Below are 55,044 nucleotides of genomic sequence, written 5' to 3'. Positions count from 1 at the left end.
TCAGACCTGTCAGGACGAACAGTGATAGCGCTACCGCGGAAACCCAATGGATGATCGCCCATCGGACAGGGTCGTCGGTGATGACTCCCATCTGGCGACCCATATCGGGATCGATCGGCCCATGGCCGACCAGCGCGCCTGCCAGCAGGATAGAGGCGATCGCAAGCCAAACTCCTGCTACGCGCGTTCCTTCTTCTGTGTTTGCCATAGAGACCTCGCGCAGTAATGGTCCCATGTCCCATCTAGCGCCAGATTTCAAAGGGTTGCAAGATGGCCAATGATCGGAACGGGTCAACTGACGCCGTAACATTGCCACATCTGTACGACCGGAAAGGGTCGGAACAGATAATCCGCATTGGGCACCAAGCGTCAGATTTTTACCACTAGCAGCTGCAGGTCGCCCCCTCGCCCCCAAAATTCTTTTGGGCGAAATTCAAGGCGCTGCTGTAGCTCGTGTAGCTCTGGAACTGGCAAACGTTGGAGCCGGCCCGCACCTTCATCTGCTCGATATCCCAGAACGAAACTTCGATACGGTCGTCGGCGCAATAGACCGTATAGCGTTCAGGTTCCAGCGCCTCGGCTTTCTGCACAGGCATCGAAACGGACGGGATGGAAAGTATGGAAAGTACAAATATGATGGCATGACGCATTTGCATGTAGACCCCCGAGTGACCGTCGGCACTGTTATGGCCGCGATGTTGAGGCGACGCATCATGATTTTAAGCAGTCGCCTTGTTCTTTCGGCGGCCATAGATCAGGTACGGACGGCGCCTCGTTGTAGCGCAACGCTCCGCGATCCCGGAACAAACCTGTATGGAAACGAGTTTCTGGTGATCGAGATGTGAGGGAAAGCCATGTCCAGACTTGTTTTGGCGGCCGCCGTGCTGCTTGTCGGCGGATCGGCCTTTGCGGCTGACGAAAATCCGGTGCCGGCGCAGAATGCCAAGAAGCTGTCGGAAATCATTGCCAAAGTCGAGCAGCGCGACGACTTCCGCTACATCAAGGAAATCGATTGGGACAGCGGCGCCTACACCGTCATTTATTACACGAACGACAAGGCCAAAGTCGAAATCACCTATGATCCGGTGACAGCCGCGCCGAAATGAAGCTGTCCGCCAACGGTCCAGATTCTAAAAAATGGCGCGCCTCGAAGGTCCCGGGCCTTCGGCACACCCTTGCGCAGATATGACTTTGATGGCTGACTGGGTGCTATCATTGCGCGCGGGGGTGGGCATGGCGACGGTAAAGCACGTATTGAAACGCTTTCTGATGATGCTCGCGGGTTATTTCATAGCGGTACTGGTTGGGCTGATCGCGGTGGCGGCGATCTATGGCGGGCTGAGCTCGCTGCCAAATGCGCCGAATTATTTCGACGTCATGGGTGTCAGCCCCGTTGCGGTGCTGCTGTTGCCGCCGCTCGGCATGTTCATCTATTTTCTGACGATCGTGCTGACTGCCCTGCAGACGCTGATCTTCGCACTGATTGCCGAGTTTTTCTCGCTGCGCAGTTTTTGGCTGCATATGATCTTCGGCGCCGCGGCTGCGGTTGGCGGCTTCGCCCTGATCTGGCCCAGTGTACCAGACGATACGAACCCGGAGCGCTGGGCCGATGTCGGTATTATTGCAGCGGCAGGCGTTGTCGCCGGCCTGGTTTATTGGCTGATCGCCGGGCGCGAGGCCGGCTTCCGGCGTCCGCTCTTTCAGCGCTAGACCCGCATTCCTCAGCTTGCCGGCGAACGCACCGCTTCCGTGCTGTCGAGCGCCTGCTGCAGCCTTGTGTCGCGGCCGTATACGTCGTTGAAATATTCGACATTGCCGGACAGGTCCGGCCATGCGGTGAAATAGGCGACATAGACCGGGATCTTGCGTGTCACGTCTTCGGTCGAATGTCCGAGCTTCAGTCTGTCCTCGATGTAGTCGACCGAGGTGCCGAGCACGGCAGCCGCCATACCGCGCGGATCCTGCAAGCGCACGCAGCCATGGCTGAGCGCGCGCATGTCGCGCTGGAAAAACGACTTCTGCGGCGTGTCATGCATGTAGATGGCGTGCTTGTTGGGGAACAATATCTTCAACTCGCCCAGCGCATTGGCCTCGCTCGGCAGCTGGCGCACGCCGTAGGGTATCTTCGCGCCATAGGCGCCCCAATTGACCGAGGAGGAGGGAATGCGCTTACCGCGCGCATTGACCACCTCATAGCCCGCGCGGTCGAGATAGCCCGGATCCCGGCGCAGCCGCGGCAGCATCTCATTGACCAGGATCGACTGCGGCACGCCCCAATAGGGATGGAAGTCGACCTGCTCGATCTGGTCATAGAAGAAAGCAGTCTGGTTGGTGGGCCTGCCGACGACGGCGCGGGTCTTCAGCTTCTCCTCGCCATCGTCGATATAGCTCGCGGTGAAAGCCGGCTGGTTGATGAAGACACGCGGGCTGCCGAGGTCGGAAGGCAGCCAGCGCAACTCTTCGAGCGCGACCCGAACCTTCTGAACCTTGTCGGCCTTGGACGTTCCGGCCAACGATGCAACGGTACGTGGGCCGATGACGCCGTCGCCTTTCATGCCGGCCCGTTTCTGCACCGCCTTGATCACCGGCACCAGCTCCGGATCGTAGACCTCGCTGGTGGCGAGCCTCGCCAGGACCTCGCCATAGGCGCCGCCCATCTCGTCATCGAGATTGCGCGCGATCTTTGTCAAAAGCTTCGGCAGTTCAGGGCTGGTCTGCCCCGGCTTCAGCAGCAGATTGGGATCGATGGTGATTTCGTCTTCGGCGCTGGCCTGGAGCGCTTCCAGTTCGACGCGCAGCGCCTGATACTCGGCGTTCTGTGGATGCCGCGATTCGAGGTAGGTGCGAGCTTGCTGGGTATGGGCCAGCGTCTTCAGCACCCCTTCCATGTCGAGCGGCTTCGGCGGAAAATCGTAGTAGCCGGTCATGCGGTTGGGATCGACGCGGCCGCTTTGTGCGTCACGGGCGTAGCGCAGGACGCGTGCCGACAGCGCCATCTCGAAGCGGACCAGCTCTTTCAGGCGTTCATCGGCATCGCCCGCCGATGTGCCTGCTGCCGGAATTTCGACGGTGTAGTCGGCGGGCGTCAGGCCGTAGCTCGCGGCTTCGCCCAGCACCCGCACCGCATCCTGCGCACGGCTGCTGGGACTGGTTCCCGTCACCCAGATGAAATCCGGATTGGCTGAGTAGTAGGCGATCAGCGCCTTGGCGATGTCCTTCTCGGCATAGAGGTCATAGCCGTCGAGCCCGGCAATGGCTTCGCGGAATGCAGCCCCGGTGGCCGCCGGCTCGAACGCAGCATCCTGCGGCGTTGCCGGTTCAGGCGCTGCCGACAGTGCCGAAAAATCGACGCGCACCAGCGGATCGCTCTTGTAGGTGTAATAGGACGGGCTGCTGATTTGCGCACCACCACCGCCACCACCGGAAGCGGCCGGCGCCTTGGGCCTCGGCTTGTATTTTGACGGTGGCGGGGGAAAGTTACCTTTCGGCGGTGCGTGCTTGACGCCGCCGCCGAAAAGCATGTCGAAGAACCCTTGTGCTTCAGCCTGCGGCGCGCCGAAGGCCAGCATTGCCACGGCCACCGCAAACGGCAGCACGGTGGCTTTGTTTCCAAGGAGTTTCATGGATCACCCGCTCCGGTTGAACCCGGATCCCGTTCCGCACCGCTTTCACGGTCTCGCCCACCGCATGGCGGATGTAAGGCGTGACTATACTGATTCATACTGATTTCGTTAAGCTTCCATAAATTTCGGAACGTCTGTTGCAGAACGGTTTCACAACATCGTGACGGGTCAAGCCAATCCGCCTTCGCCCCCGACCAATGGTAGTGCCCGCGAGCCAAGCCTCAAGCGTTGGCGCCGCCGTCGATGGTCAATGCCGCGCCTGTCACGAAGCGCCCTTCGGGGCCGGCAAGCCAGGCGACCATGCCGGCGATCTCGTCGGCCGTGCCGAAGCGAGGCGTCGCCATCTTCTGGCGCTGATGCTCGGCGTGCGGGCCGCCTGCTGGATTCATGTCGGTATCCGTCGACCCCGGATGGACGACATTGGCGGTGATGCCGCGCGGACCGAGATCGCGTGCAAAGGCCTTGGTCAGGCCAACCAAGGCAGCCTTGCTGGCCGAATAGGCGCTCAGGCCGGCATCGGTGGCACGCTCGGCCAGGTTGCTGCCGATCGAGATGATCCGGCCACCCTCGCCCATATGCGCTGCTGCCGCCTTGGCGGCGACGAACGGGGCTCTGAGGTTGACCTCCATTGTCTCATCGAAGTCGGCAAGCGACAGGGCATGGATCGGCGCAGCGCGCCAGATGCCGGCACTGTTGACGAGGATGTCGAGCCGTCCGAAGGCTTTTACCGCCTCATCGACTGCCGCCTCGATCGCTGCAGCATCGCGATTGTCGGCCTTGATGGCGAAGGCCCGACCGCCGGCCGCCTCGATTGCCCCGACCACCGAACGCGCCCGTTCCTCGCCATTCACATAGGTGATCGCCACGCCCGCGCCGTCGGCCGCGAGCCTTCGTGCGATCGCCGCACCGATGCCGCGGCTGCCGCCGGTGACGAGGGCGGCCTTGCCGTGCAAGCTCCTGGATGACATTTGCTTCTCCATTTTGTAGTGATTGATACATAAATATCTGCCAGCCTTGCTGAACCGCGTCAACTGAATTATGTATCGATCAACACAGAAAGCGCACCATGCCGGAACGAGGCCGCCCCCGCACCTTCGATCGAACCGCCGCCTTGCGGCGGGCAATGGAGGTGTTTTGGGCCAAGGGTTATGCGGGCGCGTCGATAAGCGACCTGACGGCTGCAATGGGCATCAACTCACCCAGCCTCTACGCAGCCTTCGGCAGCAAGGAAGCGCTGTTTCTCGAGGCGACCGAGCTTTACACGCAGGTGGAAGGCACCGAGATCTGGTCTGCGCTGGAAAAGGCGCCGACCGCACGCCAGGCGGTCGAGCGGTTCCTGCGCCAGACGGCCAGGGCCTATTCGCAGACCGGCCGTCCGCAAGGCTGCCTTATCGCGCTCGGCGCATTGCACCAGGACTCGAGCCGCGGCGCCATCTGCGATGATCTGCGCCGTCGCCGTGCCGAAAACCGCGAAGCCTTGCTGAGACGCCTCGAGCGTGGCGTGGCCGAGGGGGAGTTGCCGGCCGATTTCGACTGCGGTACGGCCGCGACCTTCTATGCGACCGTACAGCACGGCATGTCGATCCAGGCGCGCGACGGCGCGTCGCGCTCGGCTCTTCTGGAGACGGTGGCCGGAGCAATGGCGGCTTGGATAGCGATGGCCAGCACCGGGGCGGCGTGACGGTCGAACCCGGCAGACAAGAACAGACATTCAGGTCACTGCAGAGACGGCTCCAGCCTGCCGGCAACGAAACCAACGGCACGCTCCACCACACCCTTGTCCGCGAGAATGCGGCGGTGGCCGAGCCCGTCGGCCCAGTACAGCCGCACATGGTCGCCGGCACGCGCGTAGAGCCTTGCATGATCGGCGGACACTTCGCGGTCGTCCGGCGCGTGGATCACCAGCGTCGGCAGCGGCGTGCTTGCCAGTTGGCGGTCACCGGTGAATTCGTGCAGCGGCCGGCCGGCGATGCGCTCGACCCGGTCGGCCATGGCGACCTGCGAGCGCGAGCCGACATTCAGCATGCGGCTGAAATCGGCAAAGATCGCAGGAAGCGAGCTCGGCGCAGCGATTAGCACCAGCCGCCCGGCCGTCAACGGCGGGATATTTCTGATTGAACCGGCGACGGCATTGGCGGCGACGGCACCACCAAAGGAATGGCCGGCGATGGCGGCAAATGGGCCGAACCATTCGCCGGCAACCCGTGCTGCATCGACCGCACTGACAAGGGTCAGCCGGCGGCCCTGCGACTGGCCGTGGCCCGGCAAATCGAGCGAGACCACCTTGTAGCCGGCATCGCGATAGGCTTCGATCAATGTGCGCATGTATTCGGTACGCGAACGCCAGCCATGGATGACGAGCACGGTGCCTGCAGCCGCCCTGCCCGGCTCGGGCCGGAATTCATGCACCATGACGCAGCCGGTTCTGGTCTTTAGCCGGTGATGGCGCGCTTCGGTCATGAAATCGGCGGCGCGATCGATTGCGCGGCGCTCACGATGGCTCAAGCTCTTTTCGTGCGGCGTGCGGCAGAACAGCTCGAATGCAGCGCGCCCGGTGAGTCGCGGCGCCACATGCTCGGCCACGCCGAACGTGCCGCGGATGACCTTCACTCCAAATGATGCCATAGTGGCGATCCATCCATTGGTTCAAGCATGAACATAATAGTTCAAACATGAACATTAAGCAAGACCTGCCCTGGGACAACCCGCGTTTTCGCAACTGGGTTGCGGTGGCGCGCGCCTGCCACGTGGTGGAACGCACCTTGGCGGTGAAGCTGGCGCCGCTCGACCTGAAGCCGGCGCAGCTGGACGTGCTGATGAACCTCTACCGCCATCCCGGCATGTCGCAGCACGACCTCGCTCGCCGCCTGCTGGTCGGCCGCTCCAACATCACCATGCTTTTGCCGCAGTTGGAGACCCGCGGCCTACTGCGCCGCGAGGGCGACGAGAAGGACAAGCGCGTGCTGCGGCTGACGTTGACTGAGGCAGGCGAGGCACTGCTTATGCAGGCGCTGAAGGTCCACATGACGCTGATCGAAAAGGCGATGAGCCAGTCGACGCCGGAACAATGCGACATGATCGGCGAACAGATGCGCAAGGTTGCCGAGGTGTTGAAGACCGCCTGACGGCCCAGTGCCTCACCACCAAATTCCCTCACCACCAAATTTCTTCACCACATGGATTTTTTCGCGCGCTCCGGCCATTCCCTGTCGTAGACCTCGCCGTCGATGTTCTTGCGGCTGGTGATCTCCAGGATCTGTCCGGGGGTCGGCAGCGATCTTGGGTCGACATGCCTTGCCGGATTCCACAGATCCGACCGGTGGATGGCGCGGGCGCACTGGAAATAGACCGCATCGACCTCGACGACCGTCACCGAGCGCGCCGGCTTGCCCTCGACTGCGAACGAGGCGCAGAGCGCGGGATCGGTGGTGATGTGGGCGCGTCCATTGACGCGCAGCGTCGTGCCGGAACCCGGCACCAGGAACAGAAGCGCGACGCGCGGATCGCGAAGGATGTTCCTTAGCGAATCGGCACGGTTGTTACCGCGCCGGTCCGGCATCATCAGCGTTTTCGGATCGTGGATGCGGACGAAGCCGGCGAGATCGCCGCGCGGCGAGCAGTCCAGCCCTTCAGGCCCGCAGGTTGCGAGCGCAGCAAACGGCGAAGCTTCGATGAAAGCAGCGTATTCAGGAATCAGCTGGTCGAGTTCCTTGACCACCGACGCCTCGCCGGGCAGGCCATAGAGCGCTTCGAGCTGTTCGACGCTGGTGATCATGGACATGTTTTCGTCTCCAACCTTTGCCGGCGCTACTCCAGACGCATGACATTTTCACGACACGATGCCCGTTTGTCCGTCATCAGGAAACGGGTGTCGAGGGACCGCGAACAAGCGCAAACCGCTTTCGTGCTGACAGAAACGGAGGTCAAAAATGGAGAAACCGCTCGGCCGGCGACGCACCGCCATGGAACTTATTGAAAACATGTTCAATGTTGAAATGCGTTTCCTGCAATCAGGCTCGGAGAGCCTCGATATGCTTGCCAGCGCATTTCATGTCGAGATTGTCGTGCATGAGCCTCGCTCCCTGCCCTATGCCGGTGACTGGAACGGCCTCGACGGCGTTGGCGCCCTTTTCCGCAAGATGCGGGAAATCTGGAGCGACGTGGCGGTGGAGGACCTCCAGGTCGCCCAAAACGATGACATGGTGTTCATGAGCTGCACGCTGTCGCTGACATCGCGGGCCAATGGTGCAACCATCAAGCAGCCGTTTGCCGAAGTCTTGCGCTTCAAGGATGACCGGCTGATCGAAGGCACGCCGTTTTATCACGACACCAGCGAGATACTGGCGATGCTGCGTTGACCGGAGCGTCCCGCGAAATCAGTCAGCGGTCGCGGCTCAGCCCCTTCTCTTCCAGCTCGGCGAGATAGGCGGCCCAGCGTGCATCCTTCTCATGACCCAGCGTATGCAGGTAATTCCAGGTGAAGATGCCGGTGTCGTGGAAATCGTCGAAGGTGATGCGCACGGCATAGTTGCCGACCGGCTCGATCTTAAGGATCGCTACATTGCGCTTGCCGGGAACGGTGACGCGCTGTTCGGGCGAATGGCCCTGCACCTCGGCCGACGGCGAGGCAACACGCAGCAGCTCGGCTGGCAATTCGAACGGCTGATGGCCCGGAAAGGTGACGGAAAGCAGCTTGCGGTCCTTCGAGACCCTGAGTTCCTTTGGCGCTGTCATGCTGGTGGATCCTGCGGAAGACAGCCTTCCCTACGCCGCTTCGCGTTGAGGGAAAAGGCCGTTTCAGAACTTCCGACATGATCTGTCGGCGTCGGGATGTTACCGCAGATCGCGAGCTTCTATCTTGAATGGCAAGTTGGCTCGCATCACATAGCCATATATAACGAAGCCGTTCACGGCCACGGGAAGCGCATAAGCATGGATATGATCGATCCTTTCGGTCGCACGATCACCTACCTGCGCGTGTCGGTCACCGACCGCTGCGATTTCCGCTGCACCTATTGCATGGCCGAGGACATGACGTTCCTGCCCAAGAAGGACCTGCTGTCGCTGGAAGAGCTCGACCGGCTTTGCACGGTCTTCATCGAAAAGGGCGTGCGCAAGCTCCGCCTCACCGGCGGTGAGCCGCTGGTGCGCAAGAACATCATGCATCTGGTGCGCCAGCTTTCGCGGCATCTCGAGAGCGGTGCGCTGGAAGAGCTGACGCTGACCACCAACGGATCGCAGCTTTCACGCTTTGCCGCCGAGCTCGCCGACTGCGGCGTCAAACGCATCAACGTCTCGCTCGACACCCTCGATGCCGACAAATTCCGCCAGATCACCCGCTGGGGCAATCTGGATAAGGTCATGGACGGCATCGACGCGGCGCAGGCGGCGGGGCTGAAGGTAAAACTCAATGCGGTGGCCTTGAAGGACTTCAATGATGCCGAATTGCCGGAAATGCTGCGCTGGGCGCATGGCCGCGGCATGGATCTGACGGTCATCGAAACAATGCCGATGGGCGAGATCGACGCCGACCGCACCGACCAGTATTTGCCGCTGTCGCTGCTGCGCGCAGCACTCGAGCGCCAGTTCACGCTGAGCGATATTCCCTATAAGACCGGTGGCCCGGCCCGCTATGTCCACGTCGCCGAGACCGGCGGGCGGCTCGGCTTCATCACGCCGATGACGCATAATTTCTGCGAAAGCTGCAACCGGGTCCGGCTGACCTGCACCGGCACGCTTTACATGTGCCTCGGCCAGGAAGATGCAGCCGACCTGCGCGCACCACTGCGTGCGTCCGAAGGCAACGAGCTGGTCGCCGACGCCATCGACGAAGCAATCGGCCGCAAGCCGAAAGGCCACGACTTCATCATTGATCGCCGCACCAACCGCCCATCGGTGTCGCGGCATATGAGCGTCACCGGCGGCTGATTTTTCACCGATTTCGTGCAAGAATAATCGCCTTGGCATCGGCTTCGAGGCAAGGCTCATGCAGCGGCTTTTTGCAATCCCGACGTTTTTCGGAGTGATGGCGGGGACCATGGCAGTTGCCGCGCCACTCACCTATACGAACGAGCGCTTCGGTACCGTCTGCACCTTTCCGGATGAGATCTTCACTCTTCGCCAGCCTGAGCCGGACAATGGCGATGGACAACAATGGCTCACCGCTGATGGCGCCAGCCTGATCTGTTCAGGCATCCTCAATATCGATGATGAAACTCCGACAGCCTTCGTCTCCGCCCAGAGGGGCAGCAAGGAACCTGGCTACAAGATTACCTACAGCAAGACCGGCAAGGACTGGGCGGTGCTGTCGGGCATCAAAGGCGAGAACATCTTCTACGAACGCCGCCTGTTCGGAAAAGACGGTGTCATCCGTACGGTCTGGATCGACTATCCGCCAGCCTTGAAATCGAAATACGACCCGCTTATCGGAGCGATCGCCGGCAGCCTCAGGGGACCGTGAGCATCCGGCGACCTCGGAACATATTCGCAACCCCGTTGTTTTTGCTAACGAGTCACGGTTGACGCGTGTAGTCGTATCGTACGGCAAGCCATTTCTTGCCGCTGCCATTGGCTTGGAGGAAATGCTGCTCGGCCACTTCGTGATTGTCGCCGTCCCTGGAAATGACGAAATCGGAGGCAGTGAATCGCCCTTCGACCTCGGGCCCGAAGCCGACGAAACCAAGCGGCTCGAAAAGCAGCGAAATCTTGCCGTCCTCCTCGCCACCAAAACTCCAGGCGGGCATGATCCCTGCCGGGAAACGGGTATCCATCGAGACATACTTCCAGCGGCCCTCCACCCGGTCATAGCTCAAATAGGCTATCCGCTGGAAGTCTGGGATTTTCGACCCGGGCGCCGATCGCATCACCTCCTGCATGAAGGGGCCGATCATCGTACGCTCGGCCACCAGCCCGGTCATCACAATCGGCTGGGCGCCGGGCGTTGGCCAGATCGTGTTGACGACGGACCATTTCCCGACGCGGCGAGCGAGTTCATCCGCTTCGTGACCCGGCGTGGACATCCGTTCGACTGCCGACGCCGAAGCGCCGTTCTCGGCGAAGGCAGGCGCCATCGCCATGAGGATAACCGCCAGTGCAGAAGAGAACCGGGAAGCCGACGAAACGTGCCGCCTGCTGCCTGTGCCAAGCATGTCCGCATTGCCTCGTGCATTCATCATGGACCACCTCCCCAGACAAGATCAGAAGCCTACAATGACCAATTTGGTGAATCTTGCCGAGCAAATTTGATCTCGTCGAAAAATTTTCCTCGAGCCGCAGTGTGATCGATTTGCCCTCCGAACCCATCCTTTGGAACGGCACATTTCGGGGTCACACCCAGAAAAGGTCTTGTCCGCAAACGGTTACCGGATTTACCGCAAGCCCGTTCGGGCCTAGCCTCTGCTCTGGAGTGGTTCTTCGCCCAGTGGGGGAATACGATATGCACAAACTCATTCTTTCTGTTGCATTGCTCAGCTTCGCGGCCCTGCCCGCGGCGGCCCAGTCGATCGGCGGCACCTATGCCGTGGCCGGCACCAACTTCGATGGATCGTCCTATGGTGGCGACGCGACGATTACGCTGACCAGCGAGACTACCTGCACGATCCATTGGGAGACAGGCGGCTCGTCCTCGGACGGCATCTGCATGCGCAACGACGATGCCTTCTCCGCCGGCTATGTCATGGGCAAGGCGGTTGGCCTTGTCGTCTACAAGGTGCAGGAAGACGGCTCGCTGCATGGCCTGTGGACGATTGCCGGCAAGGAAGGCAACGGCACCGAGGTGCTGACGCGCAAATAAGCCTGCCGCTCTTGCGAGGTAGATGTCACGGGCCACAGAAAGGCTGTGGCCCAGCCCTTTGACGTTGCTGTTTTGCGGGTGCCTGCTAGACGCTTGCTGCAGGACTCACCCGGTAATCGCCTTGCCTCTTTCGCCAAATCTGCGCGGCGCGTTGTTCATGATGGTGGCCATGATTGGTTTCACCCTCAACGATGCAATCACCAAATTCTCGTCGGAATCGATGAACATGGCGCAGGTCATGCTGATCCGCGGCGCCTTCGCTTCGCTTTTCGTTGCCCTGCTTGCGTGGCAACGCGGCGCGCTTGCCCGGCCTGGCTCGATGCTGCAGCCGACAGTTGCGCTGCGCGTCGCCAGCGAGGCCGGCGCCACGGTGTCGTTCCTGGTTGCTCTGGCACATCTTCCGATCGCCAATGTGTCCGCCGTGCTGCAGGCGCTGCCGCTGGCTGTGACGATGGGCGCCGCGCTTGTGTTCAACGAGGGCGTCGGCTGGCGGCGCTGGCTGGCCATTGCCGTCGGTTTTGCCGGCGTGCTGATCATTGTGCGGCCGGGCTTCGAAGGGTTCAGCATGTTTTCTCTGCTGGCACTGGCTAGCGTGGCATGCTGCGCGGTGCGCGACCTCGCCACCAAGCGGATTCCGCAGGCAATTCCGACATTGCTGGTGTCGACCGCCACCGCTCTTGCCATGACCGTTCTGGGCGCAGCATTGCTTTCGCCGATGGGCGGTTGGACGCCGATGACGGGAAAAAGCACGGCATTCCTGGCGCTGGCGGCGGTGCTCGTGCTCATTGGCTACCAGTTCATCATCATGGCGATGCGGGTGGGCGATATCTCCTTCATCGCGCCGTTCCGCTACACCGCCCTGCTCTGGTCGATCCTGCTTGGCTTCACGATCTTCGGCGATGTCCCCGATCTGCCGATGATCGTCGGTGCCACGATCATCATCGCCTCAGGCCTCTATGCGCTCTACCGCGAACGGATCGTCGGCCGGCGAAAGACAGCTGCCGAAAGCGCTGGACCGGACATGGCGCCGGACGGCATATAGGCGCGACCGTTGACGACCGTCTGATTTGAAAACTTGATTTTGGTCATAGGGTCTAGCAGCAAACGATGGGCCGAGATATCGCAGGGATCATTCTGGCCGGCGGCCGGTCGAGCCGGATGGGCGGCGGCGACAAGACGCTGCTTGCGCTTGGCGATGGGACCCTGCTCGACCGTGTCGTTTCGCGCCTTGGCCCGCAGGTCGGCCCGCTGGCGCTCAACGCCAATGGCGATCCGGCACGGTTTGCCGCGACGGGGCTTCCCGTGCTTGCCGACACCGTCAAGGGTTATGCCGGGCCGCTTGCCGGGATCCTGACCGGCCTCGAATGGGCTTCCGACACCACTTGCCAGGCGCTGGTCACGGCTGCAGGCGATACGCCTTTCCTGCCCAAGGATATGGTCGAGCGGCTGCTCGCGGCAGCCTATGCACGCCCGGGCTCGATCGCCGTTGCCTGTTCCGGCGGCAAACGGCATCCGACGTTTGCGCTCTGGCCGCTGGGGCTCGACCAGGCCTTGCGCCAATTTCTCGTCGAGGAAGACAACCGGCGCGTTTCGGCGTTCATCGACCGGCACGGTTTTGTCGAGGTGGATTTTCCCATCCTGAAATCCAGAGGCGCCGAGATCGATCCCTTCTTCAACATCAACACTCCCGACGACCTTGCCCGGGCCGCGCATCTGTTGCAGAGCATCGAGCCATGAACAGACGTATCTTCGGCATCACTGGCTGGAAGAACTCCGGCAAGACGACATTGACCGAAAAGCTGGTAGCCGAACTCGTCCGGCGCAGCTGGAAAGTGTCGACTGTAAAACACGCCCATCATGATTTCGACATCGACAAACCTGGAGCGGATAGCTTTCGCCACCGCCAGGCGGGAGCGATGGAGGTGGCGATCGTGTCGGGCAGGCGCTGGGCGCTGATGCACGAATTGCGTGGCGAGGACGAGCCGACGCTGGAGGCGATCCTGTCACGGCTGGCACCCTCCGACATCGTGCTGGTCGAGGGCTACAAGCGCGAGGCGCACAAGAAAATCGAGACGCGACGGCTCGAGGCCAAGGACCGGACACCGCTCTCGGCAGGCGATCCACACATTATCGCCGTCGCCTCCGACTTTCCCATTGTCGGCGAAGACTTGCCGGTCTTCGATCTCGACGACACGAATTCGATAGCCGACTTCATCGAACGCGCCACCGGCCTGACGCGCTGAGATTGCGGCCGCGGGGAGCTTCCCGCCACTTTCTCTCCATTTAGGCGTTTGACCCAGCGTCACCGTTTTCTGAACATGACCTTCCCTCAAGCGGCGGTTTTGCAGTTGCTTTTTCTTGGGAAAGAATGGGAGTATCGCGCCAGCGGGCGGTCAAAAGCACCGCCCACAGAGCCGTTCGGGAACGACGGCCGGGACCAACAGAGAGGACCATTATGCGTATTGCACTGCGTATCGCGCTCGCCGCATCGGCTGCGCTGCTGACGCTTGGCGTTGCCCAGGCCCAGGAAAAAACCTTGAGGATCGGCACCGAAGGAGCGTATCCGCCATTCAACAACCTCACCGCCGACGGCCAGCTCGTGGGCTTCGATATCGATATCGCCAAGGCACTGTGCGACGAGATGAAGGTGAAGTGCACTTTTGTCGCGCAGGACTGGGACGGCATCATTCCAGCCCTTCAGGCAGGCAAGTTCGACGCCATTGTCGCGTCTATGTCGATCACCCCGGAACGCGCCGAGAAGGTCGACTTCACCCACAAATATTACAATACGCCGCCGGCAATCGCCGCGCCTAAGGACACTGATATCAAGGGTGTCACCAAGGAAGATTTGGCCGGCAAGACGATCGGCGTGCAGGCATCCACCACCCATTTCAACTATTCGACCAAGACTTACACCGACAGCACCGTCAAGCCGTATCCGACCGCGCAGGAATACCAGCTCGATCTGGCCAATGGCCGGCTCGATGCCGCCAATGACGACATCGTCGTGCTGCAGCAATGGCTGGATTCGCCGGACGGCGCCTGCTGCAAGCTGGTCGGCACAATCAAGCCCGTCATCGAAATCCACGGTCCGGGCGCCGGCATTGCCGTGCGCAAAGGCGAGACCGACCTGGTCAACCAGTTCAATGCGGCGATCGACGCGATCCGCGCAAACGGAAAGTACAAGGAAATCAACGACAAATACTTCAAATATGACGTTTACGGCGGCGAGTCCTGATCGACCGACATAGGACAACGTGAACGGCGGGAGATTCCCGCCGTTCTTATAAGGATGCCGCGCACGAGGGGTGATGCGGTACGGGTCTCAACGAGCCTTAAGGAGAACAGGCAGGCGGATGCAGAGCGCACTGACGCTTCTCAGTTGGGGACCCGAAGGCTGGCTCGACGACATCGCCGCGGGTGTGTTTGTCACAGTATGTCTTGCGCTGGCCACGCTGCCCTTCGGGCTGACGCTCGGCTTTTTCGTGGCGCTGGCCAAACAGTCGGAAGAGCCGTCGCTGAGACTGGCCGGGAACATCTACACCACGATCTTTCGCGGAATACCCGAGCTGCTCACGCTGTTTCTGATCTTCTTCGGCATCCCATTAATCCTGCAATACATTGTCCGGCTGGTGAGCCCCGGGACATCGGCCGACGTCAACAGCTTCGTCGCCGGGATGATCGCGCTGTGCTTCATCTTCTCCTCTTATTCCAGCGAGGTGTTTTTATCCGCCTTCCGCGCGATTCCAAAAGGGCAATATGAGGGAGGCTATTCGGTTGGCCTGTCCAGCGGCCAGACGATGCGGCTGATCGTACTGCCGCAGTTAATCCGCATCGCGTTGCCCGGACTTGCCAATCTTTGGCTGATCCTGCTCAAGGACACCGCGCTCGTCTCGGCCGTCGGCCTCAACGAGATCCTCCGGCAGAGCGGGGTTGCCGCTCGCGTCACCAAGCACGCCTTCCTGTTTTACGGTTTTGCCGGCCTGATCTATCTCCTGCTAGCGATCGTCTCCTCCTTCGGCATCAATGCGATCGAACGAGCGGTTGGCGGCAGCGAGGTCAAGAGATGAGCCTGGCCACCGACACGCTGAAGGTTGACCGGCCGCCGCCGCCCGCACGCGGCTGGTCGCGCCAACGCATCCTCGGCCATGTCCTGGTCGGCCTGTGGATCGCTCTCGGCATTGGCGTGGTCGTCTACCTGGTCACTGCGTGGAACCCGGAGTTCTTCCAGAAATATGCACCCGGCTACATATCCGGCCTTGGCATCACCCTGCTGCTGGTTGCCATCTCAATTGTGCTTGGTGCGATCCTGTCGGTGCCGATCGCCTATGCACGTATGTCGAACAATCCGATCCTTTCGGGGTTCGCCTATGCCTATGTCTATTTCTTTCGCGGCACGCCGCTGTTGGCGCAGACCTTCCTGGTCTACTACGGGGTCGGCTCCTTCCGACCGGAGCTCGAGATGGTCGGCCTGTGGGGCTTCTTCCGCGAAGCGTTCAACTGCGCGATCTTCGCCTTTTCGCTGAATACGGCCGCCTACCAGGCCGAGATTTTGCGTGGCGCGATCGAGAGCGTGCCAAGGGGCCAATGGGAAGGTGCCGCCTCGCTCGGCCTGCACAAACTGCAGACGATGTGGAAAATCATCCTGCCGCAGGCGCTGATTGTGGCGCTGCGCCCTTATGGCAACGAGATCATCCTGATGATCAAGGGCTCGGCAATCGTCGCCATCATCACGGTCTACGATTTGATGGGCATCACCCGGCTCACTTATGCGCGCACCTTCGACTTTCAGTCGTATATCTGGGCGGCGATCATCTATCTGGTCATCGTCGAAACATTGCGCCACGGCGTCGAGTGGATCGAACGGCGTATCACCATCCATCTGCACCGCTGACTCCCATCCCCTTGCCTGATCCGATAAGAAGGCCGCAAAGCAGGTTTCTAAGGGATTCGAAAACATGGCTTCGGTGGCATTTCTCGGTCTTGGCGTCATGGGTTATCCGATGGCCGGGCATCTCAAGAACAAGGGCGGTCACGACGTCACTGTCTACAACCGCACCAGGGCCAAGGCCGAGCAGTGGGTTGCCCAGCATGGCGGCAGCTTCGCCGTGACGCCGGCAGAGGCGGCCGAGGGCAAGGACTTCGTTTTTTCCTGCGTCGGCAATGACGACGATCTGCGCTCGGTGACGACCGGCGCCGGAGGCGCCTTCAATTCAGTGAAGAAGGGCGCCATCTTCGTCGACAACACCACGGCATCGGCCGAGGTCGCGCGCGAACTGGCGCAGCAGGCGCAAGCGCTCGGGTTTTCGTCCCTCGACGCTCCGGTCTCCGGCGGTCAGGCAGGCGCTGAGAACGGCGTGCTGACCGTGATGGTCGGCGGCGAGCCAGACGCCTTCGACAGGGCCAAGCCGGTCATAGATGCTTATGCCCGCATGGTCGGGTTGATGGGACCGGCAGGGGCTGGCCAGCTCACCAAGATGATCAACCAGATCTGCATCGCCGGCCTCGTTCAGGGACTGGCCGAAGGTATCCATTTCGGCAAGCAGGCCGGGCTCGACATCGAAAAGGTGATCGAGGTGATTTCCAAGGGCGCGGCCGGTTCCTGGCAGATGGAGAACCGCCACAAGACGATGAATGCCGGCAAATATGATTTCGGCTTCGCCGTCGACTGGATGCGCAAGGATCTTGGCATCTGCCTCGCCGAGGCCGACCGCAACGGCGCCAAACTGCCGGTGACGGCACTTGTCGACCAGTTTTACAAGGACGTGCAGGCGATGGGCGGCAAGCGCTGGGACACGTCCTCGCTGCTGGCGCGGCTGGAGAAATAGGATTTCACCGTGGCCGAGCTTTCGCCTCAATCCAGCGCCGACGAAATCGTCGCTCATCTGCGCTCGATCGCCTCGGAGGAAAATCGCCTTGGCATGCTGCGCTACGGCATCAAGATCGAACGTGCGCTCGGTATCTCGCATGGCGTGCAGCGGCAGATTGCCAAGAAGATCAAGCGCAACCATGAGCGTGCCTTCGAGCTTTGGCAGACAGGCATCATGGAGGCGCAGTTGATCGCTTCCGTGACAGCCGATCCGGAGCGGTTCTCCGCCGCGGATGCAAGACGATGGGCGGCGACTTTCGACTCGTGGGATATCGTCGACGGGGTCTCCGATCTCTTTGTCGATACGGATTGCTGGAGGGAATTGATCGCCGAATTCGCGGTCGACGAACGGGAATTCGTTCGGCGCACGGCGTTTGCGATGATGGCTTGGTCGGTGGTCCACCGGAAGAAGGAACCCGAGGCGACCTTCCTCGAATTCCTGTCGATCATCGAAGCGCATGCGACCGACGGCCGCAATTTTGTCAAGAAGGCGGTGAACTGGGCGCTTCGTTCGATCGGCAAACGATCGATGAATTTGCACGGCCCTGCCCTTGCCCTGGCGCAAAAACTAGCGGCCTCGACAGACAGGACTGCGCGCTGGATCGGCAAGGACGCCGTGAAGGAACTTTCCGATGCCAAGACGCTCGAACGGCTCGCCGCCAGAAAAGCTTGACCTGAGCAAAGTGCGCTTCACGGAGGTGATGCAATCGACGCGCGCTGATTTCGAAAACCTGTTCGAGCAACCCGGCGGGCCGAAATATTGCTGGTGCATGGCCTGGCGCAACCTCGACCGCCGCGAGCATGTCGAGAACGACGAGAAGAAACGCGCGATGATGGCGCTGATCGACGCTGGCACGCCGGTCGGCATTGTCGCCCAGATCAATGGCCGGACCGTCGGCTGGTGCTCGGTCGCGCCGCGCGAGACCTACCGCAGGCTGTCGCGGCAGCAGGACGATAGCGAGATGGGCATCTGGTCGATCGTCTGCTTCTATGTACCGAGAGCGCTGCGCGGTGGCGGGCTGGCAAGCGCATTGCTCGACGCGGCCATCGATCACGCCTTTGCCAAAGGCGCCAGGATGATCGAAGCCTATCCGGTCGACGATGCTTCGCCGAGCTACAGCTTCATGGGGTTTCGCGGCATGTTCGTCGCCCGTGGCTTTCGCGAGATTGGCATAGCCGGCTCGCGCCGGCATGTGATGCGGCTTGAGCGTTGACCAGTGGACAGCGGCAGCTTTACTTGATGTCCGCAGATCAAGGCTCAACAGCGGAGCAGCGATGAGCAACCGTTTTAAATCAGGCGCGGTCTTGGCGACTGCCTTGTTGGCGTCCGCCATCGCGGCAAGCGCTTCCGCTGGGACCACGCACATTTTCTGGAAGGATCTGCGCCCAGCGACCCAGGCAGCCGCCGAAAGCGTCGGACTGCCAATGATCGCGGCCAAAATGCCGGATCATGGCGAAACGCTCTCTCACGATTTGCAGGACCAGACCGTGCAGCTCGCGGGCTACGCACTGCCGGTCGATCGCGACGGTGATCTCGTCTATCAATTCCTGCTGGTGCCCTGGACAGGGGCCTGCAGCCATATGCCGACGCCGCCGCCCAACCAGATCGTCCTCGTTACGCCTGCGCAACCCTACCGGATGTCCGAGGCCTACCAGCCGGTTTCGATAACTGGCGCACTAGAGCCAGGCATGGAGAAGAGCCAGCTTTTCATCCTTGACGGCGTCAGTGTCATCCAGTCGGGCTACACTGTGCGCAAGGCCGAGGTGGTCAACGTCGACACCGTGCCGGACACGATCACGCTGCCGGTCAACTCGCCCTGGACTTTCCTCAACAAAAAGAAGAACTAAGCAGAAGAATCTCAAGCGGCGTTGGCGCCGGACTCCTTGTCGAGCACCATGTAATCCAGCGGCATCTCGGTGGTGTATTTGATCTGCTCCATGGCGAAGGAAGACGACACGTCGCGGATCTCGATCTTGGCGATCAGCCGCTTGTAGAAGGCGTCGTAGGCGGCGATGTCGGGCACCACGACGCGCAAGAGATAGTCGACATCGCCGCTCATGCGGTAGAATTCGACCACTTCGGGAAATTCCTGGATGACCTCCGAAAAGCGCCGCAGCCATTCATGGCTGTGCGAATTGGTGCGGATCGACACAAACACCGTGACCCGCACATTGACCTTTTCATGGTCGAGGATGGCGACGCGCCGCTTGATGACGCCCTCTTCCTCGAGCTTCTGGATGCGCCGCCAGCACGGCGTCGTCGACAGGCCGACCTTCTTGGCGACGTCGGCGACCGCAAGCGTCGCATCCTCCTGCAGGAGGCGGAGGATTTTTCTATCGAGGCGGTCCATTGGGTGCTCCCCCTGATGCAAGTCGTCCAAAGTGCGCAGCGGCTTTGGCACAACGATATGCATAAAAACAAGAATTTAAAGCGCGTCCCCTCATGCGCTACGCGCTTCGAGGAATAGATTACCATATTCCCTCTTGTCATGGCCTTTTACAAGAAAGAAATTCTGTCGGATAGCGCGAAAGCGAGTGATTTCTTGCTGAATGCCTAGCCGATGCGATAGCGGATTTCCGATCTTAGAAATGGCAGCAAATCCATTTCAAACCATGGATTGCGCTTCAGCCAGCCGGTGTTGCGCCAGGACGGGTGCGGCAGCGGCAGGACTTTCGGGTCAGTCGATGCCGCCCAGATGGCGCGCCAGTCCAAGACTGTTTCTGTCAGCGAGGGACGGCGCGCCGCGCCCATATGCCAGCTTTGCGCGTAGATGCCGATCGTCAGCACCAGATCGACTTGCGGCATCAGCGCCATCAGCGATACGCGCCAGGCCGGCGCACATTCGCGGCGCGGCGGCAGGTCGGCGCCCTTGGCGTCCTGACCCGGAAAGCAAAAGCCCATCGGCACAATGGCAAACTTGTCCGTGTCATAGAATTCCTCGCTGCCGACGCCGAGCCAGCTTCGCAGCCGGTCGCCGGAGGCGTCGGTGAACGGCATGCCTGACAGGTGGACCTTGGTGCCTGGCGCCTGGCTGGCGATCAGGATGCGGGCGCTCGAAGATGGCCTGAGCACCGGACGCGGCTGGTGCGGCAATGGCCTGCCGGCCGGCTTATCGACGCAGATGCGGCAGGCGCGTACCCTCGCTGCCAAGGCTTCCAACTCTTCGCTCATTCGGAACTCATTGTCAGGCGGCGGCACTCGGCCGGCTCGAGATTGCCCGATACCAGCGCAGCACGTTGGTGCACTCTTCGGGTACCTTGATGCGAGCCGGCTTCATAAAATCGATGGCGACGAGCCCGGTGATGTCGGCGATCGAATACGCATCGCTGGCGACGAATTCCCTGCCGGCGAGCTCAGTGTCCAGAAATCTCAGGAATTCGATCGCCTTCGGCTTGTTGGCCTCGCCCCATTCGGGGATTTGCGGGATCTCCCATTCCCTCATTGCGGGGTGGATATGCCGGAACGCCGCGGCGACGCAGCCGAACAGATTGAACTCCACACGTCTTTGCCACATCTCGACGATTGCCTTGCCGAGCGCGCCACGCCCGAACAAAGCCGGCTCGGGGTGCAGTTCCTCGAAGTAACGACAGATTGCGACGGATTCGGTGATGATGGTGCCATCGTCGAGTTCGAGCACCGGCAGACGCTTCAGCGGGTTACGCGAGCTGACCGGCTGCTCTTTGTGCTCCAGCGCGCCCATGTCGACCGGCACCAGCGGAACTTCAACTCCCTTTTCGGCCAGGAAAACCCGAACCCGCCGTGGATTGGGCGCGCGGCCGCCGTCGAACAGCTTCATCTTTATCCTCTCGTCCATCTCGACGAATTATAGGCACAGCTCACCAGAAGCGAAAAATCTCCCGCAGGGCGTCGCCGATCGACGCCAAGGTCCCGTGTTTTCTTTCGACCAGCTCGTGCCCGTGGCTCTCGCGCCAGTTCTTCGGCTCGTCGAAAGTTCCGGCCCAGATGCCGGCCTTGCCTGCGCGCGCAGCGGCTTCCTCGGTCTCGAAGTCGCCAAAGGCGACCGCCCAGCCGGCCTCGACCTGAGCGCGGTTGAGATCCTTGCCGCCGACCTTGCAATCGCCGAGCAGCCTGCCGTAGCGGTCGCGCTGCCAGCCGCTGCAGGAAACCGCTTTGCCGGCAATCAACCGCACCAGGGACTGCCGCGCGAGCTTGCCGCAGGGATAGTCGGCACCGTCCTTGCGGCAGATCTGCGAATATTCCGGCGCATCGATGCCACGCATGCGGACACGCTCGCTGCCGAGGGTGATGCTATCGCCGTCATTGACAATCGCCGCGCCCTCCGTCTTGCGCGTCTCCACCCGGTCGAGGCGCGCCGCCAGGAGGATCAGCAGGCCAAGCACGATGAGCGTCAGCCCATAGTCCATCAGCCTGCGCCACCGGCTTCGCGGGCGCGGCGCATAGTATCGCTGGCGCGGCCATCGCGACCACGAACGGCTCATATGGCAAACCGTTGGTTAATCATTCGAACGTAGCTTAACGATTTGAAATTGCTGCCCGCGTAAATTGAAGACTTCATGCCCCTGCAACGCTCGACCACGGCGGACAAGTTTATTGTGGACCGCAGGAAACGCCATCGCAACAGCGATGTCGCGCGCGCGGTGCGCAAGACGCGCGACCGTCTTTCGCAGCAAGCCGGAAATCCCGACTTCGACCGCGAGCTGTTGAAGCTCCACGCGCTGTCGATGACCGGCGGCGTGATCGTCGTCCCGCTGCTCGTTCTGGCAACTGCCGCCGCAGGCTTGCTCGCGGGCGTCGGCAAGGAGATCGGCGTCTGGGCGCTGTTCACATTCATCTGCTACACCATCGTTGCATTCATGGCGAGACGCGTCACTCAGGCGTCCGAGCTCAACCCGCTGGAAACGCATAGGGATTTCCTGATCGGCCATTTTCTTTGCGGGCTTGGCTGGGCCTGGTTCGCATGGCTCGGCTGCGAAACTTGCCAAATCGATCAGTTCCAGGTCGCCAAGGCGGTGGTGCTGCTGCTCGCCATGTCGGCAACCGCGATCCTGGCATCGTCCCTGCGCGGTGCGCTGTTGGCGACCTTCGCCCTCCCGGTCGCCATCTATGCCTATGCCAGTGCGAAACTATGGCTGCCCGTCGAGGTGATCATGGCAGGTTTGCTGATCGCTTCGCTGCCTTTCTTCGCCTATGTGGCGCGCCAGCTCAACCGTTCCTCGCTGATGCTGCTGTCGTTCCGCTCCGAAAAGGACGCGCTGATCGCCGAACTGGAGACGGCGAAATCGATGTCGGACGAGGCACGGCGGCGGGCGGAAGACGCAAATCTGGCGAAATCACGTTTCCTGGCCTCGATGAGTCACGAACTGCGCACGCCGCTCAACGCCATTCTCGGCTTTTCCGAAGTGATGGCCAACGAGGTGCTCGGCCCGATGAGCAACCCGACCTATCGCGACTATGCCCGCGACGTGCATGACTCCGGACAGCATCTGCTCGACCTGATCAACGAAATCCTCGACTTGTCGCGCATCGAAGCGGGTCGCTACCAGCTCAATGAGGAGCCGATGATGCTGCTCTCCGTCGTCGAGGATTGCTGCCACATGATGGAGCTGAAGGCGCGCAACAAGGACATCCGCATCGTCCAGGATTTCGAAAACGCCTTGCCGCGCCTGTTCGCCGACGAACGCGCGGTGCGGCAGATTGCGCTCAACCTCTTGTCCAATGCCATCAAGTTCACCGCCACCGGCGGCGAAATCCGCGTGCGCGTCGGCTGGACGGCGGGCGGCGGGCAATATCTCTCCGTCAAGGACAATGGGCCGGGCATACCGGAAGACGAGATCCCGATCGTACTCTCGGCCTTCGGCCAGGGCTCGATCGCCATCAAGAGCGCCGAACAGGGCACCGGGCTTGGCCTGCCGATCGTGCAGGGCCTGCTGGCCATGCATGGCGGCGAATTCCAGCTCCATTCCAGGCTACGCGAAGGCACCGAGGCGATCGCCATCTTCCCGCTGAGCCGGGTGATGGAGGAACTGCCGGCGCTGCCGACCAAGGCGGTTGCTTCGCGCCGGCGCTGAATGCTTAACCGCGGACCGCGGCTGCCATGCCGGAGCTGGTCAGCGCGGCCGCCTTGACCAGTCCAGCGGCAAGAGCCGCCCCTACCCCCTCGCCCTGGCTGACGCCCAGATCGAGCAGCGCGCGAAGGCCGAGGCGCTCGGCGGCCTTGGCATGGCCCGGCTCCGGCGATAGGCTTGCGAGGAGACAATGATCGAGCGCGGCGGGGTTGGCGGCATATAGGGCGGCAGCGGCCGCGGTCACCGCAAACCCATCGAGCAGCACCGGGATCTTCTGCATCCGCGCCGCCAGAATGGCGCCGCAGATCGCTGCGAATTCCCGTCCACCGACCCGGCGAAGCGCTTCCAGCGGATCCTTGAGGCTCGCGCCGTGAAACGCCATCGCGGCATCGACCACCTCCGCCTTGCGCCTCTGCATCGCTGCGTTGGCCCCCGATCCAGGGCCGACCCAGTCGGCGCCGGTGCCGCCGAACAGCGCCGCGCAAAGAGCCGCGGCGACAGTCGAATTGCCGACGCCGAGGTCGCCAAGGCAAAGCAGGTCGGTGCCGCCGGCAATCGCTTCCATGCCGAAGGCCATGGTGGCGGCGCAACCGCGCTCGTCCAGTGCCGCGTCCTCGGTGATGTCGGCTGTTGGAATGTGCAGAGCCAGATCGAACACCTTCAAGCCGAGATCGTTGGCGATGCAGATCTGGTTGATCGCTGCACCGCCGGCGGCGCAGAGCTCGACCGCATTTGCCGTGGCGGCGGCGGGGCGCGGCGAAATGCCGTGGCGGGTGACGCCATGATTGCCGGCAAAGAGCGCCACCAATGGCCGCGTCACCGCCGGTGGCGCGCGGCCGCTCCAGCCGGCGAGCCAGGCGGCGACGTCCTCGATGCGGCCGAGCGAGCCTTTGGGCTTGTCTGCCTTGGCAAACAACTGGCGCACGCGGGCGTTGGCCGCCATATCTGCCGGCGGCAGGCTCACCAGAAGGTCGCGAAAATCGTCGAAAGGCAGCGCGCTGGTCATGTCGATGGCGATCGTCCCTGTGAATTGGTGAGCGGCATAGCCGCCTTGGCCAGCCGGCACAACCTCGGCGTAACTTGGCGGTATTGACGCGAAAGCACTTGTTGGCGGCGCACCCCGGAGGGCTTGCATTGACTTTGTCGTTGCACCATGTGGAGGCTAGCCAAGGAAATCCTCATGACGGCCATTGAATCCCCGTGCATCCTGGTCTGCTCGATCGACATGAAAACCGGTTTCTGTTTCGGTTGCGGGCGCACGCGCGAGGAAATCGCCGCCTGGATCGACATGACCCCGCAAACCCGCCGCAGCGTCATGGCCGAGCTGCCGGCAAGACTGGAAACGGTCGAGCGACGCCCCCGCCGGGAAACCCGTCGCAGCCGCATGGCACGCGAACGCGACGCCCTCTCGTGAACCGGCCGCAGAGATGAACCGACTGTTGTGGATTCTGATCGTCGCGATCGGGGCGGGTGTGCTCCTGCTCATGCTCAACGATTCCGCCGGCAGCACGTTCGGCATTGAGAATTACGATTTCAGCCAGCTGATCTGGCTTGGCGCTTTAGCGGCGCTCGTCGGCGCCGGCCTGCTCAGATCGGGCAGGCCGTTAGGCACCATGGCCCGCAGCCTCGGCGCCTGGGGTGCCATCGTGCTGGCGCTGATCGCCGGCTATCAGTACCGCTATGAGTTGCAGGATTTCGCCAGCCGCGTCACCGCCGGCTTTGTTCCCGGCAGTCCGCTGGCACTGGGCGTGGACGAAGGCCATGCCACCGTCACCCTGGACAAGGCCGGCAACGGCCATTTCGAAGCGCGTGTCACGATCAACGGGACGCCGATCCTGACGGTTGTCGATACCGGCGCGACCAGCACCGTGCTGACCGCCGAGGACGCACTGGCGGTCGGGTTCAATTCGGCGGCTCTCCGCTTCACCATACCGATCTCTACCGCCAACGGCATGACACGCGCCGCCGCCGTAAAAACCGATGAGCTGTCGATCGGCGGCATCGTGCGCAAGGACATGCCCATCATGATCGCCGCACCCGGCACGCTCGGCCAGAGCCTGCTCGGCATGAATTTCATCGGCTCGCTATCGGGCTTCGACGTCCGTGGCGATCGCATGATTTTGCGGGATTAACTTCTTTCCTCAGGCCGCCTCTGCGGTCCTGCCGAAATCGACTTCTGCGAAAGCCGCCTTGAGCACCTGCGGTCCGGCACCCGGCTTTGTCGCCTCGGTGGAAAGGATCTGCCGATAGCGGCGTGCACCGGGCAGGCCGTGAAACAGCCCGACCATGTGCCGGGTGACATGCCCGAGGCGTCCACCCTGCTCGATATGGCGTGCCGCGTAATCCGCCATGGCATCGATCAGCGCGGCAAAATCGAACGGCTCAGCCGTGCCGCCGTAAAACGCGGCATCGATGCCGGTCAGTATCCCGGGCGTGTGATAGGCGGCGCGGCCGAGCATAGCGCCATCGACATGGTCGAGATGCCTCAGCGCCTCTGCAAGAGATTGAATGCCGCCATTGATGCCGATGAATTTGTTTTGTTTTCTGGCTTTCAGCCGATATACGCGGCCATAGTCGAGCGGTGGGACGTCGCGATTTTCTTTTGGGCTCAGACCTTCCAGCCAGGCCTTGCGGGCGTGCACCCACAGCGCGTCGGCGCCGGCCGCGAAAACACCGTCGGCCAAGGCATCGAGTGCCGGTTCCGGATCCTGCTCGTCGACGCCGATGCGGCACTTGACGGTAACCGGTATTTTCACCGCCGCCTTCATCGCAGCGACGCAATCCGCGACGAGCACCGGCGTCTTCATCAGGCAGGCGCCGAACGTGCCCGACTGGACGCGGTCGGACGGACAGCCGACATTGAGGTTGATTTCATCATAGCCGAAGGCTTCGCCGATGCGCGCCGCCTCGGCCAGCTTTCCCGGATCGGCGCCGCCGAGCTGCAGCGCCACCGGATGTTCGCTGTCGTCGAAGCCGAGCAGCCGCTCGCGTGCGCCGTGGATGACCGCATCTGCCACCACCATCTCAGTGTAGAGCAGCGCCTCGCGCGTCAATTGGTGATGGAAGAACCGGCAGTGCCGGTCCGTCCAGTCCATCATCGGCGCAATGGCAAATTTCATATATTTTTCAGGCATTTATCTACAGTTTTTAAACCACACCGAGATTGGGCGGACTGACATTGCCGGCCTCTATGAGGCCGTAGCGTTGGTTTCCCGCTAGACAATGCTACCAGACATTTAAGCACGACCGCGTAGGATCGATGGTCTTGCGAATTTTTGGATTCGGCAACGCGACAGCTACTCCCAGAGGGATATTCCCTCTTGCGTTAAGGCTCGTTGCACAGCCGCTCGCTCCTCCAACCGACGTGCATGAGAGGTCCAAGCGGGGTAGGTATTTCGCATGTCAACGGCCATACGATTTCCCCACCTGTAGAATACGAGCAAATACGGATCAACGATTGAATAGGACTCTCCTACGGCCCAATCTCGGTCCGTCAACTTGGATTCTATAAGCGCAAACGCGGAAGCCAAGTGCTCCTTTCCTTTATGAACCAAGGGCTCGTACATCGATTGATCCGGTAAGAAAAAGTCGGCGCGCCAGATCATTCGGACGGCGACCGCGTGAACCGCACTCGATAGCCAGTTAAACCATTCGATGGAACGGATGATGTTTTCTGCATCCGCTCCCAGGAGCCGCGCGTCTGGATTCGTCAGGCCCAGGTGAAATAAGATTGCCGGCGCTTCAGTGAGAGTGAAATTGTCGGCAATGAGAACAGGGATTCGCCCTTTCGGGTTTAAGCGGTGAAATTCGTCGGTCTTGGCTTCGGGATGGCCTGGCGACATCAACGCCAGCGAATAGGGCCTTCCAATCTCCTCCATGACGATGTGAGGTGCAAAAGAGCAAGAGCCTGGCGCAGCATGAAGTGTGTAATGCATCAATTCCTCCGAAAACCGCATCATCTCGTCATCGCCGCAATTGTCTATTGGAATTCCACTTACATGGCCGATGCCATTGCCCATCTGCGCTCAGCCGGAAATGCCGTGACCGACGATCTCATGGCACACACGTCTCCGGTCGGCTGGGAGCACATCGCATTCTCGGGCGATTTCCTGTGGGATCGGGCCGCGCAAGCAAAGGCTCGAAAATCCCTCGTCCTGCCGAGAGGAACTCGGGCCGCATAAAATGTTCTCCAGCCGTTCTCTCTTGCCGTCGTTTAGCGTTCTCTCAACGCTATGCCCTCGAGTACAATACAACGACAGTACAACTTAGAGGGATTGATTCCACTAAGTTGTTGAATATACGATGCTTTTCGCGACGTCTGTCCAATCCATCATGGGTGCAATAGCGAAGCGCCGAGATACGCCAATCTGCGATTTCCTTTCTTTTTCCACTACTTAGGCCTTCTAAATCACTTTTGCGGTTGTCTCGTTTCGTCCGATTCTGTACCGTTTCTCCCGAAAGGTACAACAAATGTTGTACCGCCGAAGGGGATGTAGCATGGCTCGCACAGATTGACCTGTGCGCTCAAGACCCCTTTTGCCCAGACTGATGGCTTGCCCAGTATCAAGAGTCGGGCGGCTCGCCCACGAGCAGTTACCAACTTCGACACGCCGGATGTCGACGTATTCTCAAATCAGATCCCGCGAACGTTGTTGCTACGATTTCGCGCAAAAACGTTTCAGCCGTGCCATGCCGCTCTCAATCACGGAGTCAGCGCCCGAGAAAGAGATGCGTATGAAGTTTTTCATATCCGGCCCAAACGCGACGCCCGGCACGATTGCCAGTCGTTCCGTGGAGTACAGACGCTCGACAAACTCAGTGCCGGGTAAACCCGTTGCACTGACGTCGACGAAACAGAACATGCCGCCACCCGGCCTCGCGAATTTCAGCTGGGGAATCTCGGAGAGCCTAGCGCACATCAGATCGCGTCTGCGCTTGAGTTCGCTTGCGAAAAACCGCATCTCTTCGTCACCCGCCTCATCGAGAGCCACCGCTGCGGCATCCTGAATAAAGGTCGGCGATCCGAAGAGCATGCATTGCGCAAGATTTTCCAAATGAACTGATGCCGAGACCGGCCCAAGCGTCCATCCTAGCCTCCAGCCAGTCATTGCATGAGACTTGGACAGGCTGTTCACAATTATGGTCCGCTCCGTCATGCCGGGAATGGACGTTACTGAGAGGAACTCGCCGTCAAAGACTGTGCTGCGGTAAACCTCGTCGCTGATGATCCATAGATTGTGCCGCTCAGCAAATGTCGCAACGGTTTCCAGATCCTGCTTGCCGAACACATATCCGCCGGGATTGTTTGGGGAGTTCAGCAAGATCGCCCGCGTTCGATCTCCTACCGCTGCACGGAGAATATCCTCGGATATCTTCTGCCGTGCATTTTGCAGCGATAGTTTGACGGGCCGGGCCACTGCTCCACCGGCGCGTATTGCCGCTTCGTATGTGGCATACCAAGGCTCGAGGCAGAGCACTTCGTCGCCAGCTCCGGCAACGGTCATCAGGGCGGCGAAAAGAGCATTTTGTGCTCCACCGAATACAATGGCTTGTGCTGCATTCCAATCACGCCCATCGAACCGTTTTTGCGCGGCAGCAATGCTGCGACGAAGGCCGGGCGTGCCCGGAACCGGAGCGTAGTGCGTCCGACCGCCTCGGATGCTTTGAATGGCAGCTTCAGATATCCTCGTCGGCGTGTCGAACGAGGTATCCCCAAGGCAGAGGCTGACGACGTCTTCGCCTCGATCTACAGCATCCGCCGCCGCGTCCGCGATCGCCCAGCCTGCCGCTCCTTCACTGGCGATGGCCCGAGTGTGCTCCGAAAACCGTGGCAGCTCCTGATCAATGTTAGTTCGCCGCAATGTTTCCATCGTTGCCTCCTCCCGAAGCGCTGTGTGAAATAGTTGCGCATCCCTTTCCGAGTTGAAGGTAGATGCTTTTTGTTGTCAGGAATCCGTCGAGTTGTTCCGGTCCCATGTCCTTGCCAAAGCCCGAAGCTCCCACGCCACCGAATGGCATGGTCGGATCCAGGAGCCCATGTGCATTGATGTAGATGTTCCCGGCTTTGAGCCGCCGGGAGAGCTGCACTGTTTCGTCGACATTGTCGGAATAGACAGCGGCAGCCAGGCCATAGATGCTCGCATTGGCCCTTTCCACCGCCTCATCAAGGGTCTCAAATCGTGCAACGCCCAGAACGGCGCCGAATATTTCTTCGCGGAAAATTCCCATTCCTTCGGAGCATTCAGCGAAGATCGTCGGACGAAGAATGCCGTCCTCGCGACCCGTTCCGCCTGGCCCTTCGCCTGTAACGAGTAATGCGCCTTCCAAATGCGCGCTCTTGATATGCTCCAGGACGCGGCCCCGATGCGCCGCCGAGACGAGTGGGGTGATCCTGGAGTTCGGATCCAAACCAGGACCGATTGTCAAACTCTCTGCACCATCCTTCAGCTTCTCGACCAATTCGTCGTGGACGCTGGCATGGGCGTAGACGCGCGATCCCGCGTCGCAGACCTGGCCGGAATTCATGAATATCCCTGATAAAATAGCGTTCGCTGCGTTATCCAGGTTCGCCTTGCTCGTCACGATAACAGGCGATTTGCCTCCGAGCTCAAGCGTCAGACGCTTCATCGTATCGAGTGCGGTTTTCCCAACCGCCGTTCCCACCGCTGTCGAACCAGTAAACGAAAGTTTGTCGATACCTGGGTGGGCGGCCAATGCCTGGCCGATGATATGGCCAAAGCCGTTTACGACGTTGATGACGCCATCAGGAAAGCCAACCTTGGTCGCGAGTTGGGCGACCCTCATTGCCGAGAGAGGCGTGAGCTCCGACGGTTTGCAGACGACCGTGCATCCGCAAGCAAGCGCGGCCGCAAGTTTCCAGGAGAGAATCTGCAGCGGGAAATTCCACGGGATGATTGCCGCGACCACCCCGACCGGCTCCTTGATGGTGTAGGTCAGCGTCTCGCCGGGTAGGGAGACTGCGGTTGCGGTCCTGCCGTCCAGCTTGCTCGTCCAGCCTGCAAAATACTCGAAATTTGCGATCGAGCCGAAAACGTCGATCGACCTTGCGTCGGAAATCGCTTTCCCAACGTCGATGGTTTCCAGATGGGCCAGGAAATCTGCGTCGGCATCGATCGCATCAGCCAATCGCAGGATAAGCTTCTGTCGTTCCAGCGGCGGCATTCTACCCCAATGACCTGTGAGAGCCTTGCGGGACGAACGCACTGCGCGATCGACAATTTCTGCACCTCCGCTTGCCAGACCTGTCAATCTTTGACGGGTGAACGGCTCGATGACATCGATGACGTCGGCAGCTGAATCAACTTCCTTGCCGTCGATGAAATGGCCTATCGGACGGCAGACGAAGGAAATGACCTCGGACGGGACGGAGAACCGATTGAAGTAGCTGCCCATGTCCTGGTTCATGCTTCTGCTTTCTTACCTCCATCGGTGACGCATCGAAGAGCGCCTGCCAGTGATGATGATCCTCAAAAAATCCGGCGCGTCGAAATCACCCAAGGTGGCGGTGAGGCTGGAAGCCGATCTCAGCACCCCCTCGTCCCGTTCTGAGCTTTTGGTCTACGGGAAGCCCGGCTTCGCCGCATCGCTGCGCAGGAGAGGCCGAGACTCACCTGGCCCTGTTTAGATCACCGGAGGAAATTCGAAATTATGTTGCACCAAACCAAAGTTTGATGATTGCGAACGTCAAAGCCTGCACGATGGCCATTGCCGCGACGAGAGCCGGATTGAGGGCATTCCCGCAAGCGGCACCCATTCCGCCACGCTTACCAAGCCTCGATCGTCGGCTACGAAATACTCAAGCAGATGTATTTGATGTTGATGTAGTCGTCGGCCCCATATTTCGAGCCTTCCCGTCCTATCCCCGATTGCTTCACGCCGCCAAACGGAGCGACCTCGGTCGAGATCAGACCTGTGTTGATACCCACCATCCCAGTTTCAAGATCCTCGGCAACGCGGAATATACGAGCGACATCTCGCGAGTAGAAATAGCCGGCAAGACCGAACTCGGTCTTGTTTGCCATTGCCACGACCTCCTCCTCTGTCTCAAAGGAGAACAGGGGAGCAAGGGGACCAAAGGTTTCCTCCGTCGCTACCTTCATCTTGGAGGTGACACCGAGCAGTACGGTCGGCGAGAAAAACTGCTTGCCCTGTTCACCGCTCGTCCCGCCTGTCGCTATATGCGCGCCATGCGACAGCGCATCCTGCAGATGCTCATTGACCTTGTTGACTGCACTTTCATCGATCAGAGGGCCGATTTGCGCCCCTTCGGCAAAGCCATTGCCGACCTTAAGGTTGCGCACCCGCCTCGCGAGCTTCGACGCAAACTCCTCGTAGACTCCCGATTGCACATAGATGCGGTTTGCGCAGACGCAGGTCTGGCCCGCATTGCGGAATTTGGCAACGATCGCCCCTTCGACGGCCGCGTCGATATCAGCGTCGTTGAAAACGATGAACGGTGCATTGCCGCCAAGCTCAAGGCTGAGTTTCTTGATCTGGTCCGCACCTTGCCTCATGAGGATCCGTCCGACATTCGTCGAGCCTGTGAACGAGATCTTTCGAATTTTGTCGCTTGCGCAGAGCACCGAACCAACCATCGCCGCGTTGGTGGATATGACGATGTTCAGCACGCCCGCCGGGATACCCGCCCTCTCGGCAAGTATCCCAAGGGCGAGCGCCGACAATGGTGTCTGCGCGGCCGGCTTGGCAACCATCGAACATCCCACAGCCAAAGCCGGCGCAAGTTTTCGGGCGAGCATCGCGCTAGGAAAGTTCCAGGGCGTAATTGCGCCAACCACACCAACCGGACTCTTCACCACGAAAATGCGCTTGTCAGCCTGATGGCCGGGAATGACATCGCCGTAAATCCGTTTTGCTTCCTCGGCGAACCACTCGATGTAGGACGCCCCATAGAGAATTTCGGTCCGGGCTTCTTGCAGGGGCTTGCCCATTTCTGCGGTCAGAATGATTGCAAGATCATCGACATTTTGAACGACGAGATCATACAGCTTTCGAAGGTATGATGCTCGCTCCTTTCCCGTCAGCTTCGCCCACTTCTTCTGTGCTTCGTGAGCGGCATCGATCGCCTCCCGGAGCTCCAGTTCGCCGAGATCCGGGACTGATAGGATGTGTTCGCCGGTGGCGGGGTCGGTCACGGCGAAGATGGATCCTTCGCTGGTTCCCACCCAGCGTCCGCCCACCAAGGCTTTGTCGACTAGGAGAGTGCCATCTTTCAAATTGGATGCAAGGTCGGAACTGGTCATGTAACTCCTCATAGTGCCCGATGGTTTTGCTCGAGGATTGGTCCTGGTTCGGCCGCGCTCGCTCCTGAGCGCTGCGGCGACATTCGCTGTCGAGCCCACACATCGCCGCCGGCTTGACGCTCGCCTTTGGACACCTCGGGCCGTTTCCGCCGGCTGATCCAGATCGCCTTCGGTTCGTCGATCGGCTTCGCCGCCAGATCGCGACGACCAGTTCCACCGATCCCAGTTGCGGTCTAGCCGACGCAAAAAACGGAGATGGGCGCGCGACGGAACCCGCCGTCTTGGGAATATCGCAAAGGAGCTCTCGATGCCTATGAACCAATGCTGCCAGGCAACGTCAGTCACGAGTTCTATTTGCTTTCGTAGTTCCAACCATCAAGGCCTAGCGACTGACACACCTATCCCCTTGTCGTGGCTTCCACAAAAGAACGCACTCTGGAATTTTGGGACGCGTTGAAGAAGCAATCGGGCGGCGTAACCTCGACGATCTCCCCCTGATCCATAAAGACGATCTGGTCGGCGATCTGCCTCGCAAACCGCATCTCATGCGTGACGATCATCATCGACATCCCTTCGTCGGCAAGACCCAGCATGACGTCGAGCACTTCGTTCACCAGTTCGGGATCGAGCGCCGAGGTCGGCTCGTCGAAGAGCATCACGGCAGGCTGCATCGTCAAAGCGCGGGCGATTGCCACGCGTTGCTGCTGACCTCCTGATAACTGAGATGGATACTTATCCTTCAGTTGCTCCACGCGCACCTTGCTCAGCTGCGTCATGGCGATTTCCTCCGCAGCAGCCCGTGTCATCTTCTTCACGCGCCGCGGCGCCAGGATGAGGTTTTCCATGACGGTAAGGTGCGGGAAAAGATTGAATTGCTGGAAAACCATTCCAACGTCGCCGGCGAGTTGTCTTGCGTTCGCACAATCCGGATCGAGATCATGACCCGCCACCCTGATTGAGCCCGCGGATCTTCGCTCAAGACCGACGATGCAGCGTACAAGGGTCGACTTGCCCGACCCCGACGGACCGCAGACGACGAACCGTTTTCCGACAGGCATCTGCAAGGTGATTGCCGTCAAAACCGGGTGTAGGCCAAATCGCTTGGACACTCCGGCGACATCGATCGCCGGAGTGGTTGTGTGTCGTTCAGAATCCATGCTCTTGCTCCGAATGCTCATGGCTTCTTCGGAGAGATATCCATGCCAAAATACTTCTGGCTCAATGTTTTGAACTCGCCGGAGTCCTGTACCGCCTTCAGACCTGAAGCAAGCGCGGATGCCGTAGCCTTATCGTTCTGGCGAATTCCAATGCCTGGGCCGATGCCGAAATGCTTGGTGTCCGACAGCGCGGGTCCGATAAACTCAAACCCTTTTCCTTCAGGCTTCTTCAAAAATCCCTCGGAGAGGGCGATTGCGTTGTCAAGGACGAGTTCGACGCGGTCGGCCGACAAGTCAAGAAGGGCATTGTCCAGGCTCGGATAGCTCGTGATTTTTGCTGTTGTCCCGGCAACGTCGCGAACGTAACTCTCGCTGATCGTTCCCGACGCTACACCGATGGTTCTGTCCTTAAGCCCCGCCGGGGTGACATCGGCAGGCGATCCAGATTTGCCAACAAAGCGCGGCGGATCGACGTAATACGGCCCGACGAACGAGATGACTTTCTTGCGCTCGTCGGTGATGTTCATCGAGGCGATGATCGCATCGATCTTCTTTGCCTTGAGTGCAGGAATCAGACCGTCGAACGCAATGGCGGTAAATGTGCAAGTGAGCTTGGCCGCCTTGCAGATCGCATAACCGAGATCGACTTCAAACCCCTGCGGCTGGCCGTTGGCATCGACAAAATTGAAGGGAGGAAAGGCACCCTCCGTTCCTATTTTCAGCGTCTGCTGTGCGTAAGCCGAGTTGACCGAACAGACAGCCGCAAAGACGGTTGCCGTCATAAGACGTTTCAAATTCATTTGTTCCTCCGGGGGATCGACAGGTTTTTATTGTCGACAGTCGCCAACTTATCGATGCGCAGACATCTGTCAATGGCTGTTCGGCAGATGCCGCCGAAACCGACGGTCAAGGACATTCCAGCTCAACCTGAGCACCTCGACGCAGCAGATGTAGATAAGCCCTGCCCAAAGATATGGGCTTAGTTCGAAACTCCTCGCATAGACCAATCTGGCGGCGCCCATCAGATCATAGACGGCGACGATGGAAGCGACCGCGCTCGCCTTTACAAGAAGGACAAGCTCATTTCCGAGCGGTCTCACTGCGATGACCATCGCCTGCGGAATCAAGATGTCGACAAACGTGTCGTAGCGGGACAAACCGAGGGTTTGTGCCGCCTCAGTTTGTCCGCGCGCTACTAAATTTATGGCGCCCCGGTAAATCTGGGCCTGATAGGCTGCGGTGTTCAGTGAAAACGTCAAGATCGTGCAAAAGAAAGGGTCCGCGAATAGCCACCAGAGGCCGCCATCCTCCAGGGCTGCGCGGAACTGACCGCTTCCATAGTAGACCAGGAAAAGCTGCGCGAGCAGCGGCGTACCGCGGAAGAAGAGCAGGTATGAACTAGCTATGAGACGGAAGGATGCACGACTACTGAGAAGCGCCATCGTTAGCGGAATCGCTACAAGGAACCCCAGCAAGGCGGACATGGCCACGATCTTCAGGGTGACGGCAAACCCGGCCAAAAGCTGAGGGGCAAAATCGGGCAGGAACAGGTTCAAGACGCGGTCCTGGCATATCCACGCGAGAGCCGTACCTCGAGAACGCCCGCGGTGCGTTCGGAGACCGTGGTCAACAGGAGATAGATGATACAGGCGGCCCCGTAGAACTCGAAGGGTTGCTTGGTGCTCGATACCGCCAGGCTGGTCGTCCGCATGAGGTCATTGAGCGCGATGATCGAGACCAATGATGTATCTTTCAACAATACAATCCACGTATTCGACAGGCCAGGCATCGCCGCCCGCAGCATCTGCGGTGCGATGACATCCTTGAATGCCTGAAAGCGATTAAGGCCGATCACCTGCGCGGCCTCGGCCTGGCCGCTGGCAATGGAGTTCAGCGCAGACCGGAAGACTTCCGCGGAGAAGGCCCCGAAAACGAGAGCCAAGGAGAATACGCCGGCTGCGAACGGGCTGATCTCGCCAAATCCGTCGATCCCGATTTCGTCAGCGAACTGATTAAGCAGTTCCTGCGCTCCGTAATAGATCACGATCAGCGTCAGAAGCTCCGGCAAGCCGCGGAAGACTGTCGAGTAAACCGCCGCAACGAACCGGAGGCAAAGACTTTCCGACCTTGATGCCAAGGCCAGCACCAATCCAAGCAACAGCCCTACCGGAAGCGTCGCAAGTGCCAGCCCAACGGTCAAAATCGTGCCCGATGCGATCTGTCCAACCCAGTCCAATCTGAAACCTCATCTCACACCTTGCCGAAATCTAGCATCGCAAACCGATTGTCCACTGTCGACACGAGGTCCCTCAAACCCTTGTTTGAAAGTTTGACATCATGTGCCGTCCGATTGGCGACTACTAAGAGCCAAGTCTGGGAAACGTTCGTCTTCGGCGGTTGGATGTATTGAAGGAGATATCGGCTTGCCTGGCTCACCTCTCATACTCCGCGAATGAACAGTGTTGGCGAGGCGACCAACGGCATCCTCCCATTTGCCGGCGGACGGCGACGGCGGCTTCATCCTTCGGGCTGAGTCGCCGTCGCACCCACTGGAACCAAAGGATGAAGGATGCCCTCCACAGACGCTATCGAGATCCTGTCCAAGCTGGTGGGATTCAAGTCGCTATCGAGTCGATCCAATCACGACATCGCGGACTATGTCGAAACGTTCGCCAAATCCTCGGGGGCAGCCATCCAAAGGTTCCCCTCGCCCGACGGCACCCGAACCAGCCTGCTCATGACGTTTGGACCAATGGTTCCGGGCGGGATTGTCCTGTCTGGCCATATGGACGTTGTTCCCGCGGGGAACCGGTCCTGGACTTCCGACCCATTCGCGTTGCGGCAGGCGGATGAACGCCTCTATGGGCGTGGTGCGGTGGACATGAAAGGCTTCCTCGCCCTTGCCCTCTCGCTTGCCGCGACCATTCCCATTGCCGAGCTCACCAAGCCGCTCCACCTTGCGTTTTCTTATGACGAAGAAATCTCCTGTGAAGGTGTGAAACCGATCGTGCGCCATATCGCCAAGTCGGTCCCGAAGCCTCTCGCGGTCATCGTCGGCGAACCCACTGAAATGCAGGTTGTAGGCGCGCACAAAGGCGCGCTTGATTGGACGATCGAGGTTCTCGGCAAGGCGGCCCACTCGAGCCTTCCGCATCTGGGCGCGAACGCCATTCACGCGGCCGCCCGCCTGGTTTGCGAGGTGGAGGAGATTGCCAGGGAGCTCGAGAAACAGCCGTCACCCAATGCCGAGCTCTACGACGTGCCGCATCCCACTGTCACCGTCGGTCTCATCGAAGGAGGCACCGCTGGGAATGTCATTCCCGCCCGGTGCAGCTTCCAGATGGAGGCTCGAACAATGGAACCGGGGCAGGCTGCAACTATTTTTGCCCGGATTTCGAACTTTGCGCGGGATGTCGTACTTCCTGGGCTGCGTGCGACTGCCCCCGGTTCTGAGATCAAGATCACCGAGCGTTTCGATATTCCGCCACTTGTCAGAGAACCCTCCAGTGCTGCGGAACAGCTCGTAAGCCGCGTCAGTTCCTCGCCGAATGTCAAAGCCGTGTCATATGCGACTGAGGCCGGCTTCTTCCAGGCGGCGGGGCTTCCCACAGTGGTGTTCGGGCCGGGGAGTATATCCCAGGCTCATCAGGTCGACGAGTTTATCGACAAAACGCAATTCAAGGAAGGAGAGCGGGTGCTGGCGCTGATCGCCCAAACCCTCTTGTGACGTGGTTCAATTTGTTTCCTGGCTTGCTATGCGTCGTGACTCGCTGAGGAGATCATCTCGAAACGTTGAGACGAGGACCGACGGAGCGTTGCTCTCCCGAGACACGATGTACACCGGCCAATTCACGCTGAAGCGTTGCGGATTGATTTTTCGCAGTATGCCTAGGTCAACCAAAGCCGCAGCGTACTGATCAGGAAGATAGCCGATGTGGAGACCAGTCAAGATGAACTGGAGAGTTGCTTCGACGTGCATCGAAATAACCGTTGAATTCCAACCCGTTTCGACCATTTCCTGCTCCTGAGTGACAAACCCTCGCCGGACGAAGTCAACCTGCCGCAGGTCATCATCGGCGAGCGTGCTTTCCGAGCGGCCGAACAGCGGATGCTTCGAACCACAGTAAAGCGTTATTTTTTCTGAGTAGGCCTCCTCGTACTTCAAGCCATTCAGCGGGCTTCGGCTTCCGGTAAGACCAAGATCGCAACGACCATCATAGACCGCCCGCTCGACATCGTTGGATGGCACCACATTCATGGTTATTTCAACTCCATTCGAGCGCTCTCGAAACCGCCGAAGAGCGCCTACCAAGGGGTTGAGCGGATCGCTGGCGATGTTCTCCATCTGCCATATCGTCAGCTCGCCCATGAGCTGCCCCTTGGAACCGGCCACCGTCGTTCTGAAACTGTTGATCTCGCTGAAGAGCCGCAATGTGGCCTCGTACACGACCTGTCCCTGTGGTGTCAGAGAGAACCCGCTGGGGCCGCGAACACAAAGCTTCAGACCAAAGCGCGTCTCCAAGTCGGATATGTGGATTGAGATCGTTGATCGGCCCAGACCGAGCGTTTCCTCGGCGGCCGCGAAACCATTGCATTCGGTCACCGCCTTAAAAACCCGAAGGAGCCGGATGTCGACCTTGTCCAGGGGTGGGATTTCTAAACGCATATTCCGCCTTTCGACCGTGTATCCGCCGTTCCAGGATAAATCCCGCACGATTCATGGGGTGGTGCCAGCCCATAAATCACAGTTATCGCGAGAGGACCATTTCGCATTGACTAGGTCAGATTTATGTGAGACGAAAACATTGTCGACAGAGGACAGTCGCCAATAGCAACAATGGGGAACGTCAATGGAACTCCTTAGAAAGCTCGCTCTTGCGGGCACAATCGCTATCACCATGTCTCCAACTTGGAACGTCGCTGATGCGGCGGAAAAGATTTCGGTCGCGCACTCGACCTGGATTGGTTACGGCGCGCTCTACATCGCCAAGGAAAAGGGCTTCTTCGAAAAGGCAGGACTGGATGTAAACCTGCAGATCATCGAGGCATCATCAGACGCCATCGCCGCCATGCAGGGCGGTCAGATCAATATCGTCGCCTCGACGATGGACAACTTCGCACTGTTTACCGGAAACGGAGCTGACCTAGAAGTTCTGACCGCGCTCGACGAGTCGGCCGGCGGCGACGGAATTGTCGCGAAGAAGGAGATAGCTACCGTCGCTGACCTGAAGGGCAAATCAGTCGGTGTTCAGAAAGGCTCGGTCTCCCAGTTCCTTCTGGCGCAGGCCCTCAACAAGGCCGGATTGACGCTCGAAGACGTCCATATCATCGACATGAAGTCCGGTGACGCCGGCGCAGCCTTCGTTGCCGGTAGCGTCGATGCAGCCGTGACGTGGCAGCCCTGGCTTTCCAAGGCCGCAGCCACCGACTTCGGCAAAATTCTGGCCGACACCAGCTCGATGCCCGGCCTAATCGTCGATGCGCTCGCCGCGAAGTCAGACTATGCCAACGAGCACAAGACGGAGATGAAGGCTTTCGTCGGCGCCTACTTCGAAGGCATCGCCTTCATGGAGAAGAACCCGGCGGAGGCGCATGAGATCATTGCTCGCAATCTGAAAATGAGCACCGAGACACTCGAGGGCACGCTGAAGGACGTTCGCTTCTTCACCAAACAGGACAACGCGGCGTTCTTCTCCGGTGATCGCAGCCCGGCCTTTGCACTCGTGTCGCAGGCCGGTGAGTTCTATCACAAAATCGGCGTGCTGCGCTCGACGCCGGACGCGGCAAAGATCGTCGGCATGGCCGGCGAACTGGCAAAGTGAGCCTGGAGGGACGATGCGGACTTTCCAAGCGCTTCCAATGAACGGCGAACTCAAAACGGCGGGCGTCTCTCGGAGACGCCCAAGCTTCCTGATCAAGGTCCAGACATATTTCAGACCCAGGGCAATCCTGCCTGCTAGCGAGCGGATGACGATTTCCGTCGTCGGCGTACTGGCCTTTTTTCTGCTGTGGCTGCTTGTCACCGAGGCGGGTTGGATTCAACCCTTCTTCCTTCCCAGCCCCATCGCAGTCGCCAGTCGTCTGGCCACCATGGTCGTAAACGGTGGCTATTTGGCGGATGTCTGGGCGAGCGCTTACCGTGTATTCGGCGGATTCCTTCTCGCTGCAGCAGTGGCTGTGCCGATCGGCATCCTCATCGGGAACTTCCCGTTCTTCCGTTCCCTTCTCGAGCCGTTGCTCAGCACCGCGCGCTATCTGCCTGCAACCGCCTTCGTGCCGCTGATGATCATCTGGCTCGGGATCAACGAGTCGCAGAAAATCTCGATCGTCTTCATGGGTACGTTCTTCCCGCTCGTCCTGTTCATCGCCAGCATCTCGGAAGGTGTTTCCAGTGACCTGATGAACAGTGCCTACTCGCTTGGAGCGAGCTCGCGGCAGGTGTTCTTCAAGGTTCTGCTGCCCGCCTGCGTTCCGGCAATCGTGGACGCGCTGCGCATTACGGCGGGCATCGCCTGGACCTATGTCATCGTCGCGGAACTCGTCGGAGCAGACAAGGGAATGGGGATCGCCATCCTGCAATCCCAGCGCTTTCTTCTGACGGACCAGGTCATCGCCGGCATCGTGGCCGTCGGCATCCTGGGGGTCTTGACCGACCTCGCATTCCGCTATGCGCACCGCAAGTTCTTCCCCTACATGTAGTGAGGACCACCATGACACGCGTTCTTGTCGACAACGTCAGCGTGGAATTCGCCCGGCATCGGGAAGCTCCGCAGATAGCGCTGACGAACACCAACCTGGAAATCGAGCAAGGTGAGTTCGTCTGCCTTCTCGGGCCATCCGGATGCGGAAAATCCACCTTGCTCAATGTTGTGGGCGGGCTGGTGGGAGCTTCGACCGGGTCCATCAAGGTCGATGGACGATCCGTTGCCCAACCAGGCCCTGACCGCGGAATGGTCTTCCAGAACTATTCGCTCTATCCATGGCTTACAGTGAGGCAGAACATCGAGTTCGGCCCGAAATTGAACCGCTGGCCGAAGGTCAAGGTCTCCGAAATCGCCAATGAACTCATTGAGATCGTGGGCCTGAAGGAATACGCCGACCAGTTTCCGAAAGTCCTGTCGGGCGGCATGAAGCAACGGGTGGCGATCGCCCGCGCCCTGGCGATGGAGCCTAGCGTTCTGTTAATGGATGAGCCTTTCGGCGCGCTCGACGCGCAGACGCGCTCTCGGATGCAGGAACTGCTGCTCGACATCTGGTCTCGCAAGCGGACCACCGTGATCTTCGTGACCCATGACATCGAGGAAGCCGTCTATCTCGCGGATCGCGTGCTGGTCATGAGCGCACGCCCCGGCAGGATCATCGAAGACTTCAGGATCGAACTGCCGAGGCCGCGCGTCGCCGACGTCGTCGCGAGCGAGGAATTCACTCGCTACCGCAAGCACATGCTCCACCTGTTGAGGCATTGAAGAGACCTGTCCCGAATTTCGCAGCCGTTAGACCGCAGTGGTCGACAAGAGAGGAATGAAATGTCGAACAACGAATTCAATCCAGTGGATTCATCTGTTATCCCCCGATACGCCGAGATCGCGACGTTCATGCGCGCCGCACGATCCGAGATTTCGTCCTCCATCGACATCGCTCTGGTCGGCGTTCCCCTGGATCTCGGCGCGACGTACCGGTCTGGTGCGAGACAGGGACCGGCGGGCGTTCGCGAAGCCTCCCGCTTGATCCGGCAGGTCAATCCGACCACCGGCGTCGCGCCATACCGCATCGCGAATATCGCCGATATCGGCGACGCGCCAACGCATCCACTCAGCGTCGAAAAAAGCGTTGAGCACATCGAACAGTTCTTCCAGCGCGTCCACGAAGCTGGTGCCGTTCCGATCTCAGTGGGCGGAGACCACACGGTCCCGCTTCCAATTCTCAGGGCGATCGCGAAGGACGGCCCGGTTGGCCTGATCCAGATCGACTCGCATTCCGATACCTTCGACGAGTTCATGGGCACGAAGTACAACCACGCCACCTTCGTCCGTCGTGCGGTGGAAGAAGGCCTTCTCGATCCCAAGCGGATCGTCCAGATCGGACTGCGGGGTACCCGCTATGGCGACGACGACATCGTCTACGGTGGTCAGGTCGGCATCCGAATGATCACGATGGACGAGTACGAGACGATGGGCCGCGCAGCGGTCATCGAGGAGATCAAACGCGTAATCGGCGCCGGCCGGACTTACTTCTCGATCGACATCGACGGTCTGGACCCGAAGGACGCACCCGGCACGGGTGTCCCGGAGCCAGGCGGCATCATGATGCGGGACGCCCAAATGATCCTGCGGTCGCTCAATGGCATCGATTTGATCGGCGGTGACATCTGCGAAGTCGTGCCGTCGCTCGATCCGACCGGGATCACCTGCATCAACGCCGCGAACCTGATGTTCGAGCTCACGTGCCTGGCGGCGGTAGCCCACCAGAACCGCACGACGAAACAGGCCTGATCGGCCCGAACAGAACAAACGTAAGGGAGGACATCATGTCAGGCCAAGCCGCGTTGCGTGAGCTCGCAACCAAGTACTTCGACGCGCTGTATTTCGGGAAGGCGGACCTCTTCGCTGAGGTGTTTCATCCCGCAGCGATGCTCTACTGCTTCACGGAAGCGGAACCCGTAATCATGGGCGTCGACAAGTACCTCGAGATCGTGCGGGGCCGTGTTTCACCGGCGTCTCGCAACGATCCGAGGAGAGATGAGGTCGTTGCGATCGAGATCGCCAGCCCCACGACAGCCCATCTTCGGGTCAAGGAGATTTTCATTCCGAAGAACTTCCTGGACGAACTGACCTGCGTAAAAACCGCCGGCGGATGGAAGATCGTCTCGAAGGTTTGGCACTTCACTTTGGATGCGCAGTGACTGCGAGAATGGAATCGTAAAATGACAACCGAAAACCAGAAGGCACTTCACACAAGTGCCGAAATTTTCGACGCCTTCATCGAGCGATCCTGGCGGTCAAATGCTGAGCGGCAGAAGGCGAAGGGCGCTGAATTCGTCATCGGCAAACGCGAAGGCGTTTACATGTGGGACATCGAGGGTGAGCGGCGACTGATCGACTGCGGCACCGGCGGCGGCGTGCATGCGTTGGGGCATCGCCATCCAGAGATCTTGGCTGTGCTGCGGCAGGCGCTCGACGACGGCCGGGACACCGGGCTTTGGTCGGTACCCAATGCCAAATATTTGGAACTCCAGGACAAGCTGGCGGCGCTCGCGCCCAAGGCCCATCTGAATCGGAGCGTGGTTACTCTTTGCTCCACTCTTTCGGTCGATCTGGCCACAATGTTCGCGTTCCGCGTTACCAAGCGCCAGAAGATGCTTGCCTACAGACATGGATATCACGGCCATACAGGATTCGCGGCTATCGTCACCGGCTCGCCTGAAGAAGGGATCATCGACCACTATAATCTTCCCTCGCACTCGAACTTCCTCGAGCGGTTCGGCGATATCGAGGAACTCGACCGGCTTCTTACCTCCGAGATCGCGGCCTTCATCATCGAGCCGATGGACTACGAGACCTTCGAGGCGGCTTCCAACGAGTTCTTCACCCAGGCTTCCCGCCTTTGCAAAGAGCGCGGAGTCCTGTTCATCGTGGACGAAACACGCGCAGGTCTGGGTCGATCGGGGACACTGTGGGCTTCAGAGCAGTATGACATCGATCCGGACATGATGATCACCGGCAAGGGCTTGTCGGGGGGGCTGTATCCAGCGAGTGCCGTATTGATGCGGGCGGAGATCTACGAGCAGTGCATGAATCAGCATCGGTTCGCGTATATCTCCAGCCTCGGCGGCAACGAGATCAGCTGTATTGTGGCGGCGAAGGTGCTTGACGTCGCCTCCAGTCCGGCTTTGTTGGACAACGTCCGCAAAGTTGGAGCGTACCTCCACAACGCCTTCCAAGCGCTCTGCTCAAAACACTCCGACGTTCTCAGGGGCGTTACATCCTTCGGGCTCGCCATCTCGGTTCAAGTTGCCAACCGGGATGTGGGGCGTGAACTCTACAGAGAGATCCTCGCCGATGGCGTTTTATGCCACAGCGTCGCGGAGATCGATCCGCCCGGTCTGAAGTTCTTTCCTCCGCTGGTGCTTACCGAAGTGGAAGCCGATACCATCGTTGATGCTCTTGACCGTGCCGTCTCTTTGCTGCGCAAATCTGTGAAACCTGCTGCGTAATCCGCCCAACCTCCCCGGCGAAAAGCCAGGGAGGTTCTCTACATTGGAAAACGGAGCGGATCCGTATCGTTGCACGGTTTCGTATTCTTTTTTCGCAAGTTCCGCTAAGTTGCCTGCGCTGATGCTGGACCGAATTCGGTAGGCTGCGCCAACCATGAAGAAAGGCCCGCCATGGGTGTCGTGAAACAAGATGAAACCAACGGCTTGGTGATCCAGCGTAATTCGGTTGCTGATCAGGTGTACTTCGACCTCCGTGCCAAACTTCTTTCAGGACAGATCGCCCAGGGGGAGCGCATTGTCGAAGCGAGCATCGCCAAATCTCTCGGCATCAGCCGCGCGCCGATCCGCGAAGCCGTCAACCGCCTGACCGAAGCCGGGCTTCTTGAGAGCCGGACCCATTATGGGACCTCGGTTATCCAGATGAGTGCAGAGAAAATTCGCGAATTGTATGTCGTGAGGAATGCCATCGAGGCGTTGGCGATCAGGGCGGTGGCCGAGCGCCATACTTCCGAAGACATCAAGAAGCTGCGCAAGCTCATCAAAACGATGTCGAATTTTGCGAAGAATGGCGATTTGCCTGGCTTGGTCGACGCAGAAATCGAATTCCACGAAGCTCTCTGGCGGATGGCCAAGAACCCGTACATCGAAAAGGTCGCGGGACTTCTTTTCGACCATCTTCGCCTCGCGCTTACGATCGACAATGCCGGTTACAAGAATCTCATGGACGTGGCGCAGGAGCATGAGCCTCTCGTGCAAGCGATAGAAAGCGGGGATCCGGACAAGGCAGCCGCGGCGCTCGCTGAGCACATCATGACATCACTGGGCGCCTTTGCTTCCACGAAATAGCTCAACGCGGCCGGACGGCAGCATCACGAGCTCAGCACGAAATCTCCCCTTAATCCCGACATGAGGCCGTTCCTAAAGGTCCAAAATGTCGACAGTAGACAGAAGAGTAACTTCATCATGCTCAGAAATTCAGTTGGTGCGGCCATTGACGAAGCGATCGACGTCCCTGCGCTTATCGCGGCTTGCCAGGAGGTCGTACGCATCGAGAGCCTCACCGGCCAAGAGGCGAATGTCGCGAAATTCGTCGCCGAAAAGATGATTGAGCTTTCCTTTGACAACGTAAAAATCGATGCGAACGGAAATGTTATCGGGACGGTATTCGGTGGTGGAACCGGGCCATCCGTGATGATCAACGGCCATATCGATCACGTCCCGGTTGGTGCCATGCAGAATCCGTTCTCCGGTGAACTCGTGGACGCCGCCCGTTGGGGCGAAAGCGGTCAGGCCATTTTCGGCCGTGGATCGTGTGACATGAAGTGCAACGTCATCTCGGCCGTGTATGCGGTCGGTGCCCTGCAGCGCAGCGGGCTGAAGCCGGGCGGCGATGTGATCGTTGTCGCCGACGTCGAGGAAGAGACGGACTCTCCCAAGGGTGTGAAGTCGGTTATCGAAGGAGGAATTCGCGCGGACTATGGAATCTCCGTGGAATCAACGAGAGGGCAAGTTTTTCTCGGTCACCGCGGCAAGCTTGAGTTCGAGGTCTGCTTCCATGGGCGAACCTCCCATGCGTCGGAGCCGTCGAACGGCATCAATGCGATCTATCTTTCGACGGCGTTCATCGGTGCCTTGGAGCAATACGCGTCTACGCTGCCCGAAGACGAGCTTCTTGGCCCTGCCACGGTGGTCGTGACCGGCATGCATTCCTTCCCGGACAATGGCACCGCCGTCGTACCGGACCTCGTGAAGATGAGGGTCGACCGCCGCTACATCAGGGGAGAGGATGAAGAGAGCTGCCGGTCGGAAATCCGTCAAATCCTAAAGTCCGCATACGGAGAAACCGAGGGGGTCAAATGGACCGCCGAAGTCACAAACCATTACCCGTTGATGTTCACCCCACAAACCAGCCTGGTGGCTCAGGCTGCCATCGTCGCCGCACTCGACGTCGACGACACCGCCCCGGCCATCTCCGCCTGGCGTTTCGGCGTGAACGGCACGTTCATGAACGCGGCCGGCATCCCCACGATCGGCCTCGGTCCCGGTGACGAGAAGTGGGCGCATACCCCTGAGGAACACGTCGGGACGGCAGACCTCGTCAATTCCGCGCGCAAGATTGCCAGGGCCGTCATGGTTCTGACCAAAGGCGGGGAGGCCTGATATGGGCGACAAAAAGCAAATCGGCGAGACGACGGTGGCGGACGCCATTCTTCGTCTCATGGAATCCTATGGGATCGACACGATTTTCTCCATTCCCGGGGTCCACACCGTCGACTTCTATAAATCCCTTCCCGAACGACGGATCAGGCACGTGACGCCTCGGCACGAGCAGGGCGGAGCGTTTATGGCATACGGCTACGCCTTCGCGACCGGCCGACCGGCCGCGTGCATGCTCATCACCGGACCCGGTGTGCTCAACGCTGCCACAGGTATTGCCGAAGCCTATTCGGACTCCATTCCGGTGTTCGTGATCGCCGCGAACAACTTGCGCGGAGAAATCGGAGTGGGCCGCGGCGCCCTGCACGAGACCAAGTCGCAGTCCGCTGTCCAGGAGCAGATTGCTGCTTTCACCCATACCTTGCTCGAGCCTTCAAACATCGAGGAGGTTTTCCACCGGTCCATGTCGTCGATGGAGATCACGCGTCCGCGGCCCGCCTTGATCGAAGTTCCAAGGGATCTCCTCAGCGCGATGGTGGCGGTGCCAAGCGAGCAAGCGCTCCAACTGTACAGGCCCGGGCCTCATCCGGATGTGATCAGCCAAGTCTCCTCGATGCTGGCGGGGGCCAAGCGTCCCATCATGATCGTCGGCGGAGGAACTCGCAGCGCGAGTCGAGAAGTCCTGGCGCTCGCGGAGCAACTTGGCATTCCCGTGGTGACGACGAATACCGGTAAGGGAATCCTGCCGGAAACCCATCCTCTTTCGCTCGGCTCAAGCCTCCCTTTTGCTCCAATGCATCGCGCGATCGAGGATGCCGACGTAGTGCTGGCAGTCGGAACGGAACTCAGTGAGACGGATCTGCTCTACACCTGCAAGAGCTACCGAATAAATGGCGCGTTGATCAGGATCGACATCGATCCGCGGCAGTTGACCATGAACTATCTCCCACGCGTCGCCATGCTCTCCGATGCCAAGGTCGCGCTCCAGGCGATAACCGAAAGGTGCGGCGATGGCGACGCGGATCAGAGAGAAATCGCTCAGCGACGAGTCGCCGACATCAGGGCGGCAGTGGAAAAAGACGCAGGTTGGTCCGCGGAGTCCCACAAGCACAAGCCGATCTTGGGAGCCATAGCGGCAGCGCTTGATCCGAACGCCGTCATCTGCGCCGACTCCACTCAACTTGCATACACAGGCAATCATTTCTTCCCCTCGAAAGAGCCTGGCACATGGCTGTTCCCGAACGGGTACGGCACGCTCGGAAGCGCCCTCCCCGCCGCCATTGGAGCGAAGATCGGCTGCCCGGATCGTCAGGTGGTCGCAATCGTCGGCGACGGCAGCTTCCTCTACACGATCGAGGAACTCACCTCGGCAGTTGAGAATGAAGTCAGCCTTCCGATTATTCTCTGGAACAACCGAGCATATGGCGAAATCCGAGACGCCATGATCGCGTCGGACATCCCCACGGTGGGCGTAGACCTCTACACGCCCGACTTCCAGATGATTGCGACGGGGTTTGGATGCCATGCCGTTCAAATTGAATCACTCGAACAACTCAGCCGTGAGCTCAAGGAAGCTTTCAAGAGAAACAGACCGACCCTGCTCCAGATAGACAATGAGGCGGCAATGTTTTCAGGCTCTGGCGTGTCATGAACAGCGAGATCCTTGAGGCTAGCCTTCGACAGGTTGTGGGCGGGTCGAATGTCATTGCCGGGCCGCCAGATGGCCCGGCGCTTGTCGTCAGACCCGGGACCACCGAGGCGGTGGCGGAGTGCCTGAAGCTCTTTCATGGGCGACAGGCGCCAGTGGTTGCGCTGGGTGGGCTCACCGGGCTCGTGCATGGTACCCACACCCCATCGCACTACTTCGGAATTTCCACCGAGAGGCTAAATAAGATCGAGAGCTTCGACCCGAGCACGCGCCTCGTTGTGGTAGGGGCGGGAACGAAGTTGGAGGCGGTCCATGATTTCGCTGCGGAGCACGATCTACGATATGGGGTCGATCTCGGCGCTCGGGGCAGCTGCACCATAGGTGGAAACATCGCCACGAACGCCGGCGGGAATTCCGTCATCCGCTTCGGTATGACACGGTCCAACGTTGCCGGGCTTGAGGTGGTCCTTTCCGATGGGTCGATCCTTACCGATCTGAGGGGTTTACCCAAGAACAACGCGGGTTACGACCTGAAGCACATTTTCATCGGCTCCGAGGGAACGCTGGGTATAGTGACCAAAGCTTTGCTGAAGCTCAGCCGACGCCCGGCCGGCACGGCGAGTGTTCTGTTGGCGCTCAACCACCTGGACAGCGCCCTCGTGGTGATGGAGGCAATAGAGCGTGCCTGCGGCCGTTCCTTGTTGGCGTTGGAAATCATGTGGAACCGCTATTTCGAGAAAGTGAGCACCGCACTGTCGGCACAAATGCCTCCGCTCCCACCGGGCCATCCCATTTATTTGCTCGCGCAGGTCGAGGGCGTGGATAATGGCGAAGAGGCAGTCGACAGTTTGATCGGGGCTTTGGAGAGCATCGACGGGATTGTCGATAGTGCGCTGGCGACGACACCTGTCCAGGAGAGCCGCCTCTGGTCCATCCGTGATGGGTCCGATGTCATCGAGCGAGCCCATAAGCATGTGCTTTCCTTTGACGTCAGCATGCGACCACATAATTATGCGGCTTACATCGCAGACGTAGAAGCGCGCCTCAAAGCTCGGATATCAGACGCCATTGCCTACTATTTCGGGCATCTCGCAGACGGCAATATTCATTTCATGATCGGACACAACGGGTCTTCGTCCGACGCGACACGCGTTATCGAGGAATGCGTCTATGACGCCTTGGCGTACTACGAACCGTCTTCGATTTCTGCCGAACATGGGATCGGCCGAGAGAAGGCGGCGCATCTTTGGCGATCGCGGTCAACCGCCGAAATCGCTGCGATGAACCGCATCCGCGTTGCTCTCGATCCTGCAGGAATTCTAAATCCGCATATATCGTACGAACCCAAGTCTCTTGATGCTCGTGCATCCCAAGTCCCCTAACGAGTCCAGCAAGTATTTCTGGTTCTGCGGTCTACCTCATGTCCGCTCACGACAATCAAATCCTGACTGGCGTCGGCGACCGCCGAGTTTTCGAGCCTAGGCGGAGCGAACTGGACCAAGGCTGGGCTGAGCCAGCCATCGGCACGCTGCTCATTTGCAGGCCGACAGGCCGAGATATTGGTCCCATTCGCGCTTCGAAGGATCGTCGGGAATGCATCCATATTTCACATAGGTCGTGTGCAGAGGCAGGGATTCCGTTGATGAAACGAGGACCAACATCAATGCAAGCGCCGCACAAACAGACCCCGCGAGGACCACATACCAAAGCCTGTCCGGAAATCTCTGGAAACCAGCCACACTTATATTTCCTACTGATACCTTGGTTGTGGAAGCTTGGTCGCGGTTGAGTTGACCATCATCGTCGGACCGGCCTCGCTGAAACGCTTCAGACTTCTGGAACTCATGCCAATGATGTCGACCACAAAGAAAAGCTTCCACATCGAACTTAACCGGGGCAGCCCGAAGCAAATGCCTGGATCGTCCGTTCAAAACGAGCACTCCATGTGTTTCAAGTCGTCCTTCAGTCAATAATTCGGCGGACGCACAGGCGGTACCTTGTCTACGCTCGCCCCAAATTTCCTAAAGTCGATTTGAGTAGAACCACGGTTTGACAGCATCAAATGTGGGCATTCGATATGCTCGCTGCATGTGAGCTCAACCGCTCCCGCTTGACCGAACCAGCTTCTCTCGACGTGGCTCCGCCCCTTCAAGGGACCTATCCAGACGTGCCGCCTCGAAGCGTCATCGGATATGCGTGACCGGGGACCTTGACGCAGTGGTTCATGCAGAAGATAGAAAGCCGCTGCTGAATATCGCGGCGGCCTCCCACCACAAAAATCTCGTCACGCCATTAGGGCTGTGAGCGATTAGATATTTTGACCGCCGGACACCTCGATGCGCTGAGCCGTAATCCAGCGGTTATCCGGGCCGAGCAGGCTGGCGACCGCCGGCCCTATGTCATCAGGCAGGCCGACGCGCCCGAGAGCGATCATAGCGGCGAATGCGTCGTTGTAGGCCGGCGTATCGCGCACAGCGCCGCCCAGGAAATCAGTCTCGATGGCGCCGGGCGCGATCGTGTTAGCGGTAATGCCGCGGCTTCCCAGTTCCTTGGCCATGTAAAGCGTGAGGATCTCGACCGCGCCTTTGGCAGCGGAATAGGCCGAGAAGCCAGGATAGGAGACGCGGGTCAGACCCGTCGAGAAGTTCACAATGCGACCGCCATCGGCCAGGAGAGGCAGCAGCCCCTGTGTCAGGAAGAACACGCCCTTGACGTGAACATTGAACAGTTTGTCGAACTGCGCTTCGGTCGTCTCGGCGATTCCCGCCATTTCGCCGTGACCGGCGTTGTTGATCAGGTGGTCGAACTTGTCACCGCCCCAGGTCGACTTCAGCGCCGCACGCACGCTCTCGACGAAAGCCGGGAAGGTCGAGACATTGCTAACGTCTAGCTGCAGCGAGACCGCCTTGCGGCCCAGTGCCTCGATCTCAGCCACGACGGCCTTCGCGTTGTCGGCGCCATTGTTATAGGTCAGGATAACGTCGCCGCCGTGGCGGGCGATGTTGATGGCGGTATTGCGGCCAAGGCCGCGGCTGCCGCCGGTAACGATTGAGATGGTGGTCATCGGTAACTCCTTTGGGATGAGCGTTCGCTCAACACACAATCGTCGCCGGCTTCCCATTGGTGTTGCCGGATGCTCGGCTATTCTTGCCTATTCCTATGAAGCTATGCTGGACTGAAGCACGCTTGCGCCGATCGCGGGCCGACAAGCCGCGCATGATCTATTCTATGTCGGATGCCGGAGAGCCGCGGATACCCGCGTCGATCAGCCGGTCCATATCGAACCGATATGTTTCCGCGGTTGCCGCGATGCCTTAGCCGCCGCGTCAGGAAATTATGCCAAGTCCCGCCCTGGCCAGGGCCAATGCGACCTCGACCTCGACGCAACGCCTGAGGTAGGCCTCCGATCCGAAGATCGCGCGCATGTCAACCGGCACGAAGTCGGCACCGGAGAAGGGTGAATCGACAAAGGAAAGGGGGGCATGGTGGGAACTCTCGAATGGGTGGGCAAATGCCCGTCAACGGCACGCCAGTCCCTGGACCTGACCTGCCGCTGGTTCACTGGTCAGTGAAGACCGACATGCTTCGTTCTATGATAGGGGTCTAGGATCTCGATCCCTCCTTCGGTGTCGATACCGCTTTCCTTCCAGCCTCCCAAGGGGGCCTCGGGCCGGTGCGTCAGGGGACCGTTCACCCCGACAACGCCGTACTCCAGCGCATCGGCAAGCCGTTGCTGCCGGTGAACATCATTCGTAACAATGTAGGACGCAAGGCCGAACTCCAGACCGTTGGCCTTCTCCAACATGCTCTTCTCGTTGCTGAACGGGATGATCGGTGCGAGCGGACCGAAAGGCTCTTCATGCAGCATCGCCGCATCGTCCGGCAAATCAACAATCACGGTCGGCGCGTAGAAGAATCCCCGGTTGCCGATACGCTGCCCGCCGGCGAGAACCGCAGCGCCGCGCGCACGCGCGTCGTCAACGAGCCGGGCGACGGCCTCGAGACGACGGGCGTTGGCGAGCGGCCCCATCTGTGTTGCCGGGTCGGTTCCGGAGCCGACACGCCAAGCCTTCGCGTGCTCAATAAACCGTGCCGTAAAACGTTCCCTGACACCTTCCTCGACGAAGAAGCGGGACGGACAAAGGCATATCTGGCCGGCATTGGTGAATTTCGCTCGTACCAGCATGTCGGCCGCCTGTTCCGGATCGACATCGCCACACACGATCACCGGAGCGTGGCCGCCCAGTTCCATCGTGACCGGTTTCATCACCGCGCCTGCGGCGGCGGCCAAACGCTTTCCAATCGCAATGGAACCCGTGAACGTGATCTTCGCAACCTCACGGGCTGCTATGAGATGCTTCGAAACGGCGTCGGCATGGCCGAAGATCACGGCGAGAGCCGATGGCGTGACGCCCGCCTCTAGCAAAGCCTTGGCCATCACGAGGACAGACCCCGGCGTCTCCTGCGAAGGTTTGCAGATAATCGAGCAGCCCGCGCCAAGAGCGCCGGCGAACTTCTTGGCCGCAAGCGCCATCGGGAAATTCCAGGGCGTGAACGCGGCCACCACACCAATCGGATGGGTCTGGATTTCGATCCGGCTCCCCGCCACCCGGCTAGGCACAATCCGGTTCGAAATGCGCCGGGCCTGCTCGCCACCCCACTCCAGGAAATCTGCCGATCGTTCAACCTCGTCCCTGGCTTCGGCGAGCGGTTTGCCCTGTTCGAGAGACATCGTCAGGGCGGCGGCCTCGATGTCGGCCCGCAATAGATCGGCGGCCCTCTTCAGAATGCGGCCGCGCTCCCATGGCGGCACGGCTTGCCATTCGCGCAATCCGCGTGCAGCAGTCTCGACGGTTTCGCTGAGATCTTCGGGTGAAGCATACGCAACCCGGCCGATGCTCTCCCCCGTTGCGGGGTTCACAACAGGCTCGCTTTGCCCGGTCGAGCCAGCACGGCTGTTGCCGTTGATTAGAAGCTGAAAATCACGGTTCATGGCAGACACCTTCGTTATCTGAGAGCGACGTGGCAAAACGCCAATTAGCGTCGTTTCCATATTTGGCTGAAACGGTGGCGGCATTTGCCCGAACCTCGTAACTTCTTGCCTATTCCTCCACTGCTGTTGCGGCACCGAAAATTGTGAATTACAACTCCCAAATGACCCAAACCTTGCTCGACAGTGTGCGCCGCTACACCGAGGCACATGCAGACGATAACGGCATTGCCCAGACGCCTGTCCCAGGATTGACCCTCATTCGCGAAACCACGCCGACCGTGCTGCATTACGCGATCTACAAACCGCTCGTCGCCCTGGTGCTGCAGGGCAGCAAGCAGGTAACTATGGGCAGCCGGACATTCGATTTCGGTGCCGGAGAATCCCTCCTGATTACCGCAGACGTGCCTACTGTAAGTCAGATCACACGCGCCAACATCAGCAAGCCCTACCTCTCGCTCGTCTTCGATCTCGATCCCGCAGTGATTGAGGGCCTGGTCGTCGAGATCGGCTCCGCCCCCTATGCCGCGAACACGCCCGTCCGCATCGATCCGACGGAGACCGAAGTTGCAGACGCTGCGCTGCGTCTAGTGCGTCTTCTCGACAGGCCGGCGTCACTGCCGGTCCTGCAGAATCAGTTGATCCGAGAGTTGCATTTCTGGCTGCTGTCAGGTCGGCATGGCGGAGCGATCCGCAGCCTCGGCGTTGCGGAAAGCCATGCACAGCGAGTGGCGCGCGCCGTCGGCCTTATTCGTGCGAATTTCGCCAGGCCGCTCAGGGTTGAACGTCTTGCTGGAGCAGCGGGCATGAGTGCGTCGTCTTTTCATGAGCACTTCCGCGCCATCACATCGCTCACACCGCTCCAATTCCAGAAACAGGTCAGGCTGATCGAGGCGCGCCGGATGATGTTGGCGAATGGCGAGGTGATTAGTAACGCCGCCTATGCGGTGGGATACGAAAGCATCCCTCAGTTCACGCGCGAGTATGCCCGGATGTTCGGACTGCCGCCGGCTCGCGACATCAAAGCTGTTAAGGCGCGGATCCAAAATGCCGCATAGCTCGCATCTCGCATGGCAGCTGGATCGATGGGCGCCGCGATCGCCAGCATATGGCGTAGAGGCTCGACATGCCCAACATCCAGTTACCAAGGGACAAAGCGGCCACAAGCGCAGGATATTATTCCAGTTTGCACTGCCATGGCAAAATCTACTACGCCAACCAACCTTCACTCAGGGTGAGTTTTTGACAGCGCCTCGGCGATGGATAAGCGCTCGCGATTCTCCTCGACCACCTCCTCGGGCGCGCGAGCAACGTCGCCTCTTGGTGTGGGTGCGAATTTTCCGCCATTCAGTCTGGTGGATCTTTACCACCAGCACGTCGCTGCGCACCACAAGCGCGGAGAGTCCAACGCGTACCATCCGAATAAAAACTAGTCATAGAAAGTGGAGGGACGTCGATTTGCCAGCACGACGTCAGAGGCGCTGCCAATATATGGATCATGGCGGTCCGCACCACCACTGGGTGGGTGACCGCTATCAGGTGTCCACCTGCCGACCGCATTGCATCCAGGAATCCTGCCGTTCGGCTGGCAACTTGAGTCAGTGATTCGCCGCCTCCAGGAACATAGGCAGGATCAGTTCGAAATGCGGCAAGTGCCCCAGGCTGCTCTGCCTCGATCTTCTCTAACGTCTTGCCTTCCCAAAAGCCGTAGTTGTGGTCTCGCAGGAGTTGTGTGCGTCAAGTTCTGCAAAAATGGCGTGGCAGTAGCTGTGACGTCGGCGTGTCCGCCGCGCAGCCCCCGTGTTTAGCGGAGCGGCGGACACACGGCGGTGCTCAGGCGGCCAATGCTCTCAGGCTCTCCTTCTTGTGCTCGCGCAGATGATCCATGTTGAGATAGCGGGTCGCCTCGAGCCAGTTCTCGTGGATCTCGACCGCCAATGCCCGAACCAGCCGCAGGCAGCTCCGCGGGTTGGGGAAGATGCGAACGACCAGGGTGCGCCGCTTGATCTCCTGGTTCAGCCGCTCCAGCATGTTCGTCGACTTCATGTGCTTGTGGTGGGCAAGCGGCAGCCGATAGAAGCTCAGCGTCTCCTCGATGTTGTCTTCCACCCAGTTGACCAGCTTCGGGTATTTGGCCTGCCATTTGGCGATCCACTGCGCCAGGTCGCGTTTGACCTCGGCAAGGTCGCGCCGGTCGTAGAACCATCTGAGCTCCATCAGGCAATCGTCGTCGACCTTGCGCGGCACGTAGTCGAGCGCGTTTCTG

Annotated in this window: 60 protein-coding genes and 2 pseudogenes (1 of these 62 only partly in view); 34 read left to right on the top strand and 28 right to left on the bottom strand. The window is 59.9% G+C overall.

Annotation, left to right across the window (positions count from 1 at the left end):
* Together NKI22_RS28595 and NKI22_RS28590 are read right to left on the bottom strand one after the other, a co-directional pair.
* A protein-coding gene (locus NKI22_RS28595) for a hypothetical protein (protein ID WP_156948025.1) crosses the window boundary here: on the bottom strand, positions 1–208 show its 5' portion. It extends 458 nt beyond the left edge of the window; only the first 208 of its 666 coding nucleotides appear in the window; it begins with the start codon at positions 206–208; its stop codon lies off the left edge, out of view.
* A gap of 175 nt (positions 209–383) precedes the next feature.
* Positions 384–656, bottom strand: a complete 273-nt coding sequence (locus NKI22_RS28590) for a hypothetical protein (protein ID WP_051409612.1) — start codon at positions 654–656, stop codon at positions 384–386.
* 198 nt (positions 657–854) lie between these two features.
* Here NKI22_RS28590 and NKI22_RS28585 point away from each other — a divergent pair, with 198 nt between their 5' ends.
* Positions 855–1,106: a PepSY domain-containing protein gene (locus NKI22_RS28585; RefSeq protein ID WP_023717619.1), complete on the top strand. Its 252-nt coding sequence runs from the start codon at positions 855–857 to the stop codon at positions 1,104–1,106.
* A gap of 127 nt (positions 1,107–1,233) precedes the next feature.
* The gene (locus NKI22_RS28580; RefSeq protein WP_023717620.1) at positions 1,234–1,710 is read left to right on the top strand and encodes a hypothetical protein; all 477 of its coding nucleotides are present in this window, start codon (positions 1,234–1,236) and stop codon (positions 1,708–1,710) included.
* A gap of 11 nt (positions 1,711–1,721) precedes the next feature.
* On the opposite strand, the gene NKI22_RS28575 is transcribed toward NKI22_RS28580, so the two are convergent.
* Entirely contained in the window at positions 1,722–3,623 is a 1,902-nt protein-coding gene (locus tag NKI22_RS28575) for a L,D-transpeptidase family protein (RefSeq protein WP_023717621.1), read from the bottom strand.
* A 221-nt stretch (positions 3,624–3,844) separates the two neighbouring features.
* A complete protein-coding gene (locus NKI22_RS28570) occupies positions 3,845–4,591 on the bottom strand; it encodes a 3-oxoacyl-ACP reductase family protein (protein WP_352640836.1) in 747 nt (248 codons plus the stop codon).
* Between the two features lie 98 nt (positions 4,592–4,689).
* Here NKI22_RS28570 and NKI22_RS28565 point away from each other — a divergent pair, with 98 nt between their 5' ends.
* Positions 4,690–5,304, top strand: coding sequence for a TetR/AcrR family transcriptional regulator (locus NKI22_RS28565; protein ID WP_352640837.1), 615 nt, complete (start codon positions 4,690–4,692; stop codon positions 5,302–5,304).
* A gap of 35 nt (positions 5,305–5,339) precedes the next feature.
* Here NKI22_RS28565 and NKI22_RS28560 read toward each other — a convergent pair whose 3' ends face one another.
* Entirely contained in the window at positions 5,340–6,248 is a 909-nt protein-coding gene (locus NKI22_RS28560) for an alpha/beta hydrolase (RefSeq protein ID WP_352640839.1), read from the bottom strand.
* A 47-nt stretch (positions 6,249–6,295) separates the two neighbouring features.
* Between NKI22_RS28560 and NKI22_RS28555 the strand changes: the two genes are divergently transcribed.
* A complete protein-coding gene (locus NKI22_RS28555) occupies positions 6,296–6,748 on the top strand; it encodes a MarR family winged helix-turn-helix transcriptional regulator (RefSeq protein ID WP_352466212.1) in 453 nt (150 codons plus the stop codon).
* Between the two features lie 44 nt (positions 6,749–6,792).
* Here the strand turns inward: NKI22_RS28555 and NKI22_RS28550 are convergent, their stop codons facing one another.
* Positions 6,793–7,404: a pyridoxamine 5'-phosphate oxidase family protein gene (locus NKI22_RS28550; protein WP_352640841.1), complete on the bottom strand. Its 612-nt coding sequence runs from the start codon at positions 7,402–7,404 to the stop codon at positions 6,793–6,795.
* 148 nt (positions 7,405–7,552) lie between these two features.
* On the opposite strand from NKI22_RS28550, the gene NKI22_RS28545 reads away from it, so the two are divergent.
* Entirely contained in the window at positions 7,553–7,981 is a 429-nt protein-coding gene (locus tag NKI22_RS28545; protein WP_352494640.1) for a nuclear transport factor 2 family protein, read from the top strand.
* Positions 7,982–8,003: 22 nt separating this feature from the next.
* On the opposite strand, the gene NKI22_RS28540 is transcribed toward NKI22_RS28545, so the two are convergent.
* Entirely contained in the window at positions 8,004–8,357 is a 354-nt protein-coding gene (locus NKI22_RS28540) for a gamma-butyrobetaine hydroxylase family protein (RefSeq protein ID WP_023717628.1), read from the bottom strand.
* A 198-nt stretch (positions 8,358–8,555) separates the two neighbouring features.
* Here NKI22_RS28540 and moaA point away from each other — a divergent pair, with 198 nt between their 5' ends.
* Both moaA and NKI22_RS28530 read left to right on the top strand, forming a co-directional pair.
* Positions 8,556–9,551 (top strand): GTP 3',8-cyclase MoaA, encoded by a 996-nt coding sequence (moaA, locus tag NKI22_RS28535; protein ID WP_352482597.1) that lies wholly within the window; start codon positions 8,556–8,558, stop codon positions 9,549–9,551.
* Between the two features lie 109 nt (positions 9,552–9,660).
* On the top strand, positions 9,661–10,083 hold the full coding sequence (locus tag NKI22_RS28530) for a hypothetical protein (protein WP_352547224.1): 423 nt from the start codon (positions 9,661–9,663) through the stop codon (positions 10,081–10,083).
* A gap of 52 nt (positions 10,084–10,135) precedes the next feature.
* On the opposite strand, the gene NKI22_RS28525 is transcribed toward NKI22_RS28530, so the two are convergent.
* The gene (locus NKI22_RS28525) at positions 10,136–10,798 is read right to left on the bottom strand and encodes a DUF1579 family protein (protein WP_352959316.1); all 663 of its coding nucleotides are present in this window, start codon (positions 10,796–10,798) and stop codon (positions 10,136–10,138) included.
* A gap of 260 nt (positions 10,799–11,058) precedes the next feature.
* On the opposite strand from NKI22_RS28525, the gene NKI22_RS28520 reads away from it, so the two are divergent.
* The 11 genes from NKI22_RS28520 (at position 11,059) to NKI22_RS28470 (ending at position 19,132) form a co-directional block, all read left to right on the top strand.
* Positions 11,059–11,415: a hypothetical protein gene (locus NKI22_RS28520; protein WP_023717633.1), complete on the top strand. Its 357-nt coding sequence runs from the start codon at positions 11,059–11,061 to the stop codon at positions 11,413–11,415.
* A gap of 121 nt (positions 11,416–11,536) precedes the next feature.
* A complete protein-coding gene (locus tag NKI22_RS28515; RefSeq protein ID WP_023717634.1) occupies positions 11,537–12,457 on the top strand; it encodes a DMT family transporter in 921 nt (306 codons plus the stop codon).
* 65 nt (positions 12,458–12,522) lie between these two features.
* Complete coding sequence (gene mobA, locus NKI22_RS28510; RefSeq protein WP_352482600.1) at positions 12,523–13,152, top strand: molybdenum cofactor guanylyltransferase MobA; 630 nt, start codon at positions 12,523–12,525, stop codon at positions 13,150–13,152.
* Positions 13,149–13,658 (top strand): molybdopterin-guanine dinucleotide biosynthesis protein B, encoded by a 510-nt coding sequence (gene mobB, locus NKI22_RS28505; protein ID WP_023717636.1) that lies wholly within the window; start codon positions 13,149–13,151, stop codon positions 13,656–13,658. The genes mobA and mobB overlap by 4 nt, the downstream gene beginning before the upstream one ends.
* Positions 13,659–13,870: 212 nt before the next feature.
* Positions 13,871–14,653 carry an ABC transporter substrate-binding protein gene (locus NKI22_RS28500; protein WP_023717637.1) on the top strand — a complete coding sequence of 261 codons (783 nt, stop codon included), beginning with the start codon at positions 13,871–13,873 and terminating at the stop codon, positions 14,651–14,653.
* A 118-nt stretch (positions 14,654–14,771) separates the two neighbouring features.
* Entirely contained in the window at positions 14,772–15,485 is a 714-nt protein-coding gene (locus tag NKI22_RS28495) for an ABC transporter permease (protein ID WP_023675013.1), read from the top strand.
* Positions 15,482–16,309: an ABC transporter permease gene (locus NKI22_RS28490; RefSeq protein WP_023717639.1), complete on the top strand. Its 828-nt coding sequence runs from the start codon at positions 15,482–15,484 to the stop codon at positions 16,307–16,309. Before NKI22_RS28495 ends, NKI22_RS28490 begins: the two co-directional genes overlap by 4 nt.
* Positions 16,310–16,373: 64 nt before the next feature.
* The gene (locus tag NKI22_RS28485) at positions 16,374–17,243 is read left to right on the top strand and encodes an NAD(P)-dependent oxidoreductase (RefSeq protein WP_023717640.1); all 870 of its coding nucleotides are present in this window, start codon (positions 16,374–16,376) and stop codon (positions 17,241–17,243) included.
* A gap of 9 nt (positions 17,244–17,252) precedes the next feature.
* A complete protein-coding gene (locus NKI22_RS28480; RefSeq protein ID WP_352640848.1) occupies positions 17,253–17,957 on the top strand; it encodes a DNA alkylation repair protein in 705 nt (234 codons plus the stop codon).
* Positions 17,917–18,498, top strand: a complete 582-nt coding sequence (locus tag NKI22_RS28475) for a GNAT family N-acetyltransferase (RefSeq protein WP_352640850.1) — start codon at positions 17,917–17,919, stop codon at positions 18,496–18,498. The genes NKI22_RS28480 and NKI22_RS28475 overlap by 41 nt, the downstream gene beginning before the upstream one ends.
* Before the next feature lie 61 nt (positions 18,499–18,559).
* Positions 18,560–19,132 (top strand): DUF3299 domain-containing protein, encoded by a 573-nt coding sequence (locus tag NKI22_RS28470; RefSeq protein ID WP_352640852.1) that lies wholly within the window; start codon positions 18,560–18,562, stop codon positions 19,130–19,132.
* An 11-nt stretch (positions 19,133–19,143) separates the two neighbouring features.
* Here NKI22_RS28470 and NKI22_RS28465 read toward each other — a convergent pair whose 3' ends face one another.
* The 4 genes and pseudogenes from NKI22_RS28465 to NKI22_RS28450 form a co-directional block, all read right to left on the bottom strand.
* Positions 19,144–19,635: an Lrp/AsnC family transcriptional regulator gene (locus tag NKI22_RS28465; RefSeq protein WP_006333679.1), complete on the bottom strand. Its 492-nt coding sequence runs from the start codon at positions 19,633–19,635 to the stop codon at positions 19,144–19,146.
* Between the two features lie 203 nt (positions 19,636–19,838).
* Positions 19,839–20,530 (bottom strand): annotated as a pseudogene (locus NKI22_RS28460) (uracil-DNA glycosylase family protein).
* The gene (locus tag NKI22_RS28455) at positions 20,470–21,081 is read right to left on the bottom strand and encodes a glutathione S-transferase (RefSeq protein WP_352494633.1); all 612 of its coding nucleotides are present in this window, start codon (positions 21,079–21,081) and stop codon (positions 20,470–20,472) included. Before NKI22_RS28455 ends, NKI22_RS28460 begins: the two are co-directional and overlap by 61 nt.
* A gap of 40 nt (positions 21,082–21,121) precedes the next feature.
* Positions 21,122–21,745: a thermonuclease family protein gene (locus NKI22_RS28450; RefSeq protein ID WP_352494632.1), complete on the bottom strand. Its 624-nt coding sequence runs from the start codon at positions 21,743–21,745 to the stop codon at positions 21,122–21,124.
* Positions 21,746–21,820: 75 nt separating this feature from the next.
* On the opposite strand from NKI22_RS28450, the gene NKI22_RS28445 reads away from it, so the two are divergent.
* Positions 21,821–23,335, top strand: a complete 1,515-nt coding sequence (locus tag NKI22_RS28445; RefSeq protein ID WP_023717647.1) for a sensor histidine kinase — start codon at positions 21,821–21,823, stop codon at positions 23,333–23,335.
* A gap of 4 nt (positions 23,336–23,339) precedes the next feature.
* Here the strand turns inward: NKI22_RS28445 and NKI22_RS28440 are convergent, their stop codons facing one another.
* A complete protein-coding gene (locus NKI22_RS28440) occupies positions 23,340–24,338 on the bottom strand; it encodes a nicotinate-nucleotide--dimethylbenzimidazole phosphoribosyltransferase (protein ID WP_352482679.1) in 999 nt (332 codons plus the stop codon).
* A gap of 174 nt (positions 24,339–24,512) precedes the next feature.
* Between NKI22_RS28440 and NKI22_RS28435 the strand changes: the two genes are divergently transcribed.
* Positions 24,513–24,746, top strand: a complete 234-nt coding sequence (locus NKI22_RS28435; protein ID WP_031193575.1) for a DUF1289 domain-containing protein — start codon at positions 24,513–24,515, stop codon at positions 24,744–24,746.
* Positions 24,747–24,759: 13 nt separating this feature from the next.
* Complete coding sequence (locus tag NKI22_RS28430; protein ID WP_352482604.1) at positions 24,760–25,464, top strand: TIGR02281 family clan AA aspartic protease; 705 nt, start codon at positions 24,760–24,762, stop codon at positions 25,462–25,464.
* Between the two features lie 9 nt (positions 25,465–25,473).
* Here the strand turns inward: NKI22_RS28430 and dusA are convergent, their stop codons facing one another.
* Both dusA and NKI22_RS28420 read right to left on the bottom strand, forming a co-directional pair.
* Positions 25,474–26,451 carry a tRNA dihydrouridine(20/20a) synthase DusA gene (gene dusA, locus NKI22_RS28425; protein WP_352815341.1) on the bottom strand — a complete coding sequence of 326 codons (978 nt, stop codon included), beginning with the start codon at positions 26,449–26,451 and terminating at the stop codon, positions 25,474–25,476.
* Positions 26,452–26,628: 177 nt separating this feature from the next.
* Entirely contained in the window at positions 26,629–27,267 is a 639-nt protein-coding gene (locus tag NKI22_RS28420; protein ID WP_287388084.1) for a glutathione S-transferase family protein, read from the bottom strand.
* 21 nt (positions 27,268–27,288) lie between these two features.
* Between NKI22_RS28420 and NKI22_RS28415 the strand changes: the two are divergent.
* Positions 27,289–27,513, top strand: a pseudogene (locus NKI22_RS28415) (Tn3 family transposase); the annotation flags it as partial.
* 474 nt (positions 27,514–27,987) lie between these two features.
* Here the strand turns inward: NKI22_RS28415 and NKI22_RS28410 are convergent.
* From NKI22_RS28410 to NKI22_RS28380, 7 genes are all read right to left on the bottom strand, one after another.
* Complete coding sequence (locus NKI22_RS28410; RefSeq protein ID WP_352815338.1) at positions 27,988–29,202, bottom strand: pyridoxal phosphate-dependent aminotransferase; 1,215 nt, start codon at positions 29,200–29,202, stop codon at positions 27,988–27,990.
* Positions 29,180–30,757: an aldehyde dehydrogenase family protein gene (locus tag NKI22_RS28405; protein WP_352815337.1), complete on the bottom strand. Its 1,578-nt coding sequence runs from the start codon at positions 30,755–30,757 to the stop codon at positions 29,180–29,182. The genes NKI22_RS28410 and NKI22_RS28405 overlap by 23 nt, the downstream gene beginning before the upstream one ends.
* Positions 30,758–31,137: 380 nt before the next feature.
* Complete coding sequence (locus NKI22_RS28400) at positions 31,138–32,613, bottom strand: NAD-dependent succinate-semialdehyde dehydrogenase (protein ID WP_352959314.1); 1,476 nt, start codon at positions 32,611–32,613, stop codon at positions 31,138–31,140.
* A 398-nt stretch (positions 32,614–33,011) separates the two neighbouring features.
* Positions 33,012–33,770: an amino acid ABC transporter ATP-binding protein gene (locus tag NKI22_RS28395; RefSeq protein ID WP_352815333.1), complete on the bottom strand. Its 759-nt coding sequence runs from the start codon at positions 33,768–33,770 to the stop codon at positions 33,012–33,014.
* Positions 33,771–33,787: 17 nt separating this feature from the next.
* Complete coding sequence (locus tag NKI22_RS28390) at positions 33,788–34,570, bottom strand: transporter substrate-binding domain-containing protein (RefSeq protein ID WP_352815331.1); 783 nt, start codon at positions 34,568–34,570, stop codon at positions 33,788–33,790.
* Positions 34,571–34,639: 69 nt separating this feature from the next.
* Positions 34,640–35,326, bottom strand: coding sequence for an ABC transporter permease (locus NKI22_RS28385; RefSeq protein WP_352815329.1), 687 nt, complete (start codon positions 35,324–35,326; stop codon positions 34,640–34,642).
* Positions 35,323–36,006: an ABC transporter permease gene (locus NKI22_RS28380; protein WP_352815327.1), complete on the bottom strand. Its 684-nt coding sequence runs from the start codon at positions 36,004–36,006 to the stop codon at positions 35,323–35,325. The genes NKI22_RS28385 and NKI22_RS28380 overlap by 4 nt, the downstream gene beginning before the upstream one ends.
* Positions 36,007–36,339: 333 nt before the next feature.
* Between NKI22_RS28380 and argE the strand changes: the two genes are divergently transcribed.
* Positions 36,340–37,497, top strand: a complete 1,158-nt coding sequence (gene argE, locus NKI22_RS28375; protein WP_352815325.1) for an acetylornithine deacetylase — start codon at positions 36,340–36,342, stop codon at positions 37,495–37,497.
* A gap of 6 nt (positions 37,498–37,503) precedes the next feature.
* Here the strand turns inward: argE and NKI22_RS28370 are convergent, their stop codons facing one another.
* Positions 37,504–38,436: a LysR family transcriptional regulator gene (locus NKI22_RS28370; protein WP_352815323.1), complete on the bottom strand. Its 933-nt coding sequence runs from the start codon at positions 38,434–38,436 to the stop codon at positions 37,504–37,506.
* A 184-nt stretch (positions 38,437–38,620) separates the two neighbouring features.
* Here NKI22_RS28370 and NKI22_RS28365 point away from each other — a divergent pair, with 184 nt between their 5' ends.
* From NKI22_RS28365 to NKI22_RS28320, 10 genes are all read left to right on the top strand, one after another.
* Positions 38,621–39,592 (top strand): ABC transporter substrate-binding protein, encoded by a 972-nt coding sequence (locus NKI22_RS28365; protein ID WP_352815321.1) that lies wholly within the window; start codon positions 38,621–38,623, stop codon positions 39,590–39,592.
* Between the two features lie 37 nt (positions 39,593–39,629).
* Positions 39,630–40,469 (top strand): ABC transporter permease, encoded by an 840-nt coding sequence (locus tag NKI22_RS28360; RefSeq protein WP_352959311.1) that lies wholly within the window; start codon positions 39,630–39,632, stop codon positions 40,467–40,469.
* 11 nt (positions 40,470–40,480) lie between these two features.
* Positions 40,481–41,236 carry an ABC transporter ATP-binding protein gene (locus tag NKI22_RS28355; protein ID WP_352815317.1) on the top strand — a complete coding sequence of 252 codons (756 nt, stop codon included), beginning with the start codon at positions 40,481–40,483 and terminating at the stop codon, positions 41,234–41,236.
* 60 nt (positions 41,237–41,296) lie between these two features.
* Positions 41,297–42,262 carry an agmatinase gene (locus tag NKI22_RS28350; protein ID WP_352815315.1) on the top strand — a complete coding sequence of 322 codons (966 nt, stop codon included), beginning with the start codon at positions 41,297–41,299 and terminating at the stop codon, positions 42,260–42,262.
* Between the two features lie 35 nt (positions 42,263–42,297).
* Positions 42,298–42,672 (top strand): nuclear transport factor 2 family protein, encoded by a 375-nt coding sequence (locus NKI22_RS28345; RefSeq protein ID WP_352815313.1) that lies wholly within the window; start codon positions 42,298–42,300, stop codon positions 42,670–42,672.
* 21 nt (positions 42,673–42,693) lie between these two features.
* On the top strand, positions 42,694–43,983 hold the full coding sequence (locus NKI22_RS28340; RefSeq protein ID WP_352815311.1) for a class-III pyridoxal-phosphate-dependent aminotransferase: 1,290 nt from the start codon (positions 42,694–42,696) through the stop codon (positions 43,981–43,983).
* Between the two features lie 171 nt (positions 43,984–44,154).
* Positions 44,155–44,829, top strand: a complete 675-nt coding sequence (locus NKI22_RS28335; RefSeq protein WP_352815309.1) for a GntR family transcriptional regulator — start codon at positions 44,155–44,157, stop codon at positions 44,827–44,829.
* Between the two features lie 117 nt (positions 44,830–44,946).
* Complete coding sequence (locus NKI22_RS28330; protein WP_352815307.1) at positions 44,947–46,143, top strand: M20 family metallopeptidase; 1,197 nt, start codon at positions 44,947–44,949, stop codon at positions 46,141–46,143.
* 1 nt (position 46,144) lies between these two features.
* Complete coding sequence (locus NKI22_RS28325) at positions 46,145–47,791, top strand: 5-guanidino-2-oxopentanoate decarboxylase (RefSeq protein WP_352851612.1); 1,647 nt, start codon at positions 46,145–46,147, stop codon at positions 47,789–47,791.
* Positions 47,788–49,170, top strand: a complete 1,383-nt coding sequence (locus NKI22_RS28320) for an FAD-binding oxidoreductase (protein ID WP_352815304.1) — start codon at positions 47,788–47,790, stop codon at positions 49,168–49,170. Before NKI22_RS28325 ends, NKI22_RS28320 begins: the two co-directional genes overlap by 4 nt.
* Before the next feature lie 150 nt (positions 49,171–49,320).
* Here the strand turns inward: NKI22_RS28320 and NKI22_RS28315 are convergent, their stop codons facing one another.
* The 3 genes from NKI22_RS28315 to NKI22_RS28305 form a co-directional block, all read right to left on the bottom strand.
* Positions 49,321–49,719 carry a hypothetical protein gene (locus NKI22_RS28315; protein ID WP_352815302.1) on the bottom strand — a complete coding sequence of 133 codons (399 nt, stop codon included), beginning with the start codon at positions 49,717–49,719 and terminating at the stop codon, positions 49,321–49,323.
* Positions 49,720–50,096: 377 nt separating this feature from the next.
* Entirely contained in the window at positions 50,097–50,852 is a 756-nt protein-coding gene (locus NKI22_RS28310) for an SDR family oxidoreductase (RefSeq protein WP_352860427.1), read from the bottom strand.
* Between the two features lie 501 nt (positions 50,853–51,353).
* Complete coding sequence (locus tag NKI22_RS28305; RefSeq protein ID WP_352815298.1) at positions 51,354–52,781, bottom strand: NAD-dependent succinate-semialdehyde dehydrogenase; 1,428 nt, start codon at positions 52,779–52,781, stop codon at positions 51,354–51,356.
* A gap of 161 nt (positions 52,782–52,942) precedes the next feature.
* Between NKI22_RS28305 and NKI22_RS28300 the strand changes: the two genes are divergently transcribed.
* Positions 52,943–53,836: an AraC family transcriptional regulator gene (locus NKI22_RS28300; RefSeq protein WP_352851617.1), complete on the top strand. Its 894-nt coding sequence runs from the start codon at positions 52,943–52,945 to the stop codon at positions 53,834–53,836.
* A gap of 289 nt (positions 53,837–54,125) precedes the next feature.
* On the opposite strand, the gene NKI22_RS28295 is transcribed toward NKI22_RS28300, so the two are convergent.
* Positions 54,126–54,503 carry a histidine phosphatase family protein gene (locus tag NKI22_RS28295; RefSeq protein ID WP_352959321.1) on the bottom strand — a complete coding sequence of 126 codons (378 nt, stop codon included), beginning with the start codon at positions 54,501–54,503 and terminating at the stop codon, positions 54,126–54,128.
* Positions 54,504–54,611: 108 nt separating this feature from the next.
* The coding region (locus NKI22_RS28290) for a transposase (protein WP_352959308.1) at positions 54,612–55,044 on the bottom strand (433 nt) is incomplete at its 5' end.

This window comes from Mesorhizobium sp. M0778 (assembly GCF_040320105.1).
Taxonomy (GTDB): Bacteria; Pseudomonadota; Alphaproteobacteria; order Rhizobiales; family Rhizobiaceae; genus Mesorhizobium.
Note: the sequence above shows the minus strand (reverse complement) of the source record. Positions and strands in the feature narration are given on the sequence as shown.

What these genes read in the sequence shown, in the direction of transcription:
- NKI22_RS28590 (WP_051409612.1), bottom strand. Translation starts at nt 656, where the DNA reads ATGCAAATGCGTCATGCCATCATATTTGTACTTTCCATACTTTCCATC.
- NKI22_RS28585 (WP_023717619.1), top strand. Translation starts at nt 855, where the DNA reads ATGTCCAGACTTGTTTTGGCGGCCGCCGTGCTGCTTGTCGGCGGATCG.
- NKI22_RS28580 (WP_023717620.1), top strand. Translation starts at nt 1,234, where the DNA reads ATGGCGACGGTAAAGCACGTATTGAAACGCTTTCTGATGATGCTCGCG.
- NKI22_RS28575 (WP_023717621.1), bottom strand. Translation starts at nt 3,623, where the DNA reads ATGAAACTCCTTGGAAACAAAGCCACCGTGCTGCCGTTTGCGGTGGCC.
- NKI22_RS28570 (WP_352640836.1), bottom strand. Translation starts at nt 4,591, where the DNA reads ATGTCATCCAGGAGCTTGCACGGCAAGGCCGCCCTCGTCACCGGCGGC.
- NKI22_RS28565 (WP_352640837.1), top strand. Translation starts at nt 4,690, where the DNA reads ATGCCGGAACGAGGCCGCCCCCGCACCTTCGATCGAACCGCCGCCTTG.
- NKI22_RS28560 (WP_352640839.1), bottom strand. Translation starts at nt 6,248, where the DNA reads ATGGCATCATTTGGAGTGAAGGTCATCCGCGGCACGTTCGGCGTGGCC.
- NKI22_RS28555 (WP_352466212.1), top strand. Translation starts at nt 6,296, where the DNA reads ATGAACATTAAGCAAGACCTGCCCTGGGACAACCCGCGTTTTCGCAAC.
- NKI22_RS28550 (WP_352640841.1), bottom strand. Translation starts at nt 7,404, where the DNA reads ATGTCCATGATCACCAGCGTCGAACAGCTCGAAGCGCTCTATGGCCTG.
- NKI22_RS28545 (WP_352494640.1), top strand. Translation starts at nt 7,553, where the DNA reads ATGGAGAAACCGCTCGGCCGGCGACGCACCGCCATGGAACTTATTGAA.
- NKI22_RS28540 (WP_023717628.1), bottom strand. Translation starts at nt 8,357, where the DNA reads ATGACAGCGCCAAAGGAACTCAGGGTCTCGAAGGACCGCAAGCTGCTT.
- moaA (WP_352482597.1), top strand. Translation starts at nt 8,556, where the DNA reads ATGGATATGATCGATCCTTTCGGTCGCACGATCACCTACCTGCGCGTG.
- NKI22_RS28530 (WP_352547224.1), top strand. Translation starts at nt 9,661, where the DNA reads ATGGCAGTTGCCGCGCCACTCACCTATACGAACGAGCGCTTCGGTACC.
- NKI22_RS28525 (WP_352959316.1), bottom strand. Translation starts at nt 10,798, where the DNA reads ATGATGAATGCACGAGGCAATGCGGACATGCTTGGCACAGGCAGCAGG.
- NKI22_RS28520 (WP_023717633.1), top strand. Translation starts at nt 11,059, where the DNA reads ATGCACAAACTCATTCTTTCTGTTGCATTGCTCAGCTTCGCGGCCCTG.
- mobA (WP_352482600.1), top strand. Translation starts at nt 12,523, where the DNA reads ATGGGCCGAGATATCGCAGGGATCATTCTGGCCGGCGGCCGGTCGAGC.
- mobB (WP_023717636.1), top strand. Translation starts at nt 13,149, where the DNA reads ATGAACAGACGTATCTTCGGCATCACTGGCTGGAAGAACTCCGGCAAG.
- NKI22_RS28500 (WP_023717637.1), top strand. Translation starts at nt 13,871, where the DNA reads ATGCGTATTGCACTGCGTATCGCGCTCGCCGCATCGGCTGCGCTGCTG.
- NKI22_RS28495 (WP_023675013.1), top strand. Translation starts at nt 14,772, where the DNA reads ATGCAGAGCGCACTGACGCTTCTCAGTTGGGGACCCGAAGGCTGGCTC.
- NKI22_RS28490 (WP_023717639.1), top strand. Translation starts at nt 15,482, where the DNA reads ATGAGCCTGGCCACCGACACGCTGAAGGTTGACCGGCCGCCGCCGCCC.
- NKI22_RS28485 (WP_023717640.1), top strand. Translation starts at nt 16,374, where the DNA reads ATGGCTTCGGTGGCATTTCTCGGTCTTGGCGTCATGGGTTATCCGATG.
- NKI22_RS28475 (WP_352640850.1), top strand. Translation starts at nt 17,917, where the DNA reads ATGCCAAGACGCTCGAACGGCTCGCCGCCAGAAAAGCTTGACCTGAGC.
- NKI22_RS28470 (WP_352640852.1), top strand. Translation starts at nt 18,560, where the DNA reads ATGAGCAACCGTTTTAAATCAGGCGCGGTCTTGGCGACTGCCTTGTTG.
- NKI22_RS28465 (WP_006333679.1), bottom strand. Translation starts at nt 19,635, where the DNA reads ATGGACCGCCTCGATAGAAAAATCCTCCGCCTCCTGCAGGAGGATGCG.
- NKI22_RS28455 (WP_352494633.1), bottom strand. Translation starts at nt 21,081, where the DNA reads ATGAAGCTGTTCGACGGCGGCCGCGCGCCCAATCCACGGCGGGTTCGG.
- NKI22_RS28450 (WP_352494632.1), bottom strand. Translation starts at nt 21,745, where the DNA reads ATGAGCCGTTCGTGGTCGCGATGGCCGCGCCAGCGATACTATGCGCCG.
- NKI22_RS28445 (WP_023717647.1), top strand. Translation starts at nt 21,821, where the DNA reads ATGCCCCTGCAACGCTCGACCACGGCGGACAAGTTTATTGTGGACCGC.
- NKI22_RS28440 (WP_352482679.1), bottom strand. Translation starts at nt 24,338, where the DNA reads ATGACCAGCGCGCTGCCTTTCGACGATTTTCGCGACCTTCTGGTGAGC.
- NKI22_RS28435 (WP_031193575.1), top strand. Translation starts at nt 24,513, where the DNA reads ATGACGGCCATTGAATCCCCGTGCATCCTGGTCTGCTCGATCGACATG.
- NKI22_RS28430 (WP_352482604.1), top strand. Translation starts at nt 24,760, where the DNA reads ATGAACCGACTGTTGTGGATTCTGATCGTCGCGATCGGGGCGGGTGTG.
- dusA (WP_352815341.1), bottom strand. Translation starts at nt 26,451, where the DNA reads ATGAAATTTGCCATTGCGCCGATGATGGACTGGACGGACCGGCACTGC.
- NKI22_RS28420 (WP_287388084.1), bottom strand. Translation starts at nt 27,267, where the DNA reads ATGCATTACACACTTCATGCTGCGCCAGGCTCTTGCTCTTTTGCACCT.
- NKI22_RS28410 (WP_352815338.1), bottom strand. Translation starts at nt 29,202, where the DNA reads ATGGAAACATTGCGGCGAACTAACATTGATCAGGAGCTGCCACGGTTT.
- NKI22_RS28405 (WP_352815337.1), bottom strand. Translation starts at nt 30,757, where the DNA reads ATGAACCAGGACATGGGCAGCTACTTCAATCGGTTCTCCGTCCCGTCC.
- NKI22_RS28400 (WP_352959314.1), bottom strand. Translation starts at nt 32,613, where the DNA reads ATGACCAGTTCCGACCTTGCATCCAATTTGAAAGATGGCACTCTCCTA.
- NKI22_RS28395 (WP_352815333.1), bottom strand. Translation starts at nt 33,770, where the DNA reads ATGGATTCTGAACGACACACAACCACTCCGGCGATCGATGTCGCCGGA.
- NKI22_RS28390 (WP_352815331.1), bottom strand. Translation starts at nt 34,570, where the DNA reads ATGAATTTGAAACGTCTTATGACGGCAACCGTCTTTGCGGCTGTCTGT.
- argE (WP_352815325.1), top strand. Translation starts at nt 36,340, where the DNA reads ATGCCCTCCACAGACGCTATCGAGATCCTGTCCAAGCTGGTGGGATTC.
- NKI22_RS28370 (WP_352815323.1), bottom strand. Translation starts at nt 38,436, where the DNA reads ATGCGTTTAGAAATCCCACCCCTGGACAAGGTCGACATCCGGCTCCTT.
- NKI22_RS28365 (WP_352815321.1), top strand. Translation starts at nt 38,621, where the DNA reads ATGGAACTCCTTAGAAAGCTCGCTCTTGCGGGCACAATCGCTATCACC.
- NKI22_RS28360 (WP_352959311.1), top strand. Translation starts at nt 39,630, where the DNA reads ATGAACGGCGAACTCAAAACGGCGGGCGTCTCTCGGAGACGCCCAAGC.
- NKI22_RS28355 (WP_352815317.1), top strand. Translation starts at nt 40,481, where the DNA reads ATGACACGCGTTCTTGTCGACAACGTCAGCGTGGAATTCGCCCGGCAT.
- NKI22_RS28350 (WP_352815315.1), top strand. Translation starts at nt 41,297, where the DNA reads ATGTCGAACAACGAATTCAATCCAGTGGATTCATCTGTTATCCCCCGA.
- NKI22_RS28345 (WP_352815313.1), top strand. Translation starts at nt 42,298, where the DNA reads ATGTCAGGCCAAGCCGCGTTGCGTGAGCTCGCAACCAAGTACTTCGAC.
- NKI22_RS28340 (WP_352815311.1), top strand. Translation starts at nt 42,694, where the DNA reads ATGACAACCGAAAACCAGAAGGCACTTCACACAAGTGCCGAAATTTTC.
- NKI22_RS28335 (WP_352815309.1), top strand. Translation starts at nt 44,155, where the DNA reads ATGGGTGTCGTGAAACAAGATGAAACCAACGGCTTGGTGATCCAGCGT.
- NKI22_RS28330 (WP_352815307.1), top strand. Translation starts at nt 44,947, where the DNA reads ATGCTCAGAAATTCAGTTGGTGCGGCCATTGACGAAGCGATCGACGTC.
- NKI22_RS28325 (WP_352851612.1), top strand. Translation starts at nt 46,145, where the DNA reads ATGGGCGACAAAAAGCAAATCGGCGAGACGACGGTGGCGGACGCCATT.
- NKI22_RS28320 (WP_352815304.1), top strand. Translation starts at nt 47,788, where the DNA reads ATGAACAGCGAGATCCTTGAGGCTAGCCTTCGACAGGTTGTGGGCGGG.
- NKI22_RS28310 (WP_352860427.1), bottom strand. Translation starts at nt 50,852, where the DNA reads ATGACCACCATCTCAATCGTTACCGGCGGCAGCCGCGGCCTTGGCCGC.
- NKI22_RS28305 (WP_352815298.1), bottom strand. Translation starts at nt 52,781, where the DNA reads ATGAACCGTGATTTTCAGCTTCTAATCAACGGCAACAGCCGTGCTGGC.
- NKI22_RS28300 (WP_352851617.1), top strand. Translation starts at nt 52,943, where the DNA reads ATGACCCAAACCTTGCTCGACAGTGTGCGCCGCTACACCGAGGCACAT.